Raw genomic sequence first — 41,168 nt, 5'->3', positions numbered from 1 at the left:
GATAGAAAAAATGCAGATGCACAGCTTGGACGCTCATTTGAATTTTCCCTGCCGAAAGAATGGAGCAGACAGGAACAGATTGATTATACAACCGAATATATTCAAAAGACTTTCGTGGATAAGGGAATGTGTGTCGACTGGAGCATACACGATAAGGGCGATGGAAACCCACATGTGCATTTACTTGTAACCATGCGACCATTCAATCTGGATCATTCATGGGGCAGCAAAGAAGTCAAGGACTGGGATTTTGCCAGAGATACTGACGGAAATATCGTGGTTGATGAATCCCACCCGGACTGGTGGCAGGATAAGAAAAATCCTGACCGGCATGGAATCCGCATTCCGGTACTTGATGAAAACGGAGTACAGAAAGTCGGGGCAAGAAACCGAAAACAATGGAAACGGGTTCTGACCGATGCTACCGGCTGGAATAATCCAAAGAATTGTGAGTTATGGCGAAGCGAATGGGCTGGGATGTGTAACCGGCATTTATCCATAGACAATCAGATTGACCACCGCTCTTATGAAAGACAGGGCAAATTAAAAATCCCTACGATTCATGAGGGTGCGGATGCAAGAAAGATTGAGGAAAAATATCTCACCGGACAGATATGGAATGGTTCATGGAAGGTAGAGGAAAACCAGATGATTAAAAAACAAAATGCACTACTGCAAAAGGTAATCACAACCTTTGGTAAGGTATCCGGTGCATTGTCAATATGGAAGGAGTGGTTGAATGACATTAGAAGAAAGCAAAGAAGTAATTCCCATGATGGAAGCAATGATTACACAGATAGAGGAACAGCAGAATATCATGGCAGAGATGCTTCAGGAAATACAGGAAAAGGACGAGAAGCTGATGTGCTTTCAGGAGCAGGAAGAACGATTGCAGCAATTAGAGAGCGAATTATCAGAACTGCTTCAAATCTTGCCGGATACAGAAGAACTGTTGATACTTCTGGAAGAAAAGACAGACCAGATACAGAAGCTTACAGACGAAAATCAGCAATGGCAGGAATTGGCACAGAAATTAAACAGCGAGAACCGGCTATTGCAGAAACAGAACAGCGAATTACTGAACTTGAACAGCAATTAGAGAAAGGAAGGTCGATTGATGAACGAATTAAGAAACTCAAAGAGCGACGATCAACTGGAAGAGTTGCTTCTGCTGACAGAGCAGATGCAGGAAGAACTCGACCAGAAAGACAGGACTATCCGGGAACTGAAAATGCAGCTCGACGAATCGCTGACCTTGAACGAGAGGTTAAACAGCGAGAACAGAGCAGGGAACATTCAAGCCTTAAAGAACGACTTGAGGAAAACAAAAGAATTGTTGCAGAGAGAGAAAGAGAAAACGCACGCTGCCGAAATCATGACAGAGGAATGTCAAGATAAGCTAAGGCAGGCAGAACAGGAACGGGACTATGCACTCTCTCATCAGAAAAAAGTAGAGATACCGGTTGAAAAGCCAGTACTCTATCAAAAGTGTGGGAACTGTAACCTGACAGCTTATCTGAAAGCCAAGGAAAAGTATGATACGCAGAGAGAAAAACTGGCAGGCAGATATAAAACAAAAACAGCCATGTATGAAGCATTGATGTTTCTGCTGATATGGTATTCCGTATCAACTACTCTTTTTCAGATGATACGGTCAAAAATATTTATTTCTGATTGCGTGGTATTCTTTGATACAATCGCCACTTTTATACAGACCATTGCAGGGTGGATTATACTGACAGGAAAGAACATGGCACAGATTAGTAATGGAATATCCAATCCTGTCGTTGCCGGAATTGTATATTGGCTGATAAGAATACTGATCTGCGGTGGATGTTTGGTGGGTGCTGGAATACTTGTAGCATTTATAGAGATAAAGATTGCAGAGTTATATAAGAAGTGCTGTTGGGATATGATTACCATAATGGTAATACTTATAAGCATGGCAACAGCTATCTACTTTGGGAAGTGGATAAAGACAACATTGCCAATCAATCTGCTATTTCTCTTATTATTCGTGCAACTGGTATATGTTGGAATCAGGTGGTATGTAAAGGGATGGCGAGAAACAAGGGGATATCATTAAAACAAAAATACCGATATTTTATTGGTACTATATGTCTTTACTTTCGTGCTAATATATATTATCATATTAGCACGAAAGGAGAAAGCATATGACTCAGTTTGAAAAATTAGATTTGTTGTTGCGTGAATGTGGAGGGACAATTCAGACATTTCAAGTTCTAAATAATGGAATTAGTAAGTCTGTGTTTTATGCATATGTGAAGGAACGAGGATTAGAACAAGCTGCTCATGGTGTGTATGTATCGCCGGATACGTGGACAGATGCAATGTACCTTTTGCATTTACGTTGTGGTCAAGCTGTATTTTCTCATGAAACTGCATTGTTTTTTCATGATTTAACGGACAGAGAGCCTTTGAAATACACCATAACAGTAAGAACTGGATATAATCCAAGTCGTTTGCAGGAAGACGGTTTTCAAGTGTACACAGTAAAAAAGGATTTACATGAAATAGGAATCATAGCTATGCAGACATCATTCGGACATTCCGTTCCCGTTTATGACATGGAGAGAACAATTTGTGATCTGCTTCGTAGCAGAAAAAATGTTGAAATGCAGGTCTTTCAAGACGCATTGAAACAATATGCAAAACGTAAGGATAAAAACTTACGGATGCTTATGAAATACGCAGCTATGTTTCATGTTGAAAACATACTTAGACCATATTTGGAGGTGTTACTTTAGATGATAACAACGGCAAGACAATTAAAGGATTTAATTCGTAATATGTCAAAGAAAAAATCCGCAGATGCACAGATTTTGATGCGGAATTATATGATGGAACGTTTTTTAGAACGAATTTCTTTATCAGAGTATAAAAACCAGTTTATATTAAAAGGTGGAATGCTTGTGGCGGCAATGGTTGGTCTGGATGCCAGAGCTACTATGGATCTGGATGCTACCATAAAAGGCACTAATGTTAGTGTGGAGGATGTAGAAATGATTATATCCCAAATTATATCAATTCCACTGGACGATGGTGTTTCATTTCGGGTCAAACGGATATCGGAAATCATGGAAGAAGCAGATTATCCTGGTGTTCGTGTAAGCATGGAAACGAAATTTGATGGTGTAATCACACCATTAAAGATTGATATTTCTACAGGGGATGTAATTACACCAAGAGAAATCAAGTACAAATTTAATCTTATGCTTGAAGACCGCACTATTGAGGTATGGGCATATAATCTGGAAACGGTATTGGCTGAAAAATTGGAAACTGTTGTTAGTCGAAACGTTACAAATACACGAATGAGAGATTTTTATGATATTTATATTTTACAAAAGTTGTATGGAGAACAACTCCAAAAACAAGTTTTATGGACTGCACTTGTGGCTACAGCCAAAAAAAGGGGAACATTAGACCTGATAGAAGCTGAGGATATAAGAGAAATATTTGATGAAATTGAATCAAGTCCGGTTATGGAGACCTTATGGAAAACATATCAAAAAAATTATTCTTATGCTGCTGATATTTCATGGCATGCAATTGTGAAGTCAATCTGTGCATTATATGGAAGTATATTGGAGAATATGTATGACACATAAAAAACTGATATGTAAATTACGTTAGCATTTTGAGTTGCCTAAATTCGAAAGTTAGGAAAATCTTAATAATTTCTCAGGCAATCCATTGTGAATTTAGATGTTGTATTTGCTATACTTAATTGGAAATATGAGCAAAGGAGTTGAAAATATGTCTGAAAAGATATTGATTATAGATGACGAGCAAGATATAGCGGATCTGTTGGAGGTCTACTTGAAAAACGAAAATTACGTCGTTTATAAATTTTACTGCGCAACGGATGCCATGTCGTGTATTGAAAGCGGCGACATTGATCTTGCCATTCTGGATATTATGCTCCCGGATATGAACGGCTTTTCACTTTGCCAGCTTATCCGAAAGAAATACACTTATCCAATCATAATGCTAACGGCTAAAATTGAGGAAACGGATAAAATAACGGGGCTGACATTTGCTGGGGTTAGATAGCGATACTTTTTACATCTACCATGTTGCGGCGGTCATGGTTGACAACTTGCGTCGGCTCCTGCTCGGTATCAACCTGTCCGACAAAGCTATAATGGATTTCGATTTTCCGGGTGTTGGTTTCCCGGTCTAATTCATGTATCAAAATACGGTCGATAAACTCATGGACGTTTTCATAGGTCAATTCCTGTATGTCGCTGTATTTCCCGACAATCTGAATAAACCTTGATATATCCCTTTTTCGCTCGGTAACGGTTGCGATCTGCTGTTGTAACTCGTCTATCCTTGCGGCAAGGGATTTCTTTTCGTCCTCATAGCCGGAAGTTAGAAACACAAACCGTTCATCTGTCAGTCTGCCTAATGCGTTGTCCTCATACAGCTTGCGGAAAAGCGTGTCAAGTTCGGTCATACGCGCCTGTGCTTTGAAAAGTTCCTTTTGCTGCTGCGCTAATGCCTTTCTCGCTTCCATGTCGCCGTACTCGGTAGCTTTACAGATAAAGTCCTGTTCGTGTTCCTTAACATACCGCAAAACCCGCCGCATATCTTCCAGCACTAAATCAAGAAGTACGTTTTTGCGGATATAATGAGAGGTACACTCGCTGCCTGTCCTTGCCCTGTTGCGCCATGCGCCGCAAGAATAGGAAAACTTGCGCGGCTCGATATTTACGCCCTGTTGGTAATACATCTTATGTCTGCAACCAGCGCAAAACAGCAAGCCGGAAAAAATATCAATCTCCGCTGCTTTTGTCGGGCGGTGGCGGGTAGCAATCCGCTTTTGCGCAAGTTCAAAGGTTTCCTCGTCAACAAGCGGCTCATGGGTGTTTGGGAAGAAATAGCGTTGTTCTTCTTCGTTCTTCCGGGTCTTTTTCGACTTGTAGGATACCTTGTGAGTTTTCGCGGTTATGGTATGCCCTAAATATTCCTGCCTTGCTAATATGTCATAGAGCGTTTTGTCCGGCCAAGTATAGGGGGCGATCATTGCCCGCTGATACCGCGCCTGTCCTGTACGCTGATAGCGCAACGCTCCAATCGTCAAGACTTTGTTTTCCGCAAGCCATTTTTGGATTTCGCACATACGCACGCCGCTAACAAACATAGCGAAAACCTGTTTGACAATCGGCGCGGTTTCCGGGTCGGGTATAAGGTGGTGGCGGTTGTTCGGGTCTGGGATATAGCCGTATGGATATTCCCCGTTGACGCGCTCGCCTTTTTGCGCCTGTGCCTGTTTAACTGCGCGGATTTTCTTGCTTGTGTCGCGGGCGTAAAACTCGTTAAACCAGTTCCGCAAGGGGGTAAACTCGTTATCCTCCCGCGCTGTGTCAACTCCGTCGTTGATCGCGATATAGCGTACTCCGTTTTCGGGAAATACAATCTCTATGAGTTCGCCCGTTTTCAGATAGTTTCTGCCAAGACGGGAAAGGTCTTTGGTAATGACCGTCGCCACTCGTCCGGCTTCCACTTCCTGCAACATCGCTTGCAGCCCCTCGCGCTCAAAACTCACGCCGGAAAATCCGTCGTCCACAAAAAACTTTGTGTTCAAAAAATGGTGTTCGTCCGCATAGCGTTGAAGTATCATTTTTTGGTGCTGTATGCTTCCGCTTTCTCCGGCTTGCATATCCTCTTGACTTAAACGGCAGTAAAGGGCGGTGATTTTATTCGACTGTAACATTAGTCCTCCTTTCCGACAGCCGAATAAACAGGTATAATGTGTTGCTATCATTATACCATATCCCGCCGCCTAATGCACTACTCGGACGCTAAAAATCCCGGATTTCCGGGCTTTTTCTGCAAATCCTTTACAATGAGTTTCTCAATCTTTTTATGGATTGTATCGGTTGCCTTTTCACTCGGCAACGCTTGAACAAGATAGGTGATTTTCCCTATTTTGCGTTCGGTTGTAATTGTCTGTTTTTTATCCATTAGAAAAACCTCCTTTTCCTGTATGGATAAACTATATTCGTCAAAAGGCAAAAACGGGCGGTTGTTAGCTGCAACCTCACGGGAGTTTCACCCCGGCCCATGCTTATGGGTGCGCCGCGCAATACTTTGAGGGTGTTCAACGCGGGAGTATCATTGTGCCGCCTTGTATGTCGTCGCCCACAAGCTGCTAAACCTGTTTTACGGCGCGGTAGTTCTCGCTCGGCTTTTCCCCTATGGGGAAAAGCTGTCATGGCGTACCCGCCGACTGGCTCGGTACAGACGGAATGTACCCGTTTGCCTGTTATGCTGCGCACCAAAGGCCGCTTTCTTTGTCAAAGAACAATAGGCTTTGTCGGCCTGCAAAAGCACATCAACAGCGGATATGCTTTTGCGGAACGACAAATAGCCCATAACGGGAAGCGTGGAAAGGGGACACGCTCCCCGCATGGGCTAAAAGATTATCCTACATGAAAAGCAAGGGTGCGGGTAATAAGGCGCACTTGCAGCCTGTTACGCATTTCCTCGTCCACATAGGAATAGGTATTGCCCGCGTCGTCTTTCAGCGTGCGGGTACAAAGTTTCGCTATGTAACCCTCGTAGTGCTTCAAGATCGCGCACATGGCGGTTGTGTCGCCGTTTGCCGCTGCGGAAATGACAGGGAACGGCAACAGATTTTCAGACTTCCTAACGGTATTCATCATCTGCTTTTCCCTCCAAATACTGTTTGATTTTCGCAAGCGCGGATTTCCTGTGCCGGAAAACCGTCGTGCGTACAACATTCAGCAGTTCGCCAATTTCCGCGTCGCTCATATCCAAGAAGTAGGACAAAAGGATAATGTCGCGTTTCCTTTCGGGCAAAGCGTTAAGGGCTTCGGCAAGCAGTTCATTTTTGACGAGTACATCAAAGCCGGACACTTGAAAACGGAAATAATCGCTTTCGTATTCGTCCGTTGTGAAAAGCTGCGCGAGTTCGCTTTCGCTCAAATCCGAAAAAGTAACTTCGCGTGCTGCGCGTTTCGCAAGAGTGCGGCGGTGGCTTTTCGCTTCGCCGACCAAAGTTTTCTTTGCTAATGCGTCGTACTGATGTTGTATTCTTTCCTTGTCGGAAGAAGATAGCTCCATAGAGTTCACCTCCTTCCCGCGTGGAGTAGAGGACGGGAGTTAAGGGCTTGTCCTCTCTGCCCCTTTCGCTCCGTACCCGTTCGGGAGATGGCTCTTGAGTGCGCTTTTCAGAAAAAAGTTGAAAAAAGCAAAATGCGCCCGTCCGCAAGACGCGGACGGGCGCAAAGGAAATGTAAGCAGTAGCTAAATGTATTGACAGTTCACATTCATAGCCGGAATATCCCGCTTGCGGAGCATAGCTTTTTTTGACCGCAAAGCATTAGGCGGGTTACAGTAAATAAAAATGGACACGGCGATACCTCCCCGATACCGCCGTATCCTTAAAAAAGGGCGACTTTAATACACTACCCGCAATCCATTCTATAATAGGGAACAGCGGCTTTTGCGCAATATTAAATAAAAAAGCCGATAACACATAGGTTTTTTGACCTAATGCGTTATCGGCTCTGCGTCTATGCGTCTGGCACTTTTAATCATTTTTTTTTGAATTTATTATATGTGTTAGCTAACTGTCCACAAGCCGCGTTAATCTCTCTGCCATGAGAAACTCTCATAGTAACTTCAAGTCCTGCTTGCTCTAATTGATGTTTGAATGCAACTATTTCCCGTTTCTGTGGTGCTTTAATTCTTGAATTGCTTGTTGGGTTGTATTGTAACACGTTAATCATAACTTTTTTGCCCCGAAACCATTTTGCAAGTTGTCTTACATCTGAGGGCCGGTCATTTATACCCGGTAAAAGCAAATACGCAAAGACAATTTTGCGATTATGCCTTTCAGAATAGGATAAGGCTTGCTTAACAACATCTTCAATAGCATATATGCGCATGTGAGGAATAATACGATTTCTTGCAGATTGTGTTGCTGCGTGTAAAGATATTGTCAACTGAATTTTAAGATGTTCCTCGCGCAATTTTTTTAATTGATCGACCGGACCAACTGTTGATATGGTAATGCCGTCGGTTGGAAAGTTGAGCCCATATCTATCTCGGAGAATATGGATTGCTTTTATCAAGTTGTCATAATTGAATAAAGGCTCTCCCATACCCATAAAAACGATACGGTTTACTTTTCGACGCAACAATATAATCTGTTGTACGATTTCTGACGATGTTAGATTACGAACAAAGCCATTTCGCCCGGACTCACAAAAAATACAACCAACAGGACAACCGACTTGTGTGCTCACGCAAACAGTTCCACCATCTCGCCGCTTGATAAAAACCGTTTCAATGTATTTGTTGTCTTTCAGTTCGTAAACATACTTTTCAGTATCACTGCTTTTGCAAATATTTTTTACCAACATTGATAGATTTTTTTTGCGTGGTAATTGCTTATATAATTCTTCATATAAGGCTTTTGCTTCATTCTCGCCAATAACTTCCGACATTTCTTTGTAAGTAAATCCGTATGGATCATTCCGTACTTCCGCAGGCGTATATTTAGGTAAACGTTTCATTTTTATATCCTTTCTTCTAAATAATAAAAGTTTGTTTTTCTGTATTTTTGATTACAATCTCTAATTTTTCTACATCAATGATATGCGTCAATTTGCATTTAGGGCAGAAAAGAGGAAAATCTTTTAATACAGTATTATGAAATACTTGAACTCTCGTCTTTCCGTTACAAATCGGACATTTTATCCAATATTTTTTAAGCATTATATTTCACTCGTCCTTTTTACACAAAAAAATGCAGGTCAATCCTCAACATGAGCATTGACCTGCATTTATAATGCACAGAGCAGTACAACAAAACTAAGGCATAGCTTGCACTATGTCTATACTATATCTATACGTCGTTAGTTTTTTGTATAGCATCCGCAAAATAAGCATGACAAAAAAGCCCATGTTGAAAATGGGAAAATCCTTTTTTTCAATGCTTATCTAATACGCATGCTATGCAACATAAACGCCGCCTCCTTTTACATAAATTTTATTTTATCAGAAAATCAGTCTACTGTCAATACACAACAGGAAGTATTTAACCTAATGATATGAATTGTGTGGACATATCCAAAAAGAAAGGTGAACTGTAAAATGTAACAGGGTGAATGAAAATGGCAAAAAGACCCGTACCATTGTACGACTTTAAGGCTTTCGGGGCAGCTATAAAAGCCGCGAGAAATGAATACGGCGAGAGCCGCAAAAAGGTAAGCGACGAGTTATATATTTCCCCGCGCTACCTTGCGAATATCGAGAACAAGGGACAACAGCCGAGTTTACAGGTATTCTATGACCTTGTAACCCGGTATCATATTTCGGTAGATCAATTTTTCTTCCCGAACAGCAATGCGGAGAAATCCACCGGGCGGCGGCAGCTTGACGCGCTGCTGGACGGTATGAGCGATAAAGGCATACGGATTGTAACCGCAACAGCAAGGGAGATAACGGAAGTCGAAAAAGCAGAGGATTAACCTCACAATATGAGAAATCGGGAGATTGCAGCGCATGGCGGCTGCAATCTTTTTTTGCGTCCAAAATCAAAGGAACGCGCAACAAATACCGCCTTTCGGTGGGGGTATGGAGTAGATAGCAAGCACAGCAAACGAGTACCCGTTTGCGGAAAATGCTTGTTGGGATAATCCCAAACCCTTATACCGAAAGGCGGTGCGGAAATGGAAAACCGAAAGAGAAATATACAGATGAAGTTTTACGTTACGGAAGAAGAAAAGCGGCTGATCGACGAGAAGATGAAGCAGCTTCCCATAAAGCAGTATGGGGCATACTTCCGTAAAATGGCGATAGACGGGTATATTCTTGTCGTTGACCGAAGCGACACAAAAGCATATATCCGGGAACTGCAAGCGGTGAGCCGGAACATCAACCAAATTGCAAAACGCGCCAATGCGACGGGGACGGTTTACAGGCAGGATATAGAGGACATTAAAAAGGCGGTGGACGAGATATGGCGGTTACAAAGACGCACCCTATTAAATCAACCTTAAAGGCTGCGATAGACTATATCTTAAATCCCGAAAAGACAGACGGGAAGCTGCTTGCGTCCTCTTTCGGCTGCGGGCTGGAAACCGCCGATATTGAGTTTGCATGGACGCGGGAAGCTGCCGGAGATCGCGGCACACATTTAGGGCGGCACTTGATACAATCCTTTGCGGTGGGAGAACAGTCAATGCGGAGCATATAGCCAACAGAGGTGTAAACATCAATACTGTTGCGCTTGGGATTGTATTCTGCAAATATTGTTCTCATCGTATTAAATCTCCTTATCGTTAAATCAATCATTTGTTGCAAAAATCAGAAGCATTTCAATCAGTTCACAATGTCACTTTTATTTTGTGTTATACTGTTTTATATAATTTTCTTGCCCTTGTTTTTGCCCTTATCAGAGTTCGTAAACACTGGTGGGACGATATAACGCAAGGGAAACAATAAGGGAAAGCTCACCTGCGATAAACTTTGTGTTTTCAAGGGATTGAGAGATATTTGATAATAAAATATAACAGTTATTAAATCCCTTGGAATATATGAAATCTCAATTCAAGTTTGCCGGATAAATAGCAAACCCGGCCGAGCCAGTCAACGGTCAAGATGAACGGGCTTCGCCCGCCGTTGACAGCCCCGCCCGGTTTTGCAGTTAGGCAGTCAAGGAGCGACAGCCTAAAGTGCTGCCGCCCCTTACTATCATAAAAAGCAACTACTAACCAGCCACAGCCCTTTTGGGAGGAAAGGGGGATTTTCCATGACCTGTACAGAAGAATATCGGGAACATATCGAGTACACTTTCCATGCCTTTTGCAAAGTCGTTATCCGAAATGCAACGATCAACGCAGCGAGGACACGGAGCAGGAAGCACAAAAGAGAAATATCCCTTGAATACCTCACAGACGAAAAGCACTACCCTTTAGGCACGACAGATGAATATTTCCAAGCCCCGGAGCCGGACGAGGAATACATACTTACCCTTTGCGGCGATACGGTCATTTTCAGCAGCGGTTTACTTGCGGAAGCCCTGTCACGGCTGGACGAACGGGAGCGGGAAATGATTTACCTGTCCTTTTTCAAGCGTATTCCACAGCACGAAATTGGCAGACAGTACGGGCGCAGCCGCAGCACAGCGGGCTACCATATCCGAAAAGCCCTACGGCAGCTCCAAGCGGAAATGGAGGGAATGGCATATGAGAAATAATAGGCTTCTCCCCTATGAAACAATCGTCCAAGCCGCCAGCGGGGAGCCGGAAGCGGTGGGAACTGTATTGCAGTATTACCGCCGCCGCATACAATGTGCCGCCCGTGTGAATGGACGGGTAGACCAAGATACAGAGGACTACATCACCCAGACGCTTCTCACAGCTATTTTCAAGTTCCGCTTTGGGAGATAGCCCTACCGCCTACAACTGAATAACCGCCGCTTCGCCGGCAACCAGAAAGCAGTAAATCTATTCAACAGATTTGCTGCTTTTTTTCGTTCCTGTTTGGCATTTTTGAAAATCCCCAGTATGAAAAAACAAAAGGGAAAATAGCCGCCGCAGTTGGCAAAATCCCTTACTTATCCGTAGAGGGTATCAAAGAAAAAAATACTGCCATTGTCCGCCTATTCCGGCTTGCGTGGTGTTGTAGGGAATAGAGGGGAAATTCTAAAAATCTCCGTCCATTTTGCTTTGCGTGGTGTTGTAGGTAGTGAAAGGAAAATTTTCAAGATAAGCCGGAATAGCGGGTAGCAAAGCCCTTTTGAAACGTTTTGTTAGCGGAAAGGACGGGAGCCGGGGAACGCCGGAGTTTTTCAGAGCAAGATTCTACCGAGGTGCCAAAATTCGCTCTCCGCTTATTTTTGCCCCTGCGGGAATCTTGTTGGGGAGTGCCTTCCCCAAACCCTGCTATGCGCCCTGTCGGGCGAGAAAGGAGGTCACAGACCATGCGAAAGAAATACAATACGCCCCACCGCCGTCATGTGGTAAAGACCCGCATGACCGATGAAGAATACGCCGACTTCACCGGGCGGCTGGCGGCTTATGAAATCAGCCAGTCCGAGTTTATCCGGCAAGCCATACGGAAAGCGACCATACGCCCCATTGTCACCGTTTCCCCGGTCAATGACGGGCTGCTTGCCGCCCTCTCCAAGCTCACGGCAGAGTACGGGAAAATCGGCGGCAACTTAAACCAGATTGCCCGGAGCCTGAACGAATACGGAAGCCCCTACCGGGGGCTGGAAAAGGAAGTGCGGGGAGCCGCCGCCGACCTTGCCGCCTTGAAGTTTGAAGTCTTGCAGAAAGTAGGTGAAGCCGTTGGCGATACTCAAACATATCAGCTCTAAAAATGCCAACTACGGGGACGCTGAAAAATACCTCACATTCGAGCATGACGAGTTTACCATGAAGCCCACCCTTGACGCAGACGGGCGGCTCATACCGAGGGTAGACTACCGCATATCCTCTCTGAATTGTGGCGGGGAGGATTTTGCCGTTGCCTGTATGCGCTCCAATCTCCGCTACGGCAAGAACCAGAAACGGGAGGACGTAAAGAGCCACCACTACATCATCAGCTTTGACCCACGGGACGGCCCGGACAACGGCTTGACCGTTGATCGGGCGCAGGAGCTGGGCGAGAAGTTCTGCGCCGAGCATTTCCCCGGACACCAGGCCCTTGTCTGCACCCACCCGGACGGACACAGCCACACCGAAAATATCCATGTGCATATCGTCATTAACAGTCTGCGGATTGCGGAGGTTCCCATGCTGCCCCACATGGACAGGCCAGCGGACAGGAAAGCAGGCTGCAAGCACCGCTGTACGGACGCAGCTATGAACTATCTGAAAGCCGAAGTCATGGAGATGTGCCACAGCGAGGGGCTTTACCAGATAGACCTTTTGAACGGCAGCAAAGAACGCATTACCGAGCGTGAGTATTGGGCGCAGAAGAAAGGACAGGCTGCCCTTGACAGAGCCAACGCCCCTATTGCTGCGGACGGTATCGCGCCCCGGCAGACCAAGTTTGAAACGGATAAGGCGAAGCTGCGCCGGACTATCCGGGAAGCCCTTGCCGCTGCTTCCGGCTTTGATGAGTTTGCCGCCCTGCTTCTCCGGCATGGTGTGACCGTCAAGGAGAGCCGGGGGCGGCTAAGTTACCTCACGCCGGACAGGACGAAGCCAATTACCGCCCGGAAGCTGGGGGACGATTTTGACCGGGCTGCTGTCCTCTCCGTTTTGGAGCAGAACGCCGCCAGAGCCGCCGAAAAACCCGCAGCCATAGCGGAATACCCCGGCAGTATCAAAGACCGCTTACGGACGAAAAAAGAAGCGAAAAACGCCCCGAACAATGACGCTGTACAGCGCATGGTAGACATAGCCGCCAAGCGAGCCGAGGGGAAAGGACGGGGCTATGAGAAGTGGGCGACCATGCACAACCTCAAACAGATGTCGGCTACCCTCATGCTCTACCAGCAGTATGGCTTTTCTTCCCCGGACGAGCTGGACGCTGCCATTTCCGCAGCCAACACCGCCACGCAGGAGAGCCTTGCCGGACTGAAAGGGCTGGAAGCCGCTATCCGGGAGAAAAAGGAATTGCAGCGCAACCTTTTGGGCTATATCGGCACGAAGCCCGCCCGTGACGGTCTGAAAGCGCAGAAATCGGAGAAAGCCCGGAGAGCCTACCGGGAACAGCACGAAAGCGATTTTATCATAGCGGACACAGCCGCCCGTTATTTCCGGGAGCATGGAATAACCAAGCTGCCAGCCAGCAAAGCCCTGCAAAGGGAGATTGAGCAGCTTACCGTCCAGAAGAACGCCGGATATAACGACTAGCGGGAGAAACGCCAGCGGGCGCAGGAGCTTCAGACAGTCAGACGCAATATCGACCAGATTTTAAGGGGCGCACCGAGCCAGCAGAAAAAGCGTGAACAGGAGCGTTAAAGACCGCCCCGAAATGATACCGAAACCCTACAAAAATACAGGTATGATATGAACCCTTACCGCAATACTCCCCGACTTCCAAACGGGGCTTACAGGGCAGAAAAAGCCCGAAAATGATACCGAGAACATACAGAAAATGCCCCCTATCCCGCTACACCGATAGGAACGGCAGAAAGGAGCTTACCATTGCCGAGAATGAGCAAGAAGCGGCGGCTGGAATGGTCTTTCTTCCTCAACCACCGCAACCGTATCACTTACAACGACCTATGCCGGGGCTGCACCCGTGACTGCAAACAGAGCTTCCGGGCGGTTATCATACTATGCCCTCGCTATTATTCCAAACGCTGGAAAAAGGAGGACGCAGCCTATGGCAGATAACCGCAAATATTACTACCTCAAGCTGAAAGAGAGCTATTTTGACGATGATGCAATCGTTCTGCTGGAAAGTATGCAGGACGGCGTTATCTATTCCAACATTCTCTTGAAGCTGTACTTGAAATCGCTGAAAAACGGCGGGAAATTGCAGCTTGACGAGAATATCCCCTACACCGCCCAGATGATTGCGACCATTACCCGCCAGCAGGTAGGTACCGTAGAGAGAGCTTTGAAAATCTTTATGAAGCTGGGGCTTGTGGAGCCTTTGCCAAGCGGCGCACTCTACATGAGCAACATTGAGCTTTTAATCGGCCAGTCCTCTACCGAGGGGGAGCGCAAGCGCAGGGCGCGGCTGGCTTTGCAGGAACAAAAAGCCCTGCCGCAGACAGGGGCGGACAAATGTCCACCATATCGAGCGGACATTTGTCCACCAGAGATAGAGATAGAGAAAGAGATAGATATAGAAATAGAAAAAGAGAGAGAGTTAGAAACGGGACACCCCGCCCCCGCCGCCTATGGCAGATACCACAATGTCATTCTTTCCGATACGGAGCTTGACGGGCTGAAAACAGAGCTTCCCGGCAAGTGGGAGTATTACATTGACCGCCTATCCTGCCATATCGCTTCCAGCGGGAGGAAATACAAGAGCCATGCAGCCACGATTTTCAAGTGGGCGCAGGAGGACGCAGCCAAGAAAGCCCCGAAAAAGGGCATACCCGATTATACCTGTAAGGAGGGCGAGAGCTTATGACGAATGGATTTGATGAAATGATTTTGAATATGACCGACACCACGCCGGAGCCGGAGGACTACACCGGCGAGGACGGGCTTTTATACTGCGGGAAGTGCCACAAGCCCAAAGAGGGCTATTTCCCCAAAGAAACCGCCGCATGGCTGGGGCGTGACCGCCACCCGGCAGAATGTGACTGCCAGCGGGCAGAGCGTGAGGAACGGGAAGCCGCAGAGAAACAGCGCAGTCACCTTGAAACTGTCGAGCGGTTGAAGCGGCGGGGCTTTACAGACCCGGCTATGCAGGGCTGGACGTTTGAGAACGACAACGGCAAGTGCCCGCAAATGGAACACGCCCATTTCTATGTGGAGAACTGGGAAACCATGAAAGAGCGCAACATTGGCTATCTGCTATGGGGCGGCGTTGGCACAGGCAAGAGCTATTTTGCGGGCTGTATCGCAAATGCCCTTATGGAGCGTGAAATCCCCGTGTGCATGACAAACTTTGCATTGATATTGGGTGACCTTGCCGCCAGCTTTGAGGGCAGGAATGAATATATCTCCCGACTTTGCAGCTTCCCGCTGCTTATCCTTGACGATTTTGGAATGGAACGGGGAACGGAATACGGCTTAGAGCAGGTCTACAACGTGATTGACAGCCGTTACCGCAGCGGCAGGCCGCTGATCGTCACGACTAATCTCACGCTGGAGGACTTGCAGCACCCGGAGGACACCGCCCACGCCCGCATTTATGACCGTCTGATTGAAATGTGTTCTCCTGTCCGCTTTACCGGGAGCAACTTCCGAAAAGCCACGGCGCAGGAGAAAATGGGACAACTGAAAAAGCTGATGAACAGAAAGGAGAGCCGCCTATGACCAACACCCCAAAGAATGACCGCAGCACCCGCCGCCCGGATTGCGTGACGGAAATCCGCATAGGTAATTCTGTCCTTGTCGTTTCCGGCTATTTCAAGCAGGACACCACCGCCACCGCCGCCGATAAAATGCTGAAAGTGCTGGAAGCGGAAGCTGCTACACAAAAATCGGCAATTTGACGGGACGTAAAGAAGCAGAAAGGACTGTACAGCCAGCCCCGGCGTGTGGTATGATAGTCATACGGAATAGTGGGGCTGGCTGTCGGAAATGGAGGACACTATGTTAAGACAGACCACCCGAAACCTTATTACCGCCCTTTATCCGAGATTATCCCACGAGGACGAGCTGCAAGGTGAGAGCAATTCTATTTCAAACCAGAAGCGTATTCTTGAAACCTATGCGAAGCAGAACGGCTTTTCCAATCTGCAATGGTACACAGATGACGGTTATTCTGGGGCGAACTTCCAAAGACCCGGTTTTCAAGCCATGCTTGCGGACATTGAAGCCGGAAAAGTCGGCACCGTTATCGTCAAGGATATGTCACGGTTAGGGCGAAACTATCTGCAAGTGGGAATGTATACGGAAATGATTTTCCCACAGAAAGGCGTCCGCTTTATCGCTATCAATGACGGAGTGGACAGCGCACAGGGCGACAATGATTTTGCCCCTCTGCGGAACATTTTTAACGAATGGCTGGTGAGAGATACGAGCAAGAAAATCAAAGCAGTAAAACGGTCTAAGGGTATGAGCGGGAAGCCCGTCACGAGCAAACCCGTATACGGCTACTTTATGGACGAGGACGAAAATTTTATCATTGACGGGGAAGCCGCCCCTGTTGTGCGGCAGATTTACAGCTTGTGCCTTGCCGGGAACGGGCCGACCAAGATAGCCCGTATGCTCACAGAGCAGGAGATCCCCACGCCGGGAACGCTGGAATACCGTCGGACGGGAAGCACCCGCCGCTACCACCCCGGCTATGAGTGCAAGTGGGCGACCAATACCGTGGTACATATCCTTGAAAACAGGGAGTACACGGGCTGTCTGGTAAACTTCAAGACGGAGAAGCCGTCCTACAAGACCAAGCACAGCGTAGAGAACCCCATTGAGAAACAGGCGATTTTCGAGAACCACCATGAGCCTATCATTGACACCCAGATGTGGGAGCGTGTGCAGGAGTTACGCAAGCAGCGCAAACGCCCGAACCGCTATGATGAAGTGGGCTTATTCTCCGGCATACTCTTTTGTGCCGACTGCGGCAGCGTCCTTTACCAGCAGCGTTACCAGAACGCCACCCGCAAGCAGGATTGTTATATCTGCGGGAGCTACAAGAAGCGTACCCGTGACTGTACGGCGCACTTTATCCGCACCGACCTGTTGACCGCCGGAGTGACCGACAATCTGCGGAAAGTCACCAGCTATGCAGCGAAGCACGAAGCCCGGTTTATGAAGCTGCTGATCGAGCAGAACGAGGACGGGGGCAAGCGCAGGAACGCCGCAAGGAAAAAGGAGCTGGAAGCCGCCGAGAAGCGTATCAGCGAGTTATCCGCTATCTTCAAGCGGCTGTATGAGGACAGCGTGACCGGGCGCATTTCAGACGAGCGTTTCACGGAGCTGTCGGCAGACTATGAAGCCGAGCAGAAAGAACTGAAAGAGAGAGCCGCCGCTATCCGGGCAGAGCTTTCCAAAGCGCAGGAAGCCACGGTAAACGCAGAAAAGTTTATGAATGTTGTCCGCAAGTACACCAGCTTTGAAGAACTTACCCCTACCCTTTTGCGTGAGTTTGTGGAGAAAATCGTTGTGCATGAGTGCAGCTATGACGAGAACGGCACACGCAGACAGGACATTGATATTTATTACTCTTTCGTTGGCAAGGTAGACCTGCCCGAATGACCGCCCGACCTATCCGGCGCAATGCGCAAACGCCGGATAGGAACGGCAAAATTTTTTACACTTCTACTACTTCTTTATCACACATCAGCAAAGTCCCAGGGCATGAAGCAGCTCATGGCGGGCGGCGGCATCATCGTCATTGGCACCACACTGATCCCTCTGCTGTCTGGCCTGTTTTAAGGTAGGCGCTTATGGATTTTCTCACCGACTGGCTCACAAACTGGCTCAAAGAGCTTCTGATTGGCGGGATCATGGGAAACCTCGAAGGGCTTTTTGATACCGTCAATACCCAAGTCGGAGAGATTGCGGCACAGGTAGGGACTACCCCGGCGGCGTGGCACGCCGGGGTTTTCTCCCTGATCCGACAGCTTTCCGAAACGGTGATCCTGCCGATTGCCGGAATGGTGCTGACCTTTGTTGCCACTTATGAGCTCATACAGATGCTTTTGGAAAAGAACAATATGCACGAGGTTGACGTTGCGAACCTCTATAAATGGATATTCAAAACGGCCTGTGCAATCTTAATCCTGTCAAACACATTCAATATCGTCATGGCCGTGTTCGATGTATCGCAGAGCGTTATCGCGCAGGCAGGCGGGCTGATTCAAGGCTCTACCGATGTTTCGGCGGATATGCTTGCCGAACTGGAAACCTCGCTGGAGGCGATGGACTTGGGGCCACTTTTGGGGCTGTGGCTGCAGTCTGCGCTCATTGGCTTCACGATGAAGGCGATGGGAATTATCATTTTCGTTTTGGTGTATGGCAGGATGCTGGAAATCTATCTGCTGACCAGTCTGGCCCCCATCCCCGTTGCTACGCTTTCCAACCGGGAGCTTGGCAGCACCGGGCAAAACTACATCAAGTCCCTGTTTGCCGTGGGCTTTCAAGGGCTGCTGATTCTTGTATGTGTTGCAATTTACGCGGTGCTCATTCAAGGCATCGCAACAAGCGGCGATCCCATCGGGGCGATTTGGGGAACTGTGGGCTACACGGTTTTGCTTTGCTTCATGCTCTTTAAGACCGGGAGCATTGCCCAGCGTATCTTTGGCGCTCATTAACAGGAGGAGGTGCTTATGCCGAGAAGATACGGGGCGGATGGAACGCGCTTATGGAATGGAAAAACGCCGGAGGAGTTTACTGAAGCGGACGCTTACCGCTTTATGGCGGAAACGGAGGCCGTCCTGCAAAGAAAAGAGCTGATGGACGACCCCGCCCAGCCTGCTCCGGCAAGCGGAAAGGAGGAATTTTATCTGAGTAAGAAAGATGATGTATTGCTGACCCCGGAGCAGATTGCTGCGGAGGAGCGGCGCTGGCTGTTTGATGCTCCCATCGCGGAGCTTGCAGAAGTCAAGGGCGTTAGCATTGATGAGGCAGTAAAAATGCGGACAGATGCTGTCTTGCAGGAGGCGGTTGTTCCGATCACGGTATCTGTCCGTCCGATTGAGCCGCAGGGTAAACTGATCGGCTTCGCCAGCGTCAATTTTGGCGGTGTGGTCATCGACGATTTTAAGGTTGTGGACGGGAAAAACGGAATTTTTCTCGGAGCTCCCTCTAAACCCGATCCTGCCAGCCGGACGGGATACCGGGCTACGGTTCGGATTCCTGACCGCGCCACACAGGAGCGGATTAACGCGGCTGGTGTGAAGGCGTATCATGCGGCGGTGGAACAGCTTGTTGCACGGGCCCAGGCGGTACGGCCTGCCCCGATCAAGGAGCAGATGGCCGAGGCCGCGAAACAAGCTGGAAAAGAAAATGCCGCCCGGCCTGCACCTGCCAAAGCAAAGGAGGCCCGCAATGACCGATAGCCGCACTTTGGGACAACGTGTCCCGAAAGAGGGCTTGTTTCTCATGGACGGCATCGAGGGCTTGCGTTCTTTGCCAAAACATAGCGTGGATATGCTGCTGACTGATCCGCCCTACGGCACAACCCGGAATTATTGGGATGTGCCCCTGCCGCTCCCGGAGCTGTGGGAGGCGGTGAAATGGGCAGTCAAGCCGAATGGCGCAGTGCTGTTTTTCGCACAGTGCCCCTTTGACAAGGTGCTGGGCGCATCCAACCTCGCCATGCTCCGCTATGAGTGGATTTGGTACAAGGAGCGCGGAACGGGCTTTCTCAATGCAAACCGGGCTCCACTGAAAAAGTCCGAGAATATCTTGGTGTTTTACCAGAAGTCCCCGGTCTACAATCCGCAGTTTACTTATGGCAAGCCTTATGCCCGCGTTCATTCCCGAAGCGGTACAAGCTCCAACTATGGGAAATTTGAACGGCAGGGATCGGAGTCCAACGATGGCCGCCGCTATCCCGGAAATGTACTTTTTGTGCCTACGGTGTCCGGCGGCATCCACCCCACGCAGAAGCCCGTGGAGCTCTGCGAGTATCTGATCCGCACCTATACCCACCCCGGAGAACTGGTCGCGGACATTTGCGTTGGCTCCGGCACAACCGCGATTGCAGCCATCAACACAGAACGCCGCTTTGTATGCTTTGAAACGGCCCCGTCCTTTTATGCCGCCGCCAGTGAGCGCATCCGTGCGGCGCAGGCAGTAAAAAGCTCCGGCGAGAAAGGAGTGTAATTATCCAGCAGTATTCTATCATTTACGCCGATCCCCCTTGGCGCTACTCGGCTAAGAAAGTACAGGGCGCGGCGGAAAATCATTATCCAACTATGAGCATTGAGGATTTATGTGCGTTGCCTGTGGCTGATCTTGCAGCCCCGGACAGCGCACTCTTTTTATGGGCTACTTTCCCGCAGCTCCCGGAGGCGCTCCGGCTGATCGAGGCTTGGGGCTTCACCTACAAAAGCGTTGCTTTCGTCTGGCTGAAAAAGAACAAGAAGGCGGATAGCTGGTTTTACGGCCTTGGCTTCTGGACAAGGGGCAATGCAGAAATCTGCCTGCTGGCAACCAAGGGACATCCAAAGCGGCAGGCTGCCAACATTCATCAATTCATCATTTCCCCGATTGAAGCCCATAGCAAAAAGCCGGACGAGGCCCGCGCCAAAATCATTTCCCTGATGGGCGATCTGCCCCGCGTGGAGCTCTTTGCCAGGCAGACCCCGCCCGGCTGGGCTGTATGGGGAAATGAAGTAACACCAACCATCCCGGACTTTGAGACACATTGTCCCGAAGTACAGAAAGGAGTGTGATCTATGCCCTATGTAAACGTACCAAACGATTTATCCAAAATCAAAACAAAGATGGCTTTCAACCTCACCAAACGCCAGCTTGTCTGCTTCGGCAGCGCGGGCGCAGTGGGGATTCCGGCCTATCTGCTGACCCGTGGCACCCTCGGCAATACCGGGGCGATGTTTCTCATGCTGGGAATTATGCTCCCGGCGTTCCTGCTGGCCATGTATGAAAAGGACGGCTTACCCTTTGAAAAGGTGGTGCGGAACATCATCCGGGCCAAGTTTCTAAGGCCGGGGATCAGGGCCTACCGAACCGAAAACATTTATGCGCCCTTTGCCGGGCCGGGCGCTGGAAAGGAGGATGTGATTGAAAAACACAAAGAAGAAAAACGGAGCCGCCGCCAAGGGTAAAGGCCGGGCGGCCCTGTCTGCCCAGCAGACAATCCCGTATCTGTCCATGCACCCGGACGGTGTGTGCAAGCTCCCGGGCGGGCTCTATACAAAAACCGTGGAATATGAGGACATCAATTACTCCGTGGCATCCACCGAGGATCAGACTGCCATATTCAGCGGATGGAGCTCATTTCTTAACTACTTTGACAGTTCGCTGCCGTTCCAGCTTTCCTTTATCAATCGCCGTTCCCATTCCCGCAGCCGCTATCAAGTCAATATCCCGAAAGCGGATGACAACTATAACAGCGTCCGGGACGAGTTTACCGGGATGCTGAAAAATCAGATTGCCAAAAGCAATAACGGCATTGAACGCTCAAAATACATCACCTTTGGCATACCCGCCGAGGGGATTGCGGAGGCTCGGCCCCGTCTGGAGCGTGTGGAGGCTGATGTCATGGGAAACTTTAAGCGGCTGGGCGTTCCCTCGGAGCCTATGGACGGGCGGGCCCGCCTTGCGCTGCTTCATAGCCAGATGCATCCGGGGAGCCGCGAGGCGTTCCGCTTTTCGTGGAAAGACATCCCACAGACCGGGCTTGGCACAAAAGACTTTATTGCCCCGGACAGTCTCGACTTCCGCCAGTCCCGCACATTCCGTATCGGCCAGTATTGGGGCGCGGTGTCCTACTTGCAGATTATGGCATCGGAGCTTTCGGATAAGCTGCTGGCGGAAATCTTGGAGCTGGATGCGGAAATGACCGTGACCATGCACATTCAGACCGTGGATCAGCTCAAGGCAATCAAGACCATCAAGGGGAAAATCTCGGACATTGGGAAAATGAAAGTGGAGGAACAGAGAAAGGCTGTGCGCTCCGGCTATGACCCGGACATTCTTCCCCCTGACCTGATTACATTCAGCAAGGACGCGGCGGAGCTTCTGGCTGATTTGCAATCCCGCAATGAGCGAATGTTTCTGCTGACCTTTACGGTGGTAAACCTTGCCCCTACTCGCCAGCGGCTGGAAAACGATGTGTTTACCGTGGGCGGCATCGCGCAGAAATACAACTGCGCTCTGCGCCGTCTGGACTGGCAACAGGAACAGGGCTTTGTTTCTTCGCTGGCCCTTGGCTACAACGAGGTAGAAATCCAGCGCGGTATGACAACCAGCTCCACAGCCATTTTTATCCCCTTTATGACAAGGGAGCTCCGCATGGCTGGACAGGCCCTCTACTATGGCATGAACGCACTTTCTCACAATGTCATCATGGCTGACCGCAAAAAGCTGAAATCGGCAAACGGGATGTACTTGGGCTCTACGGGCTCCGGAAAGAGCTTTGCCGCAAAGCGCGAGCTCTTGAATGTGTTTCTCACCATCCCGCAGGATCGGATCATCGTGGTTGACCCGATGGGCGAATACGCGCCGCTGGTGCGAAGGCTGGGCGGTCAGGTGATCGAGATTGCCCCGGACAGCCCGCACCATCTCAATCCGATGGATGTGGAGCTCAATATGGCTGCCGGAGAAAGCCCGCTTTCCATGAAGGCGGATTTTCTTTTGTCCCTGTGCGAGCTGGTGGTCGGCGGCAAGGAAGGCTTGCAGCCCATTGAAAAGACGGTCATTGACCGCTGTGTGCGTTTGGTGTACCGGGAGCAGGCGCTCGGATTGGAAACCGCAAAAACGCCGCTGTTGCAGGATTTGTACGAAGAGCTCTTACGCCAGCCGGAGCCCGAGGCCCGGCGCGTGGCAACTGCCTTAGAGCTTTATTGTACAGGCTCCCTCAATCTTTTTAACCATCCTACCAACGTCAAGACGGACAGCCGTGTGGTGTGCATCGTTCTGAAAAACATGGGCGAAAACCTTAGAAAGATTGCAATGCACATCACAAACGAGTTTGTTTCGCAGGCGGTGGATCAGAACTTCCACGAGGGCGCGGCAACTTGGTGCTACTTTGACGAGTTTCACATTCTGCTCCGTGATCCACTGACAGCCAGCTACTTTGTGGCGGTCTGGAAAATGCTGCGTAAAAAAGGATGTGTGCCGTCTGCTTTGACGCAGAACGTCAAAGACCTTTTGGCAAGCCGTGAAATCGAGAACATTCTGGACAACACGGATTTTATGATTCTGCTTTCGCAGGCGCAGAGTGACCGTACCATTCTGGCAAAACAGCTCGGTATTTCCGAGCACCAGCTTTCCTATATCACACACAGCAATTCCGGCGAGGGGCTGTTGTTCTATGGAAATGTGACCATCCCGTTTGTGGATCGGTTCCCTCGCGGAGAAATCTATGACCTGCTGACTACCCGCCCGGAGGATATGAAGAATGAAACGAAAAACGAATAAGGCCAAGGAGGAGGCTTGGTCGCAGACCGCCCACGCCCCTGACGAGGAGCAGTCCGGGCCGGAGGCTTCCGACACTTCGGGACAAAGTGTCCCAAAGTCCAAGTTCCGCAAAAAGAGCCAGCAAGAACAGGCTGCGGCAGCAAAGCTCCGTATGGAGTCCCAAGGCGAAAAGCTGGAACAGGCCCGGGAGAAGCTGGCAAAACAAAAGCCGCCGAAAAAGCCCGGCCCGGTAAAACGCATAGGCCGTGTTGCCAGTGGTTCCGTTCACAGCTTCGTGCATGGCAAGATTTTTGAAGTGGAACAGGAAAATGTCGGCACAGAAGGCGCACACCGTTCTGAGCTTGTGGGAGAAACCGCGCTGCGGCACGGCTCCCGCTTTGTGCGCCGTAAAGTCCGGGAACATCCGGCAAAAGTGGTACGCAAGGCCGAGGCCCGCTATACCAAATACACGGCGGACTACCATTTTCACACCGCCGCACAGGAGCACCCGGAGCTGACGAAAAATGCCCTTACCCGCTACTGGCAAAAGCAACGGCTTCGCAGGCAATACCGCAAGCAGGCAAAGGAGGCTGCAAAGCAGGGCGCGGCTGCGGCTGGGAAAACTGCCACAGCCGCAGAACACCTGACCGCCCGGGCAGTGGAATTTGTCAAAAGTCATCCCGCAGGTGCCGTGGTTGCGGTGCTCTGTGTGTTACTCCTGTTTGCTATGCAGTCCTGTTCCTCTACCATGCTTATGCTGGGGAACGCCGGGGCCGGTGCATTAGGGGCCAGCACCTATCCTTGCGAGGATCGGGATATGCTGGCCGCCGAAGCTGCCTACTGTGCGCTGGAAGATGATTTGCAGCATTATCTGGACACCTATGAAAGCACCCATGACTATGACGAATACCACTTCGATCTGGACGAAATCGAACATGACCCCTATGTGCTGCTTTCTCTTTTGTGTGCGCTCCATGAGGGGCAATGGACAATAGACGAAGTACAGGGAACGCTGCAAATGCTGTTTGACCGCCAGTATATTCTCACGGAGGATGTGGTGGTGGAAACCCGGTATCGCACAGAAACCGACACATGGACGGACGAGGATGGCAACTCCCATACGGACACCTATCAGGTGCCTTACGATTATTACATCTGTACGGTCACGCTGGAAAATTTTGATTTGTCCCATGTGCCTGTATACGTTATGGGTGAGGATCAGCTTTCCCGGTATGCCATCTATATGGCAACGCTGGGAAACCGTCCTGACCTGTTTCCGGATTCTCCCTATGTGAATAAGTACATTACCGGGAAACCCGGTGATTACGAAGTGCCCGGAGAATATCTGGACGATGAAACCTTTGCCGCGATGCTTGCCGAGGCGCAGAAATATATCGGCTATCCCTATGTGTGGGGCGGCAGTTCTCCTGCCACTTCCTTTGATTGCTCGGGGTACGTTTCGTGGGTCATCAATCACTCCGGCTGGAATGTGGGCAGGCTGGGAGCCCAGGGGCTCTATAACATCTGTACGCCGACCAGTTCTCCCAAACCCGGTGATCTGGTGTTCTTCAAAGGCACCTATGACACGCCGGGCGTGAGCCATTGCGGGATTTATGTCGGTGATGGAAAAATGCTGCATTGCGGAGATCCCATCGGCTACGCAAATTTGAATACAAGCTACTGGCAATCTCATTTTTACGCCTACGGGCGTTTACCGTGACAGGAGGTTTTGAAATGGCAACTACCAAAAGCATGAAAATTCAGGCCGAGATTGATAAGGTCAAGGCCAAAATCAGTGAACAGCAGGCCCGGCTCAAGGAGCTGGAGCAGAAAAAGCTGGAGGCGGAAAACAGCGAGATCGTGGACATTGTGCGCGGTATGAGCATTTCCCTTACGGAGCTCCCGCTGCTGTTTGAAAAGCTGAAGGACGGAGGTACTTTGGGACAAAGTGTCCCGAAGTCCGAAGAAGAAAAGGAGGAAAACTGAATATGAAACACTTTCGTATGTTGGCGGCGGGGCTTTGCTCCGCCGTTCTTTTATGCGGCTTTGCGATTCCGGCCTATGCCTATTCGGACGGCGGGAATGAGGAACCGCCTGTTGTGGAAGAAACTCCGGCCCCGGAGCCAGCGCCTACCATTACCCCGGGCGAGGGCTTTTCGGAGGATGGAAACCTTGTGACCCGCGATCTGCTCTACGATGCCGCAACCAACAAACAGTTCATCACGGTGGAAACCAGCGGCGGCAACACCTTTTACATTGTCATTGACTATGACAAGCCTGTGGACGAGGACGGCGAACAGTATCACACCTACTTTTTGAACATGGTGGATGAAGCCGATCTGCTGGCGGCACTGGAGGCCGCTGGCGGAGAACTTCCGGCCTGCTCCTGCACAGAAAAATGTGCGCCCGGAGCCATCCATACGGATTGCGAGGTCTGCGCGGTCAACATGACCGAGTGTGCTGGCACAGCTCCCGAACCCGCCCCGGTGACAGAACCTGCGGAGGAGCCGGAACCCGAGCCCCAGCAGAAAAGCAATACCGGGATGCTTCTGCTGATTTTGGCAGTGGCTGTTCTGGGCGGCGGTGCAGGCTGGTACTTCAAAATTTACCGCCCGAAGCATGAAAAAGCTGCTGTACCCGAAGAAGATTATAGTGAGGAACTGGCTGATTATGACGATTCCGAGGACGATGGGCCGCCTTGGGACGAGGACGATACCGAAAGCGAGGATAATGAATGAGATTTACCAACAACCCCTATGAGGGATTTATGAAAGAAAAAAGCTACTTTAAGGGTGTGCCGCCAAGCCTGCCGCCGAAGGGCTCCCGTTGTGACGGCTGCCCTTACTGGCGCGGGATCGGCTGCATGTTCTGCTACCGGGAGCAGCTCAAACCACCGGGCAACGGGAGGTGATACTGTGGGCCGAGAACTGACCCGGACAGAAAAAGCGGCAATCCGCAGGCTGGTGTCAAAATGGTGTGCCAACTATGACCGGGACTGCGGCTGCCTGCCGCTGGATTGCGAGTGCTATATGTTTGGGAAATGCTGGACAGGGGCTTATTGCCGCTACTTCCGCGAGGCAGTTCTGCCCCTTGATCCGGCGCTGGAGGTTGCGCTGCTGACAGAAGGGCCAAGGCCAGATTTCAAGGCTTGCCCGGTATGCGGCAGAGCCGTGGCTCCTGATGGACGGCAAACCTATTGTTCGGCGGCCTGTGCAAAGGCGGCACACCGCAGACAGCAGCGGGAATATATGCGGAAAAAACGGGGCTGATGTGTTGACAATTAGGCCAGCCTAAACCCGCTTATGACAAGGCTTTTTAAGGCCCTTTTCTGCGGGAGGTGTATGTTTCTATGTCCGGCCCTGTTTCCGTGAGATGCTGTCAACATTTTAGCTGCCGGGGCTTTGGGACAATTTGTCCCAAAGTTCCGGCTTTTGTGGAAGGAGGTACTATGCCGAAATATTATCCGATCAACGAAGAAGCCGCAAAGCGGGCAAAAGATATGAACAGCTTTTCCGACTATCAGCCGGGCTCCGCTACGGCGGGCTACCGGGCAATGGTCGATGAAGTGTATGCAGCGGCGGAACGCCAGAAAGCCCGTGTCGATCCCATGTACCATGATAAGATTGACGCGCTGGTGGATCGCTATGCCCGGAAACTTGCGGAAAATCTGAATGAACGCAATGTGATTGATGCCCGGGTGCCCTCTATTCTGATCTCCGGGGGCGGTAATTTCCCTGTGGCAAAAAAGCACAAGCAGAACGCCGCCCGGGATCGCAACTATGGAGAGTATGCGGAGATTTCAAAGCTGCTTGATAAAATCCGCTCTGTTGGAATGGGTGGGATCAGCGCGGATGACGATCTGGCCGTGGAAAAGCTGACAAAAAAGCTGGAGGGGCTGGAGTCCCAGCAGGCCACTATGAAGGCGGTCAATGCGTATTTTCGGAAACACAAAACGCTGGACGGCTGCCCGGAGCTTACGCCGGAGCAGGCAGAAAAGCTCAAAGCAGATATGGCGCAGTCATGGCACTTGGACAAAAGCAAGCCATACCCCGCCTATCTGCTTTCCAACAACAACGCCAACATCCGCCGTGTACGCCAGCGCATTGAGGAACTGAGCAGCCGCTCCGAGTTTGCTGGCTGGACATTCCCCGGAGGTGAGGCCAAAATCAACGAGGCTGAAAACCGTTTGCAGCTTATTTTTGAGGAAAAGCCCGATGCCGATCAGCGGCAGGAACTGAAAAGTAACGGCTTTAAGTGGGCTCCCAGCCAAGGGGCATGGCAGCGGCAGCTTAACCAGAACGCCATCCGTGCTGCGGCCCGGATAGACTTTCTGCGACCCGAGGACGGTACAAGCCCCTATCAGCTCCAGCCGTTTGTGAAAAGAGAAAACAAAGAAATGTCTCGATGATGGGAGGTGTACTATGGACAAAAATCAAGGCTACTCCATTTTGAAGGCGGTCATGCTGGAAAATGGACGAGGATTTGCATTGGGCGAACATCCCACCGCGCCATCCCGCTATGTCACATGGGCCTGCTATGATGACAAGGACGGCCAGCGGCAGTACGAATGGGGTCACTATGGAAATGACCGTGCCGCGATGGAGCAGGATTTTGCAGACCGGGTGCAGGACTATCAGCGTATTTATAACGTGGGGATCAGGCAGACCGAGGCTCCCGGTCTTTACAAGTATTATTCGACCCAGCGGCCTGTGGACATAGGGACATTCCCGAAGCCGCCCTATAACAAGCCGGATGAAATTTTCAATTACGATCAGCGCGTCCCGGTGGAAAATGGCTCGTTCTTAGCTTGGGGTTATCTTACCTATACCCGCCCCCTGACAGAAAAACAGGCATCCGACTATGAGCTGCGTCCTGCGCCTGATAATCCCGACAGGCCCCGTCCGATTGCCGAGCAGATGAAAAATGCGGCAAAGTTGGCGGAGGCAGATCGCGGCTCGGAGGCTCCGGCTCCCCAGCGTAGGCAGCCTGACCGTGGCGATAGATAAGGAGGTGCGTATATGAAAAAGAAATGTGAACAGGAATTGTCTGTACTGGAGGCGCTGCGCCTGCACCGTGAATTTCATTTGCCGCGCCCCGTTCCGGCAGACGAACAGGAAAAGCCGCTGGATAAGGTAAAGGAGCCGCCCCGCGCTTGCCGCAGCCGGGAGCGTGAGGAGCGATGACAAAGAAACGCCGCCGTCCGATCCATCTTCATGTAATGGTGTCGGAGGAGGAGCAGGCCCTGATTCAAGAACGTATGGCGGAGGCTGGCATCCGTAACATGGGAGCCTATATGCGGAAAATGGCCCTGAGTGGGTATGTGCTTCATGTTGACCTTTCGCCTGTTCGTGAGCTGGTTTCGCTCCAGCGGCGCTGCTCCAACAATCTGAACCAAGTGGCAATTCAAGCCAACACCTACAGCGCAATTTATCCCGAAGAACTCGCGGCCTTGCAGCGGGACTATGCCGCCTTGTGGGGGCCTCTGTCTGATCTCTTGAAACAGCTCTCCGCGCTGGTAGAGCTTTGACCCATCCGGGGAGTGGTTGATACCGCTCCCCGGCTTTTTCTACTTTGGGACAAAGTGTCCCAAAGTAAAAATACTATTTGCCGGAAGGAGGGATTTCTACGGCGACCACCTATATCCGCCCTTATAAAACAGTGGCGGGAAAAAGTGCAATTCAAACGATGGAGGATCGTTTCACCTATGGCCTGAACCCGGAAAAGCTGGGAGCCGTATCTTCCTATCTCTGCGATCCGAACACGGCCCCCGCCGAGTTTCTTCTGGTAAAAAGTCAATACCATGCAGAGACAGGCCGGGCCGTATCTCGCGGGGCCCTGTTCTTTCAGATCCGGCAGGCGTTCCTGCCCGGGGAGGTTACGGCGGAAGAAGCAAACCGTATTGGTTATGAAACGGCGATGCGCTGGACAAAGGGAAAGTATCAGTTCTTCGTCTGTACGCATACCGACAAGGCCCATATCCACAATCACATTTATTTCAATGCGACGGCCTTTGATCGCTCCCGGAAATTTCATAATTTCATCGGTTCGTCCTTTGCCCTGCGGCGGCTCTCTGACCGCGTGTGCATCGAACATGAATTGTCTGTTATCCAAAATCCGTGCCAGCACAGCAAGGGCCGTTTTCTCCACTATGGACAGTGGATCGGAGAAAAGCCACCCTCTGCCAAGCAGCGGGTACGGCTGGCTATTCTCGCGGCTTTGGAGAAAAAGCCAACAGACTTTGCCGACTTTCTTCGTCTCATGGATGAGTCCGGCTTTTCGGTGAAACAGGGACGCGGCGGTGTCATCTCATTCCTTGCGCCCGGGCAGGAAAAACCGACTCGGCTCCGGGCTTCTACACTGGGAGCCGGATTTGACCCGGAGGACATCAAGGCAGTAATTGCCGGGGAACGTCCACTCCCTGAGATGCCAGAGGAGCCCACGGTTCCGCCACGGCGAGTTAATCTCATCATCGACATTCAAAAGCGTATGGCCCAGGGCAAGGGTCCGGCTTATGAACGATGGGCCAAGGTCTACAACTTAAAGCAGATGGCGGCTGCACTCCAGTATTTGCAGGAGCATCATCTGACAGACTATGCGGCGCTGACGGCCAGCACCGAGGCTGCGGTGGATCACTTTCACAAGCTGTCTGACGAACTCCGCACAACGGAGGAGGCTCTTTCCAAAACATCGGAGCTGATGGCTGCCACGGTGGACTATGCCAAGACCCGCCCGGTGTTCGACGGGTACAAGGCTGCACGGTACAGCAAAAAGTATCTGGCCCAGCATGAAGCGGAGCTTGCCACTTACCGGGCGGCAAAGGATACCATGAACACCAGACTGAACGGCGCAAAGCTCCCTAAAATAGAAGCACTAAAAAAATCCCGCCGTGAGCTGGCGGGACAAAAGAAAGAGCTTTATGCGGAATACCGCAAGGCCCAGGCGGATATGCGGCAGGCTGTGGCAATCAAGGCGAACATTGATCATCTGCTCGGCGTGACGGACGGGCGGGAAAATAAGGCCCAGGAGCGATAGCGACAGGCCGCAGACAACAGGCGCATAGCGCCGGGACTTTGGGACAATTTGTCCCGAAGTTCAGCGGGTTTGGGGAGCTCCCCAACAAGCATTTTTGCGGGCCTGCGGCCAGCAAAAATTTCGGAGTGTGGCCACACCCGAATTGCTTGCCATTTAGCGGCACCCCCGAAAAGCCCCCTAAAAACGAGAAAAACGAAGGCCCTTTTTACTTGACCTCCGTTTCTCTGGCTTTTTGTAGTCCCTCTGCTGTGGCCTCCATGACCGTCAATTCCTTTTCGTCCATTGTATTGAGCAGCCTGTCAATATGTTGGCGGCAGTCGCTTTCGCCGTTCTGCCTGTCAGGATAAAAGAACTGGTCTACGGAAATATCCAACAGGGTGACGATTTGGTAAAAGGTGTTCAGGCTTGGATGCTGGCCCCGGTTCTCAAAATACATGATGGAACGAGGGGTACGGTCTACGAGCTGTGCAAGGTATTCCTGTGTCCAGCCTTTCGCCTCTCTCTTGCGCTTGATCTCCCGGCCTAATGCGTGGAAGTCAAGCCGTCTGGTGTCTTGGTACATTCTCATATCACCCCTATATTATTTTACATTTCGGGTTTGACTATGAGAACGAAACACAATTTTATGTTTTGGTAGTATTTTATTGCCCGTCGGCAAGGTTGCCGATGTTACACGGACAAGGTATAATAACAGAAAGAAAATTTGAAAACTACACTTTAATCACAAAAATCTATGATACGCTATCTTTGGAGGTGTTATTATGCAAAGGATTTTAGTCGTTGAGGACGATTTTGATATTCAAGAACTTTTACAGAATTTTTTGCAAGAAGCAGGATATGAAGTGGCTACTGCAAATGATGGCATCGAGGCACTATCTTTGTTTTCGGGGCAACGATATGACTTGATTATATTGGACATTTTGCTTCCCAAAATTGACGGTTATGGTGTCTGTGAGTTGATACGAAAGCAATCGGATGTTCCCATTATTATGCTGACTGCATTGAGCGGTGAGGAAGATCAAATCAGGGGATTGGATTTGCAGGTGGATGACTATATTACAAAGCCTTTTTCTATGCCAATCTTACTTCGCAAAATTGCAGCTGTACTTCGGCGTAGCAAGCGGGGAGAAGATGAAAAGCCTCAAATCATCACTTATGGCAATTTACTTTTGAACTGTGATAGTTATGCCGCCACCGTGGATGGATCTGATTTTGAACTGACGCAAAAAGAGTTTGAAATATTGCGGGAACTGCTGACCCATCAAGGCCGGATATTGACCCGCCAGAACTTATTAGATAAGCTGTGGCGATTTGATTTTTATGGGGATGAGCGAGTTGTTGATACCCATATCAAAAACTTACGCAAGAAGCTGGGGATAGATTTCATTCAAACGATCAGAGGGGTGGGATATAAAGTTGATAAAGAAAATTAAAGGCAGTCTGTTTATAAAAGTTTTTATCACTACTGCTATCCTATTGACAGGGGTGAGCTTTCTGGTTTACTTGATTTTAGCTTGGTACACCCCGAAAACATATTCTAATACCCTTAATGCAACATTAGATGAACAAACAAAAATATTCATTTCAGAAATATCGCAAATGCCCATGGAAGAAACAGGGGGTATTTTTGATAACTTTCTTGATTATCAGAATGTAGACCGAATGGAACTGTTTGAAGAAAATGGTAATAGAATAAATCTTCCAACGGAACGAAGTGCTGATAATGATGTTGTTATAGAAACAAAGGCTTGGGGAAATGAAGATAATAATGCACCTATTATATCCAATAGTTATACGGTTTCATTTCTTGGCAAAAATACAAACTACACTTTAGTTGTTTATGGAGCGGCGGGGCAAGTAGCAGAACTGCAAAGAGCATTTCAAAAAGTGTTTCCGTTACTTGCATTTATAGTGTTTTGCGTATCACTGGTTACTGGTTGGATTTTTTCACACCTTATTACTAAACCCGTACTGAAAATAAGCCGTATTTCTAAAGAAATGTCCGAATTACAATTTGAATGGCAATTAGATGAACAACGGACTGACGAACTGGGAATATTGGCAAAGAGCCTTAACTATTTATCGCAGAAGCTCAATGTAACTTTGAATGACTTACAGGCAGCAAATAGAAAACTGGAACTTGATATAGAACATGAAAAGGCATTAGAACAAGCTCGCACGAATTTCTTTTCAGCGGTGTCTCACGAATTGAAAACGCCTATCACGATTATCAAAGGGCAATTAGAGGGCATGCTCCTTGGTATTGGACCCTATAAAGACCATGAAAGATACTTGACAAGGTCGCTGGAAATTACAAACACGCTTGAAACAATGGTGCAAGATATATTGACAATTTCGCGGTTAGAAACTGCGGGGGCCGATTTCAAGAAAGACCACTTGGATTGTGTGCAAATTATCAAAGCCTATCTGAACGAAACAGCGGATTTGATTGCAGAAAAAGATTTACAAATACACCTTGATATACTGCCATCTGCTTTCATAAACGGAAATAAGATGTTGGTAGAAAAGGTTTTTTCAAATCTAATTGGAAACGCAATCAAGTATTCCCCACAAAGAGCGGATATTTGGATTTCCGTACTTATGAAACATGAGCAGATAGTATTTTCTGTTGAAAATGCAGGGGTGCATATACCAGAAAATAGTATTCCCAGATTGTTTGATGCGTTCTATCGCGTGGAGCAGTCAAGAAGCCGAAAGACTGGAGGAAGTGGACTTGGACTGTATATTGTGCAGGAAATACTACACCAGTATGGAAGTGAATGTACGGTTTGCAATACGCAAGCTGGGGTAAAGTTCTCTTTTATAATTTGAAAGATATGGAAAAGCGGTGGGTAATCAACTCGCCGCTTTTCAACTACACATAAATCACAAACTAATCCCAAATGTATCACAAAAGGTAGTGGTATCCTTTATATATATTCAAAGAAAGGATGGTGTTTATTTTATGAGCACAAAAAAACTACTTACATTAGCTCTCGGAAGTGCATTGCTTGTGGGGGGGGTAGCTGGGTGTAGTTCATCAGTGAATATTCCTTCCGATAACAACACTACGAAAAATGTTTCCTATCAGGCACAAACCGTTTCTGATACGGAAAATGCGGCGAACGATTCTACTACAGCAGAACTGCCTGGTGGAAGTGTGGACTACTCCATATATGAACCTTACGGCTTGAGCTATGATCAGGAGAATTATTATTTTACCTATAATGGGAATGTAGTGAGATTTTTTAATGACCCCATAGCTGGAGCGAGTTTCACGAATTTCTTTTCTGGAACGGTGGATATTGAGGCAGACCGGGACGAAGAAAATAACCTTGTTGGTATTAAAGAGTGTTCCAAAGAAAATTATGACCGTCATACCCAAAAGCATAATAACTTTAATCCCACTGATACATCATTGAGTACTGTACAAAAGGGAGAATCTACTCCCCAACTTTGGCTTAAAGACTATGCAGACTATGGCATTACCTACAACGAGCAGAGCGGCGGTTGGTATTATAATAATCAGAGAATTAAGATATTATTGGACAGTGAACAGGCTGTTGTTTACACTGATGAAGAAAATGGAGTATGTGTTACTATTTCAAGGGATGGCAACCATCAAATTTCAGAAATTAAAGAAATATCTGAAACAGATGCACAATCACTCATGCTAAAGAATAATCCTATTGGAGAAGATTACACCTCGCAGGAATAATTTCTGCTTTCATAATCAGCCGAGCGATGGCAAAAGGCGGAGGTGACCTGTATGAAAAAGATTCTATCACTCATTTTAACATTGTTTTGTGTATTAAGTCTTGTTGGCTGTGGGCGTTCTATGGACGACATCATAAAGAATGAGTCCAGCATTACCGGCGTTGTGGAAGAAGTTTATAACAACTCCATACTTATTTCCATCCAGACAGACGCTTACCCTTACGGAGCATATTGCGATGTTTCTTTGGATGCAGAGAACAAAGATGACATGGTTGATTTCAACATTGGTGATGAAGTCATTGTCTATTACGATGGTAACATTGCAGAGAGCTATCCATTACAGATCAATACGGTGTATGCGATTTCTTTGAAAGATCCAGCTAACTGAAGTAAAAATAAGCGTTTTCCAGTTCTGGTACTTGTAGCGTAATTCAAGAGTAAAGACTGCCGCACGACGGCAAAAGAAAAAAAGCCGTCGTACAGCAGCCTATCAATACGCCTATTTGAAACGGCGGCTCAATTTTCAGAGCCGCCGTTTCTCTTTGGATATTCAGTAACCCCACGGCGGCCCATAGGAGGGTGTCGCCGTGTCCATCTTACTTTCTCACAATTCCCATGACCTTCACCAGCTAAAAAAAGCATAGCTCCCCCTCCGGGACAGTCTGGCTATGAAGGTACAATATATCAGTACAATTATGATAATGTAATTTCATGCGTCTGCATAGCGTCTTGCTGTGCGGGCGCTTTTTTGTACTTCGAGACAAATTGTCCCGAGGTGCGGGGCGGCTCCCCGGGGTGCCGCTCCCCGCCGAGCCCCGTTTCGGTCACTCATCCACCCAACACCGAAACGGAGGTTTATTTATGACTACAATCAATCTGAAGGATTTTTATTATTGGTACACACAGGATCAGTTTATCGAGGTTTCTGACGAGGTAGCCGAAGTATTTGTGTCCGATGCCCGGCACGAAATGGCCTACCAGCGGCGGCTCTCCCGGCATAAGGCGCAGTATTCTCTGGACTGCGATGACGGGATCGAATATTCCGCCTGCCTGCATGAGCCAACGCCCCAGGAGCTTCTGGAGCGCATGGAGCTGTTCATCCGTCTGTGGAACGCTCTCAATTCTCTGCCGGAGATCCAGGGCCGCAGAATTGACGCACATATTATTCTTGGCAAGTCGATTAAGAAAATTGCCGAGGCCGAGGGAGTACATGAGGAGTCTATTCGCCAGTCGATCAAGCGTGGCCTTGAACATATGAAAAAAACTTTTTGATTTTTTCATCTTAACCCACTTGAAATTGATGAAAAAATGTCTCGGTTTATGAGAGGAGGTTTTCTTCCTAACGCAAGGGAATAACGGCAGCCCTGAGTAAGTACGGGGAGCCAGACAGTGGGTGCGCAGTGACATCTCCCAAAAGAGATTGAGCGAACAACACCAACACTGTAAATGGGCCCGGTCATCCCAAGTCCATGATCCGGCGCTGAACAGGTTGGCTGCCTGTTCCTCCGGGCTTGTCGCTTTACTTGCGTTGAGAGCGCCGCACAGAAAATAACGATTGTCTTTGGACAGGCCAAGTAAATATGTGCGGCGCTCTCTAATATTCAAAAACTATAATAAACCTCGAGACAAAGTGTCCCAAGGTGGAGTAAGGCAACAGGCCAGCATCCCGGTGGTGCTGGCCTGTTGCGTTTCCCCACCAAACAGCGGGAGGCGTTCTATCAATCTGCGAAGGAGGTTTACCGTGAAATTAACTACACAGGAACTTGAACAAATGAGAAGCGTTGACATTGGCGCGGTGGCTGCCGAGTCCCTGCCTGATGTGAGCGGTATGACCTTTGACAATGCGCTTTCCCGAAAGGAGCGCATCTCTCGATTTTTGCAGACTGTCAAAAATCCATACTGCTTTTGCATCGGTGGTGTTGGCGTGAAAATTGAATTTGCTGAAAGCGGGCCATCTCTCCAAGATAAGCTGACGGATTTCCTGCTGCGGCAAAGAAGCGGGCTGTAACTTCGGTTACAGCTCGTTTTGCTTCTTCGAGACAAAGTGTCCCGAAGCGGAGGCATCCTTGTTGTCCTCCCCGGACAGAGTTATAATATAAGTGTAATGTGATAGGGAAGGAGGAATAATGGCACGAGCAAAAAACAGAGGGTATCAGCAGAGTTTCTCTCCCTCTTACACAATCCGCCGCTGGCGGCTGGGCATCTATATCCGGCTTTCAAAGGAAGATTTGAAAAAAGGAAAAGACGATAGCAACAGCGTAAAAAACCAGCGTGACCTACTGAACGATTTTTACCGACGCAACATTGACGAGTTTGAAAGTATCACGGAATATGTAGATGACGGACATACTGGAACGGATGCTAACCGTGAAGATTTTCAACGGCTCTTGGCGGATGTCATGAGTGGTAAAATCAACTGCGTTATAGTAAAAGACCTGTCCCGCTTCGCACGAAATTATAGCGATGCCGGAAGTTTGATCGATAACCTGTTTGTTCAAATGGGTGTTCGCTTTATCAGCCTTGCTGAGAATGTGGACAGCTACAAGAACCCCGACAGCGTTTCAAATATCATCGTTCCCATTACAAACGTGATGAACGATAATTACTGCTATCAGACTTCCAAAAAGATCCGGCAGGTATTTGATTACAAACGGCGCAACGGCCAGTATATCGGAGCATTTGCTCCTTACGGCTATGTAAAGCACCCAAAGGACAAGCACAGGCTGATTGTTGATCCAGATGCTGCTGAAAATGTCAAACTCATTTTTACAATGCTTATTCAAGGGTCATCAAAACGTGCTATCGCGCTGTACCTGAACGAACACGGCGTACCGAGCCCCTCGGCTTACAAGGTACAAAAGGGCTTGCCTGTTTCGACAAGAGGGTATGACGATCCTATGTGGGGAGTCCGCATGATCCACTCCATTCTTACCAATCCGACCTACACCGGGGATTTAGCCCAAGGCCGAAGCCGGGTGAAAAGCTACAAGGTACACCAGATTGAAGCTGTTCCACGCGAGGAATGGGTGGAAGTGGCTGGAACGCATGAGGCCATTATCGACTATGAAACTTTCGACAAGGTACAGGCTCTCTTACAGCGTGATACCCGTACTTCCCCGAAAGGCCGTGAGGTACATTTATTCAGCGGCTTTCTGAAATGTGCCGATTGCGGGCGGGCCATTACCCGATGCGTTGGCAAGAACAACAATGTATATTATTCTTGCTCAACCTACAAGAACCGTTCCCGGACAGCCTGCACCATGCACTCAATCAAGCATGAACGGCTGGAGGCTGCTGTTTTGTTCGCTGTACAGCATCAGGTACATTTGGCTGTTTCCTACTCGGAAATCGTCACGCAGATCAATTCCGCTCCAATCAAAAAAAGCCAGTCTTACCGACTGGACGATCTGATAGCTGCAAAAGAGCGGGAACTGACAAAGATAACACGCTACAAGCAATCTCTTTATCAGGACTGGAAAGACGGTGAAATCACCCAGCAGGAATACCGGGATATGAAGGCTGACTATGAACGGCAGACTTCTGATATTTCCGCGGTGCTTACCCGGCTGAACGCTGAACGCGCAGAACTGGCAAACGGTGTGGACAACGAGCATCCTGCACTGGTAGCCTTTATGAAGTATCAGAACATTGAAGCCCTCAACCGTGAAATCTTGGTTGAACTTGTGGACTATATCAAGGTCTATGAAAACGGCAATATCAGCGTGAAATTCAAATTTGCTGACGAGCTCCGCAAGATTGCCGAGTACATTGAAATCAACACTACGGAAGATACCGCAGTAGCGGGCTACCCCCCGCTACAAACCTCTTTGACAGTGTGTTTTCCTAATAGGCGCTAATCATAAGATGTTAATAGATGAAATGAAAAAGGAGTTCGGACAAATGAAATTTGATGTAGTCATAGGTAACCCACCATATAATAGAGGGATAGATATAGATTTTGTATTTTTAGGATATACATTATGTGATAAATATACTTGTATGATAACACCCGCTAAGTGGCAGACCGCAGAGGCTTCACAGGGAATTGCTAGTCAACATAGCTACGGAGAGTTTAGACAAGTCATTGTACCCTGTATAAAACAGGTATGTTTTTACCCTTGTTGTAAAGATGTATTTGACATTTATCAGACAGATGGGATTTCTTATTTTTTAGTAGATAAAAATAAAAAATCCGATACAGCTTTTGTGTCAAATAAATGCAATGATATAAATGTATTTAACGGAGAAGAATATAGAAGTATACTACATGAAGAAAGCTTGCTTAATATAGGACAAGAAATAATTGATTCATTAGGAGCATATAAAGTGTTTCAATTTCCCTATATAACAGGGAATAAACATTATGAAATATGGATGAATACAAAAGTATCTGGTTATGACTGGTATGCAACCAAACACCCACGTTATGTTTTAAGTATATCACGGCTTATTGATAACACAAAAAATGAATCATATAGTGGTGAATCAAAATGTATTTTTGAATCAGACAGTATTGAGGAATGTAAATCATTCGTATCATGGATATATAGCAAGTTTACAAGATTCTTTTTAGTTCCTAATATCAGTAAATTAAACAATATTCAAACAAATCATTGTTTCCGATTTGTTCCAGCTCCACCAACAGGCAAGTTTGACCACATATATACTGATGAAGAACTTTACGAAGCATTTGACCTACCTCAAAAATACAGAGATGTAATAGAATCAGTCATCAAAGAGCGAAAATAATCGAATATAATATAGCAAATCATTCACAATGTTCTTGTCATGTGATAAAATATGATAAGATATGCATAATGAGAATATTGGAGGTACAAACGAATGTATTCAGTAACCAAACGAATTAGCATGATAAAACAACCCCGTGGTGGATACATAAACAAAAAAGAACTTGTGGTAACTCAACTTGATGATGGAATTACATTGAATGAGAATGAGAATATCCATGCAAGTTTAGTTGGTCTTGCAGTTGATTATATGACCCGATTTTTGATGGGTGTCCAAAAAGAGGAAGCCTTTTCAATATCTTTGAAGGGTGCTTTGGCTTTGGATTTATTTACAGGGAATAAAAAGCAATCGTCAATGAAAAACGCTACAAGTCTATTAGCAGATATAAAAGGACTTGATAAAAAATCCATAACAAATGCTTGCAAATTGGTAGGATACGATGTTTGTTTTAGAGCTGGCATAATAGGGTATAAGCCAGTAGAAGAAATTAACCCCGATAAAGATACGATTGAGAACATTGTAACCATGATTAATCGCAGTTTATCTTTTTGGAAAGAATATGGACCTATAACAAAAGATGGATTTACATTTGAAGGCGGATACACAGACACTATTTCTACTGGTGATGGAGACTATTTAACAAAAGATACATTATGGGATTTTAAAGTGTCAAAGGATGAGCCAAAGCCAAAATACACATTGCAGTTGTTGGTATATTATATCATGGGTATGCACTCGATTCATAAAGAGTTTAAGAGCGTAAAAAATCTAGGTATATATAATCCTCGTATGAACAAAGCCTATACAGTAAGCATTGATACGATACCTCAATCAGTAATTAATGAAGTATCAAAAGATGTAATTGGTTATTAAAAATACAGTGGCAAATTGAAAAGGCTACCTCACCATCCAAGTGAAGTAGCCTTTCAAAAATTCCATTCTAATAAATTGCACGACAACTTAGAGTAAAAATGAATACCCATTAGTAAGAAATGAATAGAAAATGAATAAAAGTGTGGTGTTTCGTATAATTATGAGTTAATATGCATCAGACACACTTTTGTAAAAAGGGAGTTATTTTTTGAAAGTTGAGACTATGTAAAAGAGTGTCTTTGTCTGATTAACACACTCATCGTGGGTGAACTCATTTTTCATAATAGTATCATTATGGTATAATAGAGACATTAAAATCGCAAGTTGTTTAACGGAGAATGTATGAAGAAGAGAATAACGCTTATTGTTTTTTCGGTACTAATAATTGCTGCTTTATATGTGTTGTATTGTTTTAATTATATTCCACATAAAAAATATACAAATGCAGATTTCAATATAGAAGCTTACAAGAGCAATATTGATAAAGACAATGATGGTATAGATGACCAAACAGATATATTAAATAATGCAAATAATTACATAAAAACTAATCCAAAATATAAAAGCAAATATTACAACACAGGTTATCCAAATGATGAATATGGGGTTTGTACTGATGTAGTAGCTTTTGCTTTAAAAGATGCAGGATATGATTTGATGGTATTAGTAAATGAGGATATAAAAAACAATAAAGAATTATATGATATAGATGCCGTTGATAAAAATATAGATTTTAGAAGAGTTAAAAATTTAAAAGTATATTTCGATAATAATGCAATAAGTCTTACTACAGATATAAATGAAATAGAAGAATGGCAAGGTGGAGATATTGTTGTATTTAAAAAACATATCGGAATTATATCTGACAAGAGAAATCGAAAAGGTATATGTTTTGTAATCCATCATGCAAATCCATATCAAATATATTATGAAGAGGATATACTGGAACATCGTGATGATATCATAGGACATTATAGAATCAGTTAAACAACTCCCAGTTGTGCGCCCAGCTAAGGGTGTGTAACCAAGTCGGTGGGAATCCGATTTATCCAAGGTCTAGCCAGCCAGATAATAGCGAGTCTTGGGATGTTGTTGGTAACAGCAACTGACAAG

The 41,168-nt window shown here is 47.8% G+C and carries 47 protein-coding genes and 4 pseudogenes; 43 read left to right on the top strand and 8 right to left on the bottom strand.

All coding sequences use genetic code 11. The annotated features are described in order from the left end of the window. The 5 genes and pseudogenes from H8S17_RS14610 to H8S17_RS14590 form a co-directional block, all read left to right on the top strand. Nucleotides 1-1,398: MobA/MobL family protein (locus H8S17_RS14610; protein ID WP_186867754.1), on the top strand; the 1,398-nt coding region annotated here is incomplete at its 5' end. Then, a complete protein-coding gene (locus H8S17_RS14605) occupies nucleotides 1,376-2,086 on the top strand; it encodes a DUF6040 family protein (protein ID WP_003505369.1) in 711 nt (236 codons plus the stop codon). The genes H8S17_RS14610 and H8S17_RS14605, both read left to right, overlap by 23 nt. 88 nt (nucleotides 2,087-2,174) lie before the next feature. Beyond that, nucleotides 2,175-2,768, top strand: coding sequence for a type IV toxin-antitoxin system AbiEi family antitoxin domain-containing protein (locus H8S17_RS14600; protein ID WP_003505367.1), 594 nt, complete (start codon nucleotides 2,175-2,177; stop codon nucleotides 2,766-2,768). Further along, nucleotides 2,769-3,632 (top strand): nucleotidyl transferase AbiEii/AbiGii toxin family protein, encoded by an 864-nt coding sequence (locus tag H8S17_RS14595; protein ID WP_003505363.1) that lies wholly within the window; start codon nucleotides 2,769-2,771, stop codon nucleotides 3,630-3,632. A gap of 148 nt (nucleotides 3,633-3,780) precedes the next feature. Beyond that, nucleotides 3,781-4,059, top strand: a pseudogene (locus tag H8S17_RS14590) (response regulator); the annotation flags it as partial. Between the two features lie 10 nt (nucleotides 4,060-4,069). On the opposite strand, the gene H8S17_RS14585 reads toward H8S17_RS14590, so the two are convergent. From H8S17_RS14585 to H8S17_RS14560, 6 genes are all read right to left on the bottom strand, one after another. Further along, nucleotides 4,070-5,743 carry a recombinase family protein gene (locus tag H8S17_RS14585; protein WP_002604471.1) on the bottom strand — a complete coding sequence of 558 codons (1,674 nt, stop codon included), beginning with the start codon at nucleotides 5,741-5,743 and terminating at the stop codon, nucleotides 4,070-4,072. A gap of 77 nt (nucleotides 5,744-5,820) precedes the next feature. Beyond that, complete coding sequence (locus tag H8S17_RS14580) at nucleotides 5,821-5,994, bottom strand: transposon-encoded TnpW family protein (RefSeq protein ID WP_002604472.1); 174 nt, start codon at nucleotides 5,992-5,994, stop codon at nucleotides 5,821-5,823. A 458-nt stretch (nucleotides 5,995-6,452) separates the two neighbouring features. After that, the gene (locus H8S17_RS14575) at nucleotides 6,453-6,695 is read right to left on the bottom strand and encodes a helix-turn-helix domain-containing protein (RefSeq protein WP_002604473.1); all 243 of its coding nucleotides are present in this window, start codon (nucleotides 6,693-6,695) and stop codon (nucleotides 6,453-6,455) included. Beyond that, on the bottom strand, nucleotides 6,679-7,116 hold the full coding sequence (locus tag H8S17_RS14570; protein ID WP_002604474.1) for a sigma-70 family RNA polymerase sigma factor: 438 nt from the start codon (nucleotides 7,114-7,116) through the stop codon (nucleotides 6,679-6,681). The genes H8S17_RS14575 and H8S17_RS14570 overlap by 17 nt, the downstream gene beginning before the upstream one ends. 473 nt (nucleotides 7,117-7,589) lie before the next feature. Continuing rightward, nucleotides 7,590-8,573, bottom strand: a complete 984-nt coding sequence (rlmN, locus tag H8S17_RS14565) for a 23S rRNA (adenine(2503)-C(2))-methyltransferase RlmN (RefSeq protein ID WP_002584956.1) — start codon at nucleotides 8,571-8,573, stop codon at nucleotides 7,590-7,592. A gap of 16 nt (nucleotides 8,574-8,589) precedes the next feature. After that, nucleotides 8,590-8,775, bottom strand: a complete 186-nt coding sequence (locus H8S17_RS14560) for a cysteine-rich KTR domain-containing protein (protein WP_003431289.1) — start codon at nucleotides 8,773-8,775, stop codon at nucleotides 8,590-8,592. Nucleotides 8,776-9,173: 398 nt separating this feature from the next. Here H8S17_RS14560 and H8S17_RS14555 point away from each other — a divergent pair, with 398 nt between their 5' ends. The 3 genes and pseudogenes from H8S17_RS14555 to H8S17_RS14545 form a co-directional block, all read left to right on the top strand. Then, complete coding sequence (locus tag H8S17_RS14555; protein WP_002584957.1) at nucleotides 9,174-9,530, top strand: helix-turn-helix transcriptional regulator; 357 nt, start codon at nucleotides 9,174-9,176, stop codon at nucleotides 9,528-9,530. A 201-nt stretch (nucleotides 9,531-9,731) separates the two neighbouring features. After that, the gene (locus tag H8S17_RS14550) at nucleotides 9,732-10,061 is read left to right on the top strand and encodes a plasmid mobilization protein (RefSeq protein WP_002584958.1); all 330 of its coding nucleotides are present in this window, start codon (nucleotides 9,732-9,734) and stop codon (nucleotides 10,059-10,061) included. After that, nucleotides 10,022-10,237: pseudogene (locus tag H8S17_RS14545) on the top strand (relaxase/mobilization nuclease domain-containing protein); the annotation flags it as partial. The gene H8S17_RS14550 and the pseudogene H8S17_RS14545, both read left to right, overlap by 40 nt. Here H8S17_RS14545 and H8S17_RS14540 read toward each other — a convergent pair. Then, nucleotides 10,219-10,323: pseudogene (locus H8S17_RS14540) on the bottom strand (DUF6061 family protein); the annotation flags it as partial. The pseudogenes H8S17_RS14545 and H8S17_RS14540 sit on opposite strands and share 19 nt — an antisense overlap. Before the next feature lie 490 nt (nucleotides 10,324-10,813). Between H8S17_RS14540 and H8S17_RS14535 the strand changes: the two are divergent. The 25 genes and pseudogenes from H8S17_RS14535 (at nucleotide 10,814) to H8S17_RS14415 (ending at nucleotide 30,716) form a co-directional block, all read left to right on the top strand. Continuing rightward, nucleotides 10,814-11,260 (top strand): RNA polymerase sigma factor, encoded by a 447-nt coding sequence (locus H8S17_RS14535; protein ID WP_002602096.1) that lies wholly within the window; start codon nucleotides 10,814-10,816, stop codon nucleotides 11,258-11,260. Beyond that, the gene (locus tag H8S17_RS14530; protein WP_002602095.1) at nucleotides 11,250-11,453 is read left to right on the top strand and encodes a helix-turn-helix domain-containing protein; all 204 of its coding nucleotides are present in this window, start codon (nucleotides 11,250-11,252) and stop codon (nucleotides 11,451-11,453) included. Before H8S17_RS14535 ends, H8S17_RS14530 begins: the two co-directional genes overlap by 11 nt. A gap of 533 nt (nucleotides 11,454-11,986) precedes the next feature. Beyond that, nucleotides 11,987-12,385, top strand: coding sequence for a plasmid mobilization protein (locus tag H8S17_RS14525; RefSeq protein WP_002602094.1), 399 nt, complete (start codon nucleotides 11,987-11,989; stop codon nucleotides 12,383-12,385). Then, nucleotides 12,357-13,979 (top strand): annotated as a pseudogene (locus H8S17_RS14520) (relaxase/mobilization nuclease domain-containing protein). The gene H8S17_RS14525 and the pseudogene H8S17_RS14520 overlap by 29 nt, the downstream one beginning before the upstream one ends. A 186-nt stretch (nucleotides 13,980-14,165) precedes the next feature. Next, the gene (locus H8S17_RS14515) at nucleotides 14,166-14,357 is read left to right on the top strand and encodes a hypothetical protein (RefSeq protein ID WP_006058351.1); all 192 of its coding nucleotides are present in this window, start codon (nucleotides 14,166-14,168) and stop codon (nucleotides 14,355-14,357) included. Next, nucleotides 14,347-15,105, top strand: a complete 759-nt coding sequence (locus H8S17_RS14510) for a phage replisome organizer N-terminal domain-containing protein (protein ID WP_002605636.1) — start codon at nucleotides 14,347-14,349, stop codon at nucleotides 15,103-15,105. Before H8S17_RS14515 ends, H8S17_RS14510 begins: the two co-directional genes overlap by 11 nt. Beyond that, nucleotides 15,102-15,959, top strand: coding sequence for an ATP-binding protein (locus H8S17_RS14505; RefSeq protein ID WP_002605635.1), 858 nt, complete (start codon nucleotides 15,102-15,104; stop codon nucleotides 15,957-15,959). Before H8S17_RS14510 ends, H8S17_RS14505 begins: the two co-directional genes overlap by 4 nt. Further along, a complete protein-coding gene (locus H8S17_RS14500; protein ID WP_002605634.1) occupies nucleotides 15,956-16,138 on the top strand; it encodes a transposon-encoded TnpW family protein in 183 nt (60 codons plus the stop codon). Before H8S17_RS14505 ends, H8S17_RS14500 begins: the two co-directional genes overlap by 4 nt. A gap of 100 nt (nucleotides 16,139-16,238) precedes the next feature. Further along, the gene (locus H8S17_RS14495) at nucleotides 16,239-17,849 is read left to right on the top strand and encodes a recombinase family protein (RefSeq protein ID WP_002605633.1); all 1,611 of its coding nucleotides are present in this window, start codon (nucleotides 16,239-16,241) and stop codon (nucleotides 17,847-17,849) included. Between the two features lie 21 nt (nucleotides 17,850-17,870). Then, nucleotides 17,871-18,029: a Maff2 family mobile element protein gene (locus tag H8S17_RS17290; protein WP_186867753.1), complete on the top strand. Its 159-nt coding sequence runs from the start codon at nucleotides 17,871-17,873 to the stop codon at nucleotides 18,027-18,029. An 11-nt stretch (nucleotides 18,030-18,040) separates the two neighbouring features. After that, a complete protein-coding gene (locus H8S17_RS14485; protein ID WP_186867752.1) occupies nucleotides 18,041-18,907 on the top strand; it encodes a VirB6/TrbL-like conjugal transfer protein, CD1112 family in 867 nt (288 codons plus the stop codon). A 15-nt stretch (nucleotides 18,908-18,922) separates the two neighbouring features. Further along, on the top strand, nucleotides 18,923-19,654 hold the full coding sequence (locus H8S17_RS14480; protein WP_186867751.1) for a septation protein SpoVG family protein: 732 nt from the start codon (nucleotides 18,923-18,925) through the stop codon (nucleotides 19,652-19,654). Continuing rightward, on the top strand, nucleotides 19,644-20,423 hold the full coding sequence (locus H8S17_RS14475) for a DNA-methyltransferase (RefSeq protein ID WP_120041463.1): 780 nt from the start codon (nucleotides 19,644-19,646) through the stop codon (nucleotides 20,421-20,423). The genes H8S17_RS14480 and H8S17_RS14475 overlap by 11 nt, the downstream gene beginning before the upstream one ends. A gap of 2 nt (nucleotides 20,424-20,425) precedes the next feature. Continuing rightward, entirely contained in the window at nucleotides 20,426-20,995 is a 570-nt protein-coding gene (locus H8S17_RS14470) for an MT-A70 family methyltransferase (protein WP_330595807.1), read from the top strand. A 3-nt stretch (nucleotides 20,996-20,998) separates the two neighbouring features. Beyond that, nucleotides 20,999-21,388, top strand: coding sequence for a PrgI family protein (locus tag H8S17_RS14465; RefSeq protein WP_015563852.1), 390 nt, complete (start codon nucleotides 20,999-21,001; stop codon nucleotides 21,386-21,388). Next, a complete protein-coding gene (locus H8S17_RS14460; RefSeq protein WP_186867750.1) occupies nucleotides 21,345-23,705 on the top strand; it encodes a VirB4-like conjugal transfer ATPase, CD1110 family in 2,361 nt (786 codons plus the stop codon). The genes H8S17_RS14465 and H8S17_RS14460 overlap by 44 nt, the downstream gene beginning before the upstream one ends. Further along, the gene (locus tag H8S17_RS14455) at nucleotides 23,686-25,404 is read left to right on the top strand and encodes a C40 family peptidase (protein ID WP_186867749.1); all 1,719 of its coding nucleotides are present in this window, start codon (nucleotides 23,686-23,688) and stop codon (nucleotides 25,402-25,404) included. Before H8S17_RS14460 ends, H8S17_RS14455 begins: the two co-directional genes overlap by 20 nt. Before the next feature lie 14 nt (nucleotides 25,405-25,418). Beyond that, the gene (locus H8S17_RS14450; RefSeq protein ID WP_015563850.1) at nucleotides 25,419-25,670 is read left to right on the top strand and encodes a DUF4315 family protein; all 252 of its coding nucleotides are present in this window, start codon (nucleotides 25,419-25,421) and stop codon (nucleotides 25,668-25,670) included. 2 nt (nucleotides 25,671-25,672) lie between these two features. Then, nucleotides 25,673-26,422, top strand: a complete 750-nt coding sequence (locus H8S17_RS14445; RefSeq protein WP_118727025.1) for a DUF4366 domain-containing protein — start codon at nucleotides 25,673-25,675, stop codon at nucleotides 26,420-26,422. Nucleotides 26,423-26,599: 177 nt separating this feature from the next. Further along, nucleotides 26,600-26,953 (top strand): cysteine-rich VLP domain-containing protein, encoded by a 354-nt coding sequence (locus H8S17_RS14440; protein ID WP_118743004.1) that lies wholly within the window; start codon nucleotides 26,600-26,602, stop codon nucleotides 26,951-26,953. A 179-nt stretch (nucleotides 26,954-27,132) separates the two neighbouring features. Beyond that, nucleotides 27,133-28,092, top strand: a complete 960-nt coding sequence (locus H8S17_RS14435; protein WP_186867748.1) for a hypothetical protein — start codon at nucleotides 27,133-27,135, stop codon at nucleotides 28,090-28,092. Between the two features lie 13 nt (nucleotides 28,093-28,105). Further along, nucleotides 28,106-28,690 carry a defense against restriction DarA-related protein gene (locus H8S17_RS14430; protein ID WP_110104190.1) on the top strand — a complete coding sequence of 195 codons (585 nt, stop codon included), beginning with the start codon at nucleotides 28,106-28,108 and terminating at the stop codon, nucleotides 28,688-28,690. Between the two features lie 12 nt (nucleotides 28,691-28,702). Next, complete coding sequence (locus H8S17_RS14425; protein ID WP_186867747.1) at nucleotides 28,703-28,867, top strand: hypothetical protein; 165 nt, start codon at nucleotides 28,703-28,705, stop codon at nucleotides 28,865-28,867. Continuing rightward, entirely contained in the window at nucleotides 28,864-29,211 is a 348-nt protein-coding gene (locus H8S17_RS14420; protein ID WP_110104189.1) for a plasmid mobilization protein, read from the top strand. Before H8S17_RS14425 ends, H8S17_RS14420 begins: the two co-directional genes overlap by 4 nt. Before the next feature lie 158 nt (nucleotides 29,212-29,369). Then, entirely contained in the window at nucleotides 29,370-30,716 is a 1,347-nt protein-coding gene (locus H8S17_RS14415) for a relaxase/mobilization nuclease domain-containing protein (protein ID WP_186867755.1), read from the top strand. Nucleotides 30,717-30,921: 205 nt separating this feature from the next. On the opposite strand, the gene H8S17_RS14410 is transcribed toward H8S17_RS14415, so the two are convergent. Further along, entirely contained in the window at nucleotides 30,922-31,278 is a 357-nt protein-coding gene (locus H8S17_RS14410) for a helix-turn-helix transcriptional regulator (protein ID WP_025579572.1), read from the bottom strand. A gap of 199 nt (nucleotides 31,279-31,477) precedes the next feature. Between H8S17_RS14410 and H8S17_RS14405 the strand changes: the two genes are divergently transcribed. The 10 genes from H8S17_RS14405 to H8S17_RS14360 all read left to right on the top strand — a co-directional run bounded on the left by H8S17_RS14405 (nucleotide 31,478) and on the right by H8S17_RS14360 (nucleotide 41,042). Continuing rightward, complete coding sequence (locus H8S17_RS14405; protein WP_117465011.1) at nucleotides 31,478-32,149, top strand: response regulator transcription factor; 672 nt, start codon at nucleotides 31,478-31,480, stop codon at nucleotides 32,147-32,149. After that, entirely contained in the window at nucleotides 32,133-33,548 is a 1,416-nt protein-coding gene (locus H8S17_RS14400) for a HAMP domain-containing sensor histidine kinase (RefSeq protein WP_117465012.1), read from the top strand. Before H8S17_RS14405 ends, H8S17_RS14400 begins: the two co-directional genes overlap by 17 nt. Nucleotides 33,549-33,681: 133 nt before the next feature. Next, complete coding sequence (locus H8S17_RS14395; RefSeq protein WP_147326843.1) at nucleotides 33,682-34,434, top strand: hypothetical protein; 753 nt, start codon at nucleotides 33,682-33,684, stop codon at nucleotides 34,432-34,434. Between the two features lie 51 nt (nucleotides 34,435-34,485). Next, nucleotides 34,486-34,821, top strand: coding sequence for a DUF3221 domain-containing protein (locus H8S17_RS14390; RefSeq protein WP_117500201.1), 336 nt, complete (start codon nucleotides 34,486-34,488; stop codon nucleotides 34,819-34,821). A 473-nt stretch (nucleotides 34,822-35,294) separates the two neighbouring features. Continuing rightward, the gene (locus H8S17_RS14385) at nucleotides 35,295-35,705 is read left to right on the top strand and encodes a sigma-70 family RNA polymerase sigma factor (RefSeq protein ID WP_186867746.1); all 411 of its coding nucleotides are present in this window, start codon (nucleotides 35,295-35,297) and stop codon (nucleotides 35,703-35,705) included. A 469-nt stretch (nucleotides 35,706-36,174) separates the two neighbouring features. After that, nucleotides 36,175-36,441 carry a DUF6870 family protein gene (locus H8S17_RS14380; RefSeq protein ID WP_007884026.1) on the top strand — a complete coding sequence of 89 codons (267 nt, stop codon included), beginning with the start codon at nucleotides 36,175-36,177 and terminating at the stop codon, nucleotides 36,439-36,441. A 118-nt stretch (nucleotides 36,442-36,559) separates the two neighbouring features. Further along, nucleotides 36,560-38,290 (top strand): recombinase family protein, encoded by a 1,731-nt coding sequence (locus tag H8S17_RS14375; protein ID WP_186867745.1) that lies wholly within the window; start codon nucleotides 36,560-36,562, stop codon nucleotides 38,288-38,290. A 7-nt stretch (nucleotides 38,291-38,297) separates the two neighbouring features. Continuing rightward, nucleotides 38,298-39,182, top strand: coding sequence for an Eco57I restriction-modification methylase domain-containing protein (locus H8S17_RS14370; protein ID WP_408639459.1), 885 nt, complete (start codon nucleotides 38,298-38,300; stop codon nucleotides 39,180-39,182). A gap of 93 nt (nucleotides 39,183-39,275) precedes the next feature. Beyond that, entirely contained in the window at nucleotides 39,276-40,055 is a 780-nt protein-coding gene (locus H8S17_RS14365) for a hypothetical protein (RefSeq protein WP_186867743.1), read from the top strand. Between the two features lie 342 nt (nucleotides 40,056-40,397). After that, on the top strand, nucleotides 40,398-41,042 hold the full coding sequence (locus H8S17_RS14360) for a DUF1287 domain-containing protein (protein WP_154269143.1): 645 nt from the start codon (nucleotides 40,398-40,400) through the stop codon (nucleotides 41,040-41,042). Nucleotides 41,043-41,168: the final 126 nt, after the last annotated feature.

Source organism: Roseburia zhanii, from assembly GCF_014287635.1.
Lineage (GTDB): Bacteria > Bacillota > Clostridia > Lachnospirales > Lachnospiraceae > Roseburia_B > Roseburia_B zhanii.
The sequence above is the reverse complement of the archived record's forward strand: the minus strand, read 5'-3'. Positions and strand labels throughout refer to the sequence as shown.

Bases quoted from the DNA above. Each gene is read 5' to 3' on its own strand.
- H8S17_RS14605 (WP_003505369.1), top strand. From the start codon at position 1,376: ATGACAGAGGAATGTCAAGATAAGCTAAGGCAGGCAGAACAGGAACGG.
- H8S17_RS14600 (WP_003505367.1), top strand. From the start codon at position 2,175: ATGACTCAGTTTGAAAAATTAGATTTGTTGTTGCGTGAATGTGGAGGG.
- H8S17_RS14595 (WP_003505363.1), top strand. From the start codon at position 2,769: ATGATAACAACGGCAAGACAATTAAAGGATTTAATTCGTAATATGTCA.
- H8S17_RS14585 (WP_002604471.1), bottom strand. From the start codon at position 5,743: ATGTTACAGTCGAATAAAATCACCGCCCTTTACTGCCGTTTAAGTCAA.
- H8S17_RS14580 (WP_002604472.1), bottom strand. From the start codon at position 5,994: ATGGATAAAAAACAGACAATTACAACCGAACGCAAAATAGGGAAAATC.
- H8S17_RS14575 (WP_002604473.1), bottom strand. From the start codon at position 6,695: ATGATGAATACCGTTAGGAAGTCTGAAAATCTGTTGCCGTTCCCTGTC.
- H8S17_RS14570 (WP_002604474.1), bottom strand. From the start codon at position 7,116: ATGGAGCTATCTTCTTCCGACAAGGAAAGAATACAACATCAGTACGAC.
- rlmN (WP_002584956.1), bottom strand. From the start codon at position 8,573: ATGAAACGTTTACCTAAATATACGCCTGCGGAAGTACGGAATGATCCA.
- H8S17_RS14560 (WP_003431289.1), bottom strand. From the start codon at position 8,775: ATGCTTAAAAAATATTGGATAAAATGTCCGATTTGTAACGGAAAGACG.
- H8S17_RS14555 (WP_002584957.1), top strand. From the start codon at position 9,174: ATGGCAAAAAGACCCGTACCATTGTACGACTTTAAGGCTTTCGGGGCA.
- H8S17_RS14550 (WP_002584958.1), top strand. From the start codon at position 9,732: ATGGAAAACCGAAAGAGAAATATACAGATGAAGTTTTACGTTACGGAA.
- H8S17_RS14535 (WP_002602096.1), top strand. From the start codon at position 10,814: ATGACCTGTACAGAAGAATATCGGGAACATATCGAGTACACTTTCCAT.
- H8S17_RS14530 (WP_002602095.1), top strand. From the start codon at position 11,250: ATGAGAAATAATAGGCTTCTCCCCTATGAAACAATCGTCCAAGCCGCC.
- H8S17_RS14525 (WP_002602094.1), top strand. From the start codon at position 11,987: ATGCGAAAGAAATACAATACGCCCCACCGCCGTCATGTGGTAAAGACC.
- H8S17_RS14510 (WP_002605636.1), top strand. From the start codon at position 14,347: ATGGCAGATAACCGCAAATATTACTACCTCAAGCTGAAAGAGAGCTAT.
- H8S17_RS14505 (WP_002605635.1), top strand. From the start codon at position 15,102: ATGACGAATGGATTTGATGAAATGATTTTGAATATGACCGACACCACG.
- H8S17_RS14500 (WP_002605634.1), top strand. From the start codon at position 15,956: ATGACCAACACCCCAAAGAATGACCGCAGCACCCGCCGCCCGGATTGC.
- H8S17_RS14495 (WP_002605633.1), top strand. From the start codon at position 16,239: ATGTTAAGACAGACCACCCGAAACCTTATTACCGCCCTTTATCCGAGA.
- H8S17_RS17290 (WP_186867753.1), top strand. From the start codon at position 17,871: ATGCGCAAACGCCGGATAGGAACGGCAAAATTTTTTACACTTCTACTA.
- H8S17_RS14485 (WP_186867752.1), top strand. From the start codon at position 18,041: ATGGATTTTCTCACCGACTGGCTCACAAACTGGCTCAAAGAGCTTCTG.
- H8S17_RS14480 (WP_186867751.1), top strand. From the start codon at position 18,923: ATGCCGAGAAGATACGGGGCGGATGGAACGCGCTTATGGAATGGAAAA.
- H8S17_RS14475 (WP_120041463.1), top strand. From the start codon at position 19,644: ATGACCGATAGCCGCACTTTGGGACAACGTGTCCCGAAAGAGGGCTTG.
- H8S17_RS14465 (WP_015563852.1), top strand. From the start codon at position 20,999: ATGCCCTATGTAAACGTACCAAACGATTTATCCAAAATCAAAACAAAG.
- H8S17_RS14455 (WP_186867749.1), top strand. From the start codon at position 23,686: ATGAAACGAAAAACGAATAAGGCCAAGGAGGAGGCTTGGTCGCAGACC.
- H8S17_RS14450 (WP_015563850.1), top strand. From the start codon at position 25,419: ATGGCAACTACCAAAAGCATGAAAATTCAGGCCGAGATTGATAAGGTC.
- H8S17_RS14445 (WP_118727025.1), top strand. From the start codon at position 25,673: ATGAAACACTTTCGTATGTTGGCGGCGGGGCTTTGCTCCGCCGTTCTT.
- H8S17_RS14435 (WP_186867748.1), top strand. From the start codon at position 27,133: ATGCCGAAATATTATCCGATCAACGAAGAAGCCGCAAAGCGGGCAAAA.
- H8S17_RS14430 (WP_110104190.1), top strand. From the start codon at position 28,106: ATGGACAAAAATCAAGGCTACTCCATTTTGAAGGCGGTCATGCTGGAA.
- H8S17_RS14425 (WP_186867747.1), top strand. From the start codon at position 28,703: ATGAAAAAGAAATGTGAACAGGAATTGTCTGTACTGGAGGCGCTGCGC.
- H8S17_RS14420 (WP_110104189.1), top strand. From the start codon at position 28,864: ATGACAAAGAAACGCCGCCGTCCGATCCATCTTCATGTAATGGTGTCG.
- H8S17_RS14415 (WP_186867755.1), top strand. From the start codon at position 29,370: ATGGAGGATCGTTTCACCTATGGCCTGAACCCGGAAAAGCTGGGAGCC.
- H8S17_RS14410 (WP_025579572.1), bottom strand. From the start codon at position 31,278: ATGTACCAAGACACCAGACGGCTTGACTTCCACGCATTAGGCCGGGAG.
- H8S17_RS14405 (WP_117465011.1), top strand. From the start codon at position 31,478: ATGCAAAGGATTTTAGTCGTTGAGGACGATTTTGATATTCAAGAACTT.
- H8S17_RS14395 (WP_147326843.1), top strand. From the start codon at position 33,682: ATGAGCACAAAAAAACTACTTACATTAGCTCTCGGAAGTGCATTGCTT.
- H8S17_RS14390 (WP_117500201.1), top strand. From the start codon at position 34,486: ATGAAAAAGATTCTATCACTCATTTTAACATTGTTTTGTGTATTAAGT.
- H8S17_RS14385 (WP_186867746.1), top strand. From the start codon at position 35,295: ATGACTACAATCAATCTGAAGGATTTTTATTATTGGTACACACAGGAT.
- H8S17_RS14375 (WP_186867745.1), top strand. From the start codon at position 36,560: ATGGCACGAGCAAAAAACAGAGGGTATCAGCAGAGTTTCTCTCCCTCT.
- H8S17_RS14370 (WP_408639459.1), top strand. From the start codon at position 38,298: ATGTTAATAGATGAAATGAAAAAGGAGTTCGGACAAATGAAATTTGAT.
- H8S17_RS14365 (WP_186867743.1), top strand. From the start codon at position 39,276: ATGTATTCAGTAACCAAACGAATTAGCATGATAAAACAACCCCGTGGT.
- H8S17_RS14360 (WP_154269143.1), top strand. From the start codon at position 40,398: ATGAAGAAGAGAATAACGCTTATTGTTTTTTCGGTACTAATAATTGCT.